Origin of the sequence: Enteractinococcus helveticum (assembly GCF_001657475.1) — a bacterium.
Lineage (GTDB): Bacteria > Actinomycetota > Actinomycetes > Actinomycetales > Micrococcaceae > Yaniella > Yaniella helvetica.
This window is the reverse complement of sequence record NZ_LXEY01000005.1, coordinates 1-57671: the sequence shown is the minus strand read 5'-3', so window position 1 is coordinate 57671 and position 57671 is coordinate 1. Positions and strand designations below refer to the sequence as shown.

Below are 57671 nucleotides of genomic sequence, written 5' to 3'. Positions count from 1 at the left end.
AGAAGAAGATTATGGGCTTCGGTCACCGCGTATACAAATCTGGTGATTCGCGTGTGCCATCCATGAAGGCAGCACTAGATCGGATGATCGACTACTACGGTCGACACGAGATCCTGGGCCTCTACGACGGTCTGGAAAACGCCATGACCGAGGCCAAGAACATTCTGCCAAACCTCGACTACCCGGCCGGTCCGACCTATCACCTGATGGGCTTCGACACCGAAATGTTCACCCCGATCTTCATTGCCTCGCGCATTACCGGGTGGACCGCTCACATTATCGAACAGCGTGCTGACAACGCACTGATTCGCCCACTGTCTGCCTACAACGGCCCAGACCAGCGCGAAATCTAAGCCTGACAACGGCATACTGAAAGCCGCGGATCCCTGCAAGCACAGGGGTTCGCGGCTTTTGACTCTCTGATCTAACAGAGTCTGGACAAAAAACTAGCGGTCACCTTTGGAGAAAATTTCTTTCTTCCGGTGACCGCTGGCCTTTCCGATTACCCGTTAGGGCTTTCGCGAGGGAATTCTAAATCTGATTTTCACCTCTGATTTCCTTTTCCCTCACTGATAATTTTACCGCATGCTGCTAACTGTGTCTACGAAAATCAGGGTCCTATTTCATCGAAAACGTGGTATTTCGGTGCATATTCCCCTCAAGTTCTACGCCCTGATAATCGGGCTGGTGAGCACAGCAACAAACGCGTTCCCCGTGAATAGTGCTCGTTGGCCTAGAAGTACCTGACACCAATGTCGGAGAATAGAGTCAATACCGTGGTGCCAGAAGCGCGCCACGATCGTGGCGAAGGAATCACCACATGAGCAGAATGTATTTCACCGCTGACTTGCATTTAGGGGACGAACTTGTCGCCAGAAATCGCGGCTACAGCAACGTGAATGACTACGATGAGATGATCGTGGAAACTGTGATCAGTACCGTGCTTGAAGATTCCACGCTATGGATTCTTGGTGACTTGATGGGGTGGAGCTCCCGTCGCGACCATGCGCTTTCCTTGTTGCAACACGTTCAGTCTAAGACCGGGGCTATCATGCATCTCGTTTCAGGTAATCATGATACCTGTCATCCCATGCACCGGCATGCCCATAAAGAACAGTCAAAATATTTCGGAGTTTTTACGTCGGTGTTGCCCTTTGCCAAGATCCGGCACAATCGTGGCGACGTCTTGCTATCCCACTTCCCGTATACGGGCGACCACACGGTAGAGCAGCGCTTTAACCAGTGGCGACTCCGGGACTATGGGCTCCCGCTCATTCACGGTCACACTCACCAACCAGCACCAACGGATGTGGCCCGACCAAATCAGGTATGTGTTTCCTGGGATGCCTGGGGCAGGCCAGCAAAACTACACGAAGTGATGGCTCTCTTAGAGGCGGACAACATTGGCGGTGCATGAAGCGCAACCCAAGGGCGTTGTCAGCTTTGACTACCTTATTTGCTGTTAGGGTGAGGCCATGGATGCTGAAGCTGTATCGCTCGAGGGGCGAATATTTGCTGGTGTAGAGAACTCGTCGTCCGGTGAAGTCGGGCAATCAACGATCTTTACCTATCACCAGGACCAAGACATTATTTGGGCTGAATACTCAGGCGGCTCAATTATTCGTGGCTACCTGGTGGGCACCCGCCGCGGCGAGAAGCTGCACTTCCGCTATGCACATCTGAGCACCAGCAAAGAAACGTCCACGGGAGTTTGCGATTCAACCGTAGAGATTCTTGACGACGGTCGTGTGCGTTTGCATGAGTCATGGGCCTGGGAGTCTCGGCCTGAAACAGGCAACAGCATTGTGGAGGAACTCAAATAGTCTCATCCAAACCCTCTCCGGATCTTGATGGAAACGAAGCGTATTGTAGCCCTGCGTTTTCATGCTGAACTTGCGCGGGTGATTTGTCTTGCTCAGCTGACACTGCCAGGCTAATCGTGGTGTCGATCTCTCCTCCTGGATCACACAAGCTTTACGATATTTTCGGAGCTATAGGCTTTTGTGCGTACTCTTGACTTTTATGAGTCGACTGCAGTCAATCTGATTAGGACCATCGAACAGACTCAGGAGCGGGTGGAGCGACAGCGGCAGGAGCGTTCAGATGCCGTCGAGCATGCGCTGGTTGATTTCGCTGGTGCGTACAAGGAACTTTTTATTCAAGCCGCTGATGATGCAGCCACGGATGCCAATGTGTTGGTCAATGTCTTGTTCAGTCTGAGCACGCAGATCAGTACAGCAAAAGCTCAGGCACAAAAGGAACAGCAACGCCTTGATGACTTGGCTGAGTGGGAGCAGCGCCAGCCACTGTGGGATGCTTTTACTGCGGGCGGTGCTTCAGCGGGGCTGAATCCCTTTGTTGCCCACGGGGTACCCATCGTTGACCGGTGGATGAATAAGCCATCGGAAACCCCAATTACCCCACCCACAATCACGGCAAACTTCGAACCGAGGGGCAGGATCCGTACGAGCGGCGGAAGCTCGGAAGACACCAGTTCTGCCCGCCCCAATCTGCTGCGCGGGTTTGTGGCCACGAGTCAAAGCTGTAACCGGATCCTGGATGAAGAGCTTTCAACCCTGCAGTCGGCCTGGTCTGCATTCCGTACCACCTGTTCCTGGGTTACTGTCGATTCTTTTACCCTGCTGAACGGGTTTGCAGACTATCTTGTCGAATGTGAAACCGATGCCCAATGGATCTATTACATTGCCGATGCATTTGAGGTCGCCGGCGGGGTGGGGCTGCTGGATTCCGTGTTGAATGGCATGGCTGCGTCAGCTCTAGTCCCGGCGATGTCTGACCCGCAACTATTGAAGCGTCTCGACCAAGAGCAACTGGCCAAGTTGTTCGAGTCGTCTCCGGCCTTAGCCAACCAGCTGCACTTGATCGATCCGGTGACCATCAACGAGTGGTGGCACGGCCTAACCCCCGGTGACTCTGGCCAGCAGAACACTGTGGTGCACGCGTTACCGCAGATTTTTGGCAACCTTGAGGGGATCCCGTACGCCGCTCGGGCTACAGCCGTTGGCGGCTGTGCCCCCGGCGACATCTTTGCTCTCCAGGACGAAGAGCGCCAGCGCCGGGCAGACCGTGAAGTCATCCCAGGCGCTGACAAATACAAAGTGGGAGCCGTCGGTGGGTGCGCACCAGGCGATAGTTTGGAACTCATGCAGGTTGAAAATGACCGTGCCGAGCAGCGTGAAATCATTCCGGGCGACAGCTATTTCCCGAACCATCCACCAGAAGATACCGAAGCCGACGAAGGTGATGCCGATATCCAGCCTTCGGAGCAAATCGACTAAACCCGGTCAGATCGAACTATGTGAGGGAGCTCAAACCAGAATTACGGCTGCCATGAGCCAATGCGCTGTGCATGCTCGTGTCCTCTAGACCATGACTGCCAACCGAATCAGGTATGTGTCTCCTGGGCTGACATTGGCTTCCACACCATGTCGACGCCATCTTCAACGAGCAACCACCCGATGCGTTCGTAGTCGTAAGCAACGTTGGAGGAAAACCAATAGGTCCTATCGGGGTCCCAGCCGGCGATCACACTGGCGGAATCAGTGACGTCGTCGACGGGGATGGCAACACCAGCAGCCGAGAGGTACGCACCAACCTGAAGATGTACGGCGTCATAATGTTCTGCAACCTGCACCCAGTCGGGAATTATCCACCGGCCTATTCGTCCCGTGGTTCGGTACCAATCGTGGCGTTTCTGCGCGGTGACGTCCATCGGAAACCGTGCACACAGCTGTGCCCAGTCGGAAGCATCTCTAATCTCGAACACAGAATCGTCATCCGACACGAGCAGTCTCATGCTTTGTGCTTGTTCCCAGCCGAAGCTGTCCTCGACGAACCACAGGCCAGCAGGGCTATCGTCAAACAACTTGCGCGCCGATGACGGCATAGTGACCGGTGGGCGGGACCACCATTCATCGCTCCAGTTGGCAGTTGGGTCCGGATCGCGTTCCTGGAGAGCCACGCGCTCGTCAGCCCATTGCTGATCACGGGCCGCAAGTAATGTTGCATGCACGTCGTCAGGAATGCTGACTGGTGCGGCACCCTCCCATAACACGCAGTGTTGTGTAAACCGATCAACCGGAGTCCACCACCAAGCTGCCAGTGGTGAGGCTGCGATATGTTCGGCCACGCGCCGGAGGGCATGTCGCATATCGGGTGTTGCCGCGAGCACGTCGTCACCATCAGGTTCCTGCCAGTAGCGAGCGTTGTCTACAGCGACTGCTAGGGCACTTCGTAGAGTTTTCGGAGTGGGGTCCAACAGCTCGACCATGTCCAAGCGCTCTGCGGCTTCGGCGGGAGTGACCATCGGCGTATCGGGCTCTTCGGTAACTTCTCCAAATACTGATTGCAGCCTGCGTGCGCTCCCGCTGATAACAGCCGGATCCAGGCGGTAGGCGGCGTCGAATGCCGCAGGTCCGAAGGACTCTTCACTACGGACCGGATTCTGTGCGAGTTCCGAAGCCAACGCATATTCCAGTAAGAACCGGCGGCCTCTGGGACCAGCGAGCAGACGCTCCGCTATGGTTGACGCTGCAGCTGAGCTATTCATGTAGCCGTCCCTTATTTCTCGTGCCTCATCAGTGACGTGGGTTGTCGTCGTTATGACATGTAGATGACACTGTAATCGAAAACTTTAAGCCCAGAATGCGCCCAAGGAAAGGGGACTGAGAAAAAAGAAAGCTCCTACCCGTTGCAATATCAACGATGGAGGAGCTTTCTGTTCAGCGGTAGCGGAGGGATTTGAACCCTCGGTACGGGGTTGCCGTACAAAGCATTTCGAGTGCTTCACCTTCGGCCGCTCGGACACGCTACCGTGTGTTTACACCCGACCAAGTATACCCGATGGGGCCATGAAAACTAAAATCATCGTTTGCTTGCAAAGAAGTGGCGCAATAGCTCGCCGCACTCATCGGCCAAAACCCCTGCGACGACCTCGACCTGGTGGTTGAGTCTGGGTTCTCTTAGGACATCAAGAACTGACCCGGCTGCTCCGGTTTTTGGTTCCCAGGCGCCAAAGACCACGCGGGGGAGTCGTGACAACACGATTGCTCCGGCACACATGGAACACGGCTCGATCGTCACCGCAAGCGTGCAGTCGGTAAGCTCCCATTCGGAGTCAGCAAGTGCCATCACGGCGTTGGAGATGGCAATCATCTCAGCGTGCTTGGTTGGATCCCCGGATTGTCGGGTCGCATTCACCCCCGTAGAGATCAGTCGGCCATCGGGGCAGAATATGGCGGCTCCGATAGGGACATCGTCAGTGGCTGCTGCTGTCTGGGCGGCACGAAGTGCCTGACGCATCCAGGAGGCCAGGACGGCGTCGTCGGGCAGTGGTGTAGCAGTAGAAGTGGACACAGGTTTAGCCTAGGCGATCAGGCTAAACTGACAGCATGCAAGTTCATCACATCGATCACCCATTGCTGGCACATAAACTCACGGTCCTTCGTAAACAGGAAACGCCGTCGATGATTTTCCGTCAGGTTACCGAAGAACTCGTCATGTTATTGGCGTACGAGGCGACCCGGGATCTTGCGGTGGTCGACGTCGATATCCAGACTCCGGTGACCGCAACGACCGGCAAGGAAATCGCCAAACCGCGCCCATTGGTCGTACCGATTCTGCGAGCGGGATTGGGGATGCTGGACGGCATGGTTCGTATGGCGCCGACGGCCGAAGTTGGCTTCCTAGGCATGATCCGTGATGACGAAACGTTGAACATTGTTACCTACGCTGAACGCCTGCCAAAAGACCTCACCGGGCGACATGTATTCTTACTAGATCCGATGCTGGCAACCGGTGGCACACTGGCCGAAGCCTGTCGCTTCTTGTATAAGCGCAATGCACGCCAGGTCTCGGCGATTTGTTTGCTGGCAGCCCCCGAGGGACTGCAGTACCTGCAAGAGAATCTCAATGATATTGACATGAATCTCTACATTGCAGCCATTGACGACCACCTGGACGAGAATGCCTATATTGTGCCGGGTCTTGGCGATGCCGGTGACCGACTTTATGGTGTTGCGGGCTAGTCCTTATACAGGTGTATGGGCACTTTCGGGGCCAAGAATTCGAATGTTACGAGTGAGTTTCGTCACAAATATGCCCGCAAAGTCCACATAGTGAGATGAATGTAGGGTGCGCGTTTGCGTTACGAGACTGTTACGCGTCAATGTTGGGGTAGCAGATACCGGCTTGAGTCAGGTTAGGCTCAAGCGTCATCGGTGGTCACCACCGTTTAGTTTGTTGAAGGAATGACTCTATGACAAGCGCGCCCCAGCAAGGTTACGTTCACATCTCGGTTCGTAATGCACAACGCCGAGCAGAACGAGTAAGAGCCTATCGGGAGGCGGATCAGAACAGGCTACATGCCGTTCCTTCAGAACAACCTTCAGAAAATGGTGCCGCAGCACCGGTTCATATGGAGACTGAAGCACGCGGTTTCGTGCTCTATGTTGGTATGGATGAACAGGCTGCGCTGGCCGCCGGCACCTCTCTGACTCGACTGGCCAACGAACTGCGCCATTACGTTGAGACATTGGTTCCTGGTGCTGATTCGTACGCCGCAGTGGCTATCGCCCCGGCAAATGTTGCCGGTGATGACCTTGACGTCGTTCGTCAGGTCACCGCAGATCCGACAATCCAGCAGGCGATCTCTCCAGAACTTGCTGCAGCGCCGGCACCAGTATCCACTCGCCAGCCCGGTGTGCTGATCGATCTTGCCCGCCGTGAAGTGCTGCTTGACGGTGAACCATTGAATCTGACGTATAAAGAATTTGAGTTGCTCAACTACCTGGTTGAAAACGGTGGTCGCACAGTCAACCGTGAAGAGCTGCTGGAAACCCTCTGGGACGATACCGAAGAAGTCCCTAACGAGCGCACCATCGACGTCCACATTCGTCGTCTGCGCGCCAAACTTGGTCGCCTGTCAGGTACCGTACGCACGGTTCGCGGACAAGGCTACCGTTTCTATGAGCACCCAGAGGTTGTTGTCTGGGCTGCGCCTGAATATTCCATTTAGCCTGCCGCTTCTTCCGAAGGCTTCGCCCCTGCCCAGTCCAGTCTGATACGGCTAGACTTGGCAAAGCAGAAGCTTTGGAAGGAGCAGCCATATGGCCAGTCGCGACCCCCTACAGTTCTATCTCGACAAATCGAATCCTGATGCCTGGAAGGCCGTCACTGCATTCGTCAAAATCGTGGGGGAGGACGCCCGGGCAGCCGGGCTGAGCGACCAGCTGATCGAACTGGTCAATCTACGAGTTTCCCAAATTAACGGGTGTGCATTTTGTTTAGCATTGCACACCCGTTACGCCGTTAAAGCAGGCGTTTCTTCCCAACGACTCGGCGCGTTACCCGCCTGGTGGGAAGCCGAAAATCTCTATACCGAAACCGAACGAGCCGCGCTCCAGCTGGCCGAGCAGGTCACCCAGATTAGTGATATCGATTCGGTCCAGGCAGCCCAGCTGGTTTCTTCTGCGCGTCTGACCGAAGCGCAATATGCGGCAGTGCAGTGGCTGGCCATGGCCATGAACCTGACCAATCGCATCTCTATTCTTTCGCACCATCCGGTGCAACCTTCAAAAGAGACTCAGGCGGCGCTGGAGGACACGCTGTGACAAATCTAGATCCCAATCCAGAACTGATCGATTACAACATGCCCAAGCATGCCCAGGGGCTCGCCCCTGGCTTTGCAGAAAAATACGGCACCGATTACATCGTGGAAGTCCTAGAACCCCGCGCAGTACCGCTGGGTGGACCACGAGCCATGACAGTGCAACGCACGATCCCACAGCGCGCCCGTTCGTTGATTGGCGCCTGGTGCTTCCTGGACTACTTCGGGCCCGACGACGTCGCACAATCTGGAGGTATGCGGGTAGCCCGACACCCACACACTGGACTGGCCACCGTGTCCTGGCTATTTGAGGGCCGGGTTGACCATATCGACTCCGCAGGAAACTGGGCGTTGGTACGGCCCGGAGAAGTTAACCTCATGAGTGCCGGATTTGGCATTACGCACTCCGAGCACTCGACCGCGGACACCACGTTCTTGCACGGAGTGCAGCTGTGGTACGCCTTCCCAGAAGCGCACCGCTTTACGGAACCGCACCTGGACCAGTACCGTCCTGAAACGGTCACCGGAGATGGCTGGGAGGCTAAAGTCGCCATCGGTTCCCTGCTGGGTTCAACTTCACCGGTCGAAACCTATAGCCCGCTCTGTGCCGCAGAGATTCGACTTGAACCGCACACCACGCTGAACATCGACGTGCCCGCCGAGCATGAGCACGGGCTATTGGCTGTTGAATGCACCGCCAATTTCAATGGCGCATTAATTGAAGAAAACCACCTGGGCTATCTGGGGACCGGCGTCACGCAGCTGCAGCTAAGCTCCGGGGAGCATCCCATCAGGGTGATGCTTATTGGTGGTGAACCCCTCAACGAAGACATCGTGATGTGGTGGAACTTCGTTGGACGCTCCCATGATGAGATCGCACAGTGGCGCCAGCGATACCAAGCAGAAATGGGATTCGAACCGCCAGCCGAGGGTTCACCGTTGGTTGGCCATGACCTCGACACCGCTCTCTCGGGTCCACTGCTTGATGAGCTCTTACCCAACGCCTACCCAGACAGCACACGGTTCCCGCAATATGGCGAATTCCCACCGGATGAACCCGCACCCCTGCCGGCGCCAGCTTTGCCCGCACTGCCCATGAAACCCCGTCAAAATCCACCAACCGTTGCACGTCGTAAGCCACAGGAGGACCGATGACCACCCCAACTGTAGACAACCCGAAATTCGTTGAAGAAGAAGGCTTTACCGGCATGATTGTCGACGATACGGGCAACATTGCCGCCCGAGAATATCATGCCAACCATGTCACCGCGGACGGTACCAAGCAACGCGTGTTCATTTCGACGCACACCAATGAAGACTATCGCGGCCAAGGGCTCGCCGGAAAAATTGTGCAATACACGCTCGATAAGGCCCTGGACGACGGGTATCGCATTGTCGCGATCTGCCCGTATGTGAAATCGTGGCTCGAAAAGCATGGTGACTCACGCTATGAAGAGGCCCTCGATACGCCACGACCAGAACACTTCCCACAGAGAGGCTGATATGACTGAACCACGCTGGTTCCGTGATGAGGAATCCTTTGGTGTCTATGACGACGACGGCGAGGTGATCGCCCGGAACCTCTATCGAGACGTCCAACTGTCAGATGGAACGAAACAACGAGTCTTTCCCGGCATCCACGTTCGCCCCGACCACCGGCATGTTGGCCTGGCTGCGCAACTGACAAAACATTCGATGGATACCACAATCCAAGAGGGTTATCGGATCGTGCCGATCTGCCCGTACGTGGCCCAATGGATGCGTGAGTATGACGACGGGGCATACCTGAAATACCGTGACGAGCCAGCGGGGGAGCATTTCTTTGCTGACTGACCAAAGCGACCTCAAACGGCTCATCGTCCTGCGGCACGGCAAAGCGGCTTACCCGCCGGTGCCAGATCACGAGCGACCGCTTGCCCAACGCGGCAACCAGGAAGCGCCAGCAGCCGGTCGTTGGCTGGTCGAACAAGGCATCTATCCTGACGCCATCATCACCTCAGATGCGGTCAGAACCCGTCAGACAACCACATGGGTAATAAACGAACTTGGTGACAAGGCTCCAACCCCGTACCTAGACTCCCGGTTATATATGGCACCGGTCTCGCGAGTACTAGCAGTCGTCAACGAGGTCGAAGAACAAGTTCGCACGCTCATGCTCGTGGGGCACATGCCCTGGGTTCAGGAGCTGGGCATGCGATTGGCGTCCGTTGATTCCGATGAACACGCAGTTATTGAGATGGCTGAACGGTATCCCACGCTCGGGATGATGGTCTTTGATGTGCCAGGACAGTGGGCTAGTCTCGACGGTCGCGATGCCAAAATGACGCACTTTGTCGTCCCGCGTTAGCTCCGGGGCCGACTAAACACCATGTGCAAGATCACCATGAGTGCGGCTAGTGTTGCCACACTGATACATACGACAGCCGCCCACAACGGCAGCGGCACAAACATCGTGACCGACAGGGCAAGAATGGCCACACCAAGCACTACGCGTTGCCACGCCACGATGTAACCTCCAGAAATCAACCGACGTCTCACCCGGCAAGAACCGCCAGCACACCCAATCGTCATGATCGGATGCTGACGAGCCATACAACGGGTGCCGTTATGGGGAAACGAAAAGCCCCTGAGATCTTTTCTGCAAATGATCTCAAGGGCTTAGGATCCGCACGATAATGCGAAAGTTGTAAGCGCGCCCTAAGGGATTCGAACCCCTGACCTTCTGTTCCGTAGACAGACGCTCTATCCAGCTGAGCTAAGGGCGCCGAAGCAACGAGATATAACTATACTCCGACTTTTTGAAAATGCAAAATCGATTTGGCGCTCATCTCGCCAAGCATGGGTTTCAGGTGAAAAGTAACGTGAAAAAAGCCATTACTGCGACGCTGAGGGGTGCCAAAAAGCCCGGAATTCCGCCATAATGGGGCACAATCGTCGCAGAATTAGGTGTCGTTCATCACTTTTATCCATCAAGGTGACAGGAATGTTGTCTCTGGGCGAAGTTTGGGTGAATCATCTTGCCCGTTGCCTGTAAACAGGCTGCTAAAGTATGCGACATAGACTCTCGTTCCGACCGGAACGGTTCGCAGCACGACGACGTGCTGGTATTGTCATGCTGCGGTTGGTAAGTCGATACGAAAAAGGATCCACATGGTTGAAAACGCCGCCTCTGGTCTGGCTGCACAGATCGAGGACACCGCACCCACCAAACACAAACCACTTTTGGAATGGGTCAAAGAAACAGCGGAGCTGACCCAACCGGACTCTGTCTATTGGGTAAACGGTTCACAAGAAGAATACGATCGCATCGCACAAGAAATGGTCGATGCTGGTTCACTGGTTCGTCTCACGGACCCGCAGTTTCCGAACTCTTATGCGGCCTTCTCTGATCCCGCCGATGTTGCGCGAGTAGAGTCGCGGACGTTTATCTGCTCTGAAAAAGAAGAAGACGCTGGTTTTACCAATAACTGGAAAGACCCGTCCGAAATGAAAGCCATCCTCAACGACGCATTCGACGGCGCCATGCGCGGCCGCACAATGTACGTCGTCCCATTTGTCATGGGTCCACTGGATGCTAAAGATCCAAAATTTGGCGTTGAAATCACCGACAGCCCATATGTCGTGCTGTCCATGCGCGTCATGGCACGCGTTGGCAGTGATGTTTTGAACAAGATCGAAGAAACCGATGCATTCTTCGTCCCAGCGCTGCACTCCGTGGGTGCACCACTCGAAGATGGCCAAGAAGACGTCACCTGGCCATCCAGCGACACCAAATGGATCGTCCACTTCCCAGAAGAACGCTCTATTGTCTCCTACGGTTCTGGCTACGGCGGTAACGCCCTGCTCGGCAAGAAGGCCTACTCGCTGCGCATCGCCTCAGCGATGGCACGTGATGAAGGCTGGATGGCTGAGCACATGCTCATCCTGAAGCTCACCAGCCCAGAAGGCAAGTCCTATACCATCACCGGGGCCTTCCCATCAGCCACGGGTAAAACCAACTTGGCGCTGATCGATCCGACCCTTGAAGGGTGGACCGCTGAGACCCTTGGTGATGACATCGCTTGGATCACGCCAAATGACGACAACGAACTGCGCGTCGTCAACCCAGAATACGGTTTCTTCGGCGTTGCACCAGGCACCGGTTGGCACACCAACCCCAACGCAATGCGCGCCATTAGCAAGGGCAACACCATCTTCACCAACGTCGCACTGACTCCAGAAGGTGGCGTCTGGTGGGAAGGCCTGACCAAAGAAAAACCAGCCAAGCTCACCGACTGGTTGGGCAACGCATGGACACCGGAATCTGCGACTCCGGCAGCCCACCCGAACTCCCGGTTCTGCACCCCGATCGACCAGACGGACATGCTGGCCGAAGAATACTACAGCCCAGACGGCATCAAACTCGACGCCATCCTCTTTGGTGGTCGTCGTGACAACGCCATCCCGCTGGTGACGGAAGCCCGCTCCTGGCAGGACGGCGTCTTCAAGGGAGCAACCTTGTCCTCCGCGCAGACCGCAGCCGCCGAAGGTACCGTCGGCGTCGTCCGTCGCGACCCAATGGCCATGCTGCCATTCATCGGTTATGCCGCCGGTGACTACGTGCAAAACTGGTTGAATATGGAAGACAAAATCGGTCAAGAAAACATGCCGAAAATCTTCCTGGTCAACTGGTTCCGTCGCAACGACGCAGGCAAATTCTCCTGGCCCGGTTTCGGCGAAAACTCACGCGTTCTCAAATGGGTTGTCGAACGTCTTGAAGGACAGGGACAAGGCACCGAAACACCAATCGGTGTGATCCCAACCGAAGATGCACTGGATCTGAACGGTCTGGACATCTCCGAAGAGAACCTCATCAACTCGATCCAGTTCGTGGCTCAAGAATGGCACGACGAGATCCCAATGATCGAAGAATGGTTCACGAAATTCGGTGACAAGCTGCCAGCAGCAATGACCGAAGAACTCGAAGGTCTCAAGGAACGTCTTGGTCTAAAGAACTAAGATTTGCACAACATGGTCAACCGGGTCTGCATTCGCAGGCCCGGTTGATTAGGTTAACAAGCATGGCTTCTTTATACGACGACGCAACCCAGGTCCTATCCGAACTTGTCGGAAAACCCGCAACCTTCCACGACGGACAATACGAAGCGATTGAGGCCATCGTTGCCGATCGCCGGCGGGGACTGGTCGTCCAGCGCACCGGCTGGGGCAAATCAGCCGTCTACTTTGTCGCCACCGCCCTGCTGCGCAAACAAGGCCACGGCCCCACATTGATCATCTCACCGCTGCTGGCGCTCATGGCGGATCAGGTCGCCGCAGCGCAACGAGCCGGCATCGTGGCCGAATCCATCAACTCAACCAACGCAGCTGCCTGGGATGAGATATCCCAGCGTCTGGCACGCAACGAGATCGACGTCCTACTGATCTCTCCTGAGCGACTCAATAACCCAGTCTTCCGCGATACCCAGTTACCGGACCTCACCGACCGCCTGGGACTGTTAGTCATCGATGAAGCACACTGTATTTCCGATTGGGGCCATGACTTCCGCCCGGACTACCGACGCATCGGTGCTGTGATTGAACAACTTCCCAACACTCCCATACTCGCCACGACGGCGACCGCCAACCAACGTGTGGTCGAAGACGTGATTGAACAACTTGGCAACAACGTCTTTGTCACACGCGGTCCGTTGGCGAGATCCTCGCTGCGCTTGTCGGTGCTGCCGGTTGCGGATGCTGCCACGCGTATCGGATGGCTGATCGATCACCTGAATGACTTTGAATCTTCTGGCATTATCTACACGCTGACCGTGGCAGCGGCCGAAGACATCGCCCAGGCTCTACAAGCCGCCGGACACAACGTGGCCGCCTATACCGGCGCTACCGCAGTGGAGGAGCGCAGTGAGCTGGAAGCAGCCCTAAAAGATAACCGAGTCAAAGCCCTGGTGGCAACCTCTGCCCTGGGGATGGGATTCGATAAGCCCGACTTGGGCTTTGTTGTGCACTTTGGAGCACCGTCGTCGCCGGTGTCGTACTACCAGCACATTGGGCGCGCCGGGCGTGGGACCGAACACGCCGAAGCAGTCCTGTTGCCCGGGCATGAAGACCAACGGATTTGGGAGTATTTCGCAACCGCCTCAATGCCAAACCAGGACGTCGCTCATCAGGTGCTCGAAGTCGCCTCGGCACCGCTTTCAGTACCAGCGCTATCAGCCCGGGTCGACCTGTCTGCTTCGCGGCTTGAATTGTTATTGAAGATCTTGGCCGTGGATGACGTGATGGTTCGGACCAAGGGTGGTTGGCAGGCCACCGGTGCTCCATGGGTCTATGACACGCAACGCTATGAGAATGTCGCAGCCCAACGGGTGGCGGAACAAGACCTTATGATCCAATACCAGCGCACCACGCAGTGTCGCATGCGCTTCCTATCGGAAACCCTGGATGATCAATATGCCGCCAATTGTGGGCGCTGTGATAATTGTGTGGGTCCATGGCACCAGCTCGAGATTTCTGCCGAAGCTCGAGGACAAGCCAGCCAGGTGCTGTCGCGACCCGGCGTGGAGATCGCTCCACGACGCATGTGGCCCACCGGGATGCCCAATCTCGGGGTCGACCTGAAAGGCAAAATCGCTCTGCAGGCCGAAGCAGGCCGAGCACTTGCGCGACTCACCGATCTGGGCTGGGGAACAACGTTACGCGCCCTCCAGGATCCTGAGACACCCGATGCCCCGATCAGCCAGGCGCTGGTGAAAGCTGTCGTCGAGGTGCTTGCAGACTGGAACTGGGCACAGCGTCCCATCGCCGTGGTGTCCATGCCCTCGCCGAAGCGGCCGCAGTTAGTGAACTCGCTAGCACAGGCGATCTCCCAGATCGGTCAAATGCCCTATCTCGGCGAATTGGGATGGAACGGACCCGTGGATAACCCGGCAACAAACAGTGCATTCCGACTAGCCCAAGTCATCGATCGTTACAGTGTGCCCCAGCCGCTTCGCCATATGCTGGCGATGGCTCCAGAACCCGGCCCGGTGTTACTCGTTGATGACTTCGCTAACACCAAATGGTCGCTGACCGTCGCCGCAGTTCGACTGCGCGACGCCGGGGCCCAAGGCGTACTGCCCCTGACCCTGGGGACAATCTAAGACCGAATAATGCCCAGCACGGTATCGCGTAACCATTCCATGGTCGCAGTATCCGGGGCCTCGGCATTAAACCGCAGCAGGGGCTCCGTATTTGATGGGCGGATATTGAACCACCAGGTGCCGTCAGCTGCTGCCACGGTCGTGCCGTCCATGGTCGAAACCTTGACTTCGACTCCCGGATCGAATTCGGCCAGCACCTTGGCAATCGTTGCGGTCTGGTCGTGAACTTGGGAGTTGATCTCTCCAGAAGCCACATACGGAGAATACTGTGTTGCCAGTTCAGAGGCCGGGGCGTCCTCGGTGCCCAGCATCGCCAGCACATGCATGGCCGCGAGCATCCCGGTGTCAGCGTTGAAGAAATCACGGAAGTAATAGTGGGCAGAGTGTTCGCCACCAAACACCGCGCCATGCTCGGCCATGTAGGCCTTGATGAAGGAGTGCCCCACCCGGGTTTCGATGGCTCGGCCACCAGCCGCCTCGACAACCTCCGGCACGATCCGCGACGTGATGAGGTTGTAGATAATAACCGGTGTGGTTTCCCCGGCAGCTTTGGCTCGAGCAATCTCACGGACCGCGACCATCGCGGTGATAGCCGACGGCGAGATCGGTTCGCCCTGCTCATCGACCACAAAGCACCGGTCTGCGTCGCCGTCAAAAGCCAACCCAAGATCGGCGTCATGCTCGCGGACGGCAGCCTGCAGATCAACCAGGTTTGCCGGTTCAATCGGGTTGGCAGGGTGGTTCGGGAACGTGCCATCCAGCTCGAAATACAACGGAATAATCTCAATTGGCAGCGACGCTAACACCTGATCGCCCAAGACTGCAGGCGTTGTATACCCTGCCATGCCATTGCCGGCGTCAACCACAATTTTCACCGGCCGGATTGCTGATAGATCAACCAGCGAGCGCAAATATTGGGCGTATTCTGTCAGGGTGTTGCGCTGCATCACGCCACCGGGGCGCTGAACGGCCTCAAGGAATCCCAAATTCAAATATCCCTGAGCCAAACGTTGAATATCGGCAAGACCGCTATCTGACGAAATCGGCACTGCTCCGGCACGCGTCATTTTCATGCCGTTGTACCCGGCCGGGTTGTGCGAGGCCGTGAACACTACGCCCGGGGCATTCAGTACACCTGATGCGTGATACAACATATCGGTGGAAATCAGGCCCAGCTGCACGACCTCGGCACCAGCTGCCGTGGCACCGCGGGTAAAAGCCGCGACATACTCTTCGGATGACGGTCGCATATCACCGCCCACTAACACCTCGGTTGCGCCGGTGACTTCGACAAAGGCGAAGCCCACGGCAAGTGCCACATCGGCGTTAATCGTGGTGTTTTCAATGCCACGAACGTCGTAGGCTTTGAAACTTTCAGAGAGGTCCAGAGCAGGCTGATCAAAAGCAATCTTCACAATTGCTGAGTCTAACCCGAAACCACCACCAGAATAGAAATACCATCACAGGACCGCAGATGGCACACAATGAGAAGGACGACGACGAAAGGTCGCCATGCACCCGCCGAGCAATCCCGACGCACACACCGGGCAACTATGGATGGGGCACGCTCCCAAAACTGCGGGATTTCGGCGCCTGATGACCGGGCTCTTCTTCGCCGGGGTGGCAACCTTTGCCCAACTGTATTCACCGCAGGGCCTATTACCGCTGATTGCCACGGACCTGCAGATTACCGCCGACCAGGCGGCACTGCTCATTTCGGCGTCCACCATCGGGCTGGCGGTAGCGGTCATCCCATGGTCATTTGTCGGGGACCGTTTAGGGCGAAAACCCGCCATGACCATTTCCATTATTGCAGCCTGCCTGTTTGGCCTCGGAGCAACACTGGCACCGACCTTCGGCTTGATTCTGGGCTTTCGGATTCTTGAAGGCGTTGCGTTGGGCGGCGTGCCAGCGCTGGCGATGGCCTATCTCAACGAAGAAGTCCATCCGGCGTCCGCAGGACAATCCGCCGGAACATTCATTGCGGGGACAGTCCTTGGTGGATTGCTGGGCCGGATCGTTGCCGCACCCATCGGGGAGTGGTACCACTGGCGGCTCGGCATGGGTGTTGTGCTGGTATTAGCCATTGCCTCAGCCGTGTGTTTTCTCTTGCTCACTCCCACGGCAAAGAAATTTGAACCCACGACGACGTCGATCCGCCAAGCCATCACCGCCATCACTACGAATCTGCGGTCCCCGGTACTGGTCGTGATGTACCTGCAAGGCATGCTGCTCATGGGCGGGTTTGTCGCGGTGTATAACTTCTTAGGGTTCTACCTGCTCGATGATCCCTTCAACCTTCCGGTATCCGTGGTATCGCTAGTGTTTCTGGCCTACCTTGTCGGGACGGTCAGCTCCCCGTGGGCCGGACGGATGGCCGCCAAGTATCGTCCCTCTCGGGTACTGTTGGCGCTGAGCGCCGCAATGATCGTGGCAATGCTGCTGACCTTAGTTCCCAACATTTGGGTGCTGCTGATCGGTGTGCTGGTCTTTACTGGAGCGTTCTTTGGTGCGCACTCGGTGGCCTCCGGGTGGGCAGGTGCTGCCGCTGAAGGAGGTCGCGCACAATCCACGTCGCTATATAACCTGTGCTACTACGCAGGCTCATCCATCTTCGGGTGGCTTGGTGGCATCTTCCTACGACACTTCGGCTGGCCTGGAACCGTGCTGATGACCGTAGGGTTGACGATGTTGGCGCTGGTCGCTACAGCATTGTTGTACGTTTTTGTTGTCCGACCGCGAATTAATGCGGTCCAAGAGCCGAACTCAACTCACAGCTAGGAACTTGACAGTACAATGGGCGGCATGGAGTTCATTATCCCACTGCTGTTGCTTGTGGTTTCAGCACTATTGGTGTGGGGCCTTATTGCTATATTAGGCCGTTCCGTTGGAGCACCCAGCAACACCAAAGCTAAGTCAGCCGCAAGCCCCCGGGGCAAATCACCTGCACTGTTTGACCGGATGTCTGAAGAAGGTGCGGTAGCTGCTGCTGCGCGCCTGGATGAGGACACCCATAACAAGGTGTACCGGTATCTAGCCGTGGGCCAATTAGCTCAGGCCGCCGAAATCTATCATCGAGCCACTGGCGTGGGTCGCATCGAAGCTTTCGTGGATGTCCAAGCGCTTTACCAGTTCCCTCAGGAACACAGCGTGCAAGCGCCACTGGAAGATGTCGCCGGTACGGATCCATTCATCCCAGATGACAATGCAGCCGATCAGCAAATCACCGATCTAACGGTCCCCACCGATTGGATCGAAGAAGCTGCTGAGATGCCAAAACCGCAGCGTTTCGAGATCCAAGTTCACCGTGGCGACGAAACCATCTCCATGTCATCGGAGGATCTGCCACCGTGGATTCGCGACCAGATTGAAGCGATGGTTCGTGACGAACGCTTCGATGACGCAGCTGAAACGCTCACGGAGCACACCGCTCTGGAATTGAACGAAGCTCAGGATCTCATCAAAATTATTGCCCAGCAGATTCATGCTGCTGACGATGAGGGTAAAGACTAAAACTTTTTCAACCGAACGCAAAGCGCGCCTTAGAAATCATGTTCTAAGGCGCGTTTTGCTATGAAAACATGTTTAGACGTCGTCTTCTGCGACTGGGCCGCCTTCTGCTTCCCAGCGGTCAAGCTGACGAGTCTTCGATGACGAGTGCTTCAGACGAACACCGTAGCCGCCGGCCTCAGAATCGGGAAGGAACAGGGCTCCGTGCTCAATCAGCACATCCTTGATGGCCTGCTTACTCTCATCGGGAAGGTTGATGATCCCGCGCTCAAACTTGCGAATCTTGCTGCGTTCAATCCCGGTCTCGTCTGCGATGTACCAAGTCGAAATACCGACGAGTGCCCGACCAGCTCGCGCGAGTGCAGAATTGAAAACATCGTGTTGTGTCATAATTTTCGTTCCCATCTATCTACTGATCGAGATCATTCATCCGCTGTACTCAGTTTGGCCCGGTCTTCGAGCCGAGTGCAAGGGATGAATGACTTTGTCATCACCTTCTATAGTAGTTCGCAGGCCTGCGGACTTGACAGTTTGTCATATAGCGCTGCCAATATTTGGCCAAGTATTGTTGACGATTCCTCAGGCCAGTAGTTTTTGGGTCAGGAGCTGCCAACCCTGAAATGTATACACGGTGAAAATCAAAAACCTTCGCAAGAGTACAAGCCGAAAGGTCACGCTGCGCGGCGAGGGCACTGCCGCTGACGAAAATGCTCATCCAGTACGCCATGTTACTCAAGCGCAGCCCGACTGCTTTGATTCTGAGTGCGTGAGGTCGTGAAGTCAGGGGAGGAAATGAAATAAGCCCTGCAACCACCGAAGTGTTTGCAGGGCTCTCGCGGCGGAGGCGGGGGGATTCGAACCCCCGGTCCGCGTTACACAGACCCTTCATTAGCAGTGAAGTCCAATCGGCCTCTCTGGCACGCCTCCGGGCTACCGAACAGCACAATGCGTTCAAATAACCCTCTTACCATATCCAATGGAATCGATTTCAGCAAAACGAACCGTTCGTCGTGTCGCAACTACCGTTCTGCTATGTAAGGTGCATCACGAAAGGCTATTGTGTGATGCACGCAATGTATACATAGTCAACCGGCGCGGTTGAGATGGGCAATGGAGACGCAACATGGTGCACAAGCAAGACCCAACAGCGACATACCGAGCAACATTTGATCGTGCCCGTCAGCAACCCGAGGCGTTCTGGCTTGAACAAGCCCGCGCACTGGACTGGCACACCAAGCCCACCACCGCGCTTGACTACGACGGGAAAGCACAGTGGAAGTGGTTTCCGGATGGGCGCCTCAATATCACGTATCAGGCGCTTGACCGGTGGGTTGCTGAGGGCCGAGGCGATCAGCCCGCGCTGATCTGGGACTCTGCCATGACGCAGCAGCAGATCACGTATACATATGCACAACTGCTTGATCAGGTGGCCCGATTTGCCGGGGCACTGCGGGCCCAGGGCATCGAGCGCGGTGATCGAGTACTGATCTATATGCCCATGATCCCTGAAGCACTGATTGCCATGCTGGCGGTTGCACGTCTTGGCGCCATCCATGTGGTGACCTTTGGCGGATTCGCTCCGAAAGAAGTTGCCACGCGGTTGGACGATGCCAAACCAAAAGCCCTGATTGCCGCCAACGGTGGATTAGAACCCTCCCGCGCCGTGCGCTATCTCCCCAATGTGGCCGAAGCCATCGGCCTGGCCACTCACCGGCCCGACGTCGTCATTGTGAAACAGCGTGACGAAATTGACGACACGATCACAGAGTTTGATGTATCGTGGCTGGATTTCGATGAGCAACTCTCGACGTCCGAGCCGGTGGATGCGGTGCCGGTTGCTGCCACCGACCCGCTGTATCTGTTGCACACCTCCGGGACCACATCCAAACCCAAGGCCGTGATTCGCGACCACGGAGGCTACGCGGTGGCTGCTGCCTGGTCGGTGCCAAATATTTATGATGTGGCGCCGGGCGAGGTGATGTTTGTGGCCTCCGACGTCGGGTGGGTTGTCGGACACACCTATATTGTTTATGCGCCGCTGGTAGCGGGTGCCACCACGGTGATGTATGAGGGCAAGCCGGTGGGCACACCGGACGCGGGAGCGTTGTGGCGGGTGGCCTCAGAACACGGCGCGAAGATGATCTTCTCGGCCCCAACCGCTTATCGCGCGATTCGAGCCGCCGACCCTGCGGGAGAACAGTGGCAGCGCTACGACATGTCGAACCTGACCACTATTTTCTCGGCCGGAGAGCGTCTGGACGAGGACACCTACCATTGGTTGGGCACGGTCACGGGCAAACCGGTGGTGGACCACTGGTGGCAGACGGAAACCGGCTGGCCGATTGTGGCAAATCTGCGCGGCTTAGCGCCGATGCCACTGAAAGCTGGCTCGCCGTCCGTGCCGGTACCCGGGTATGACGTGGGGATCGTGAACCCACTGGGGGAGCCCGTCGAGCAGGGGACCGAGGGCAATATTGTCATCAAGCTGCCGCTGCCTCCGGGGGCAATGGTCGGGCTATACGGCGAACCAGAACGGTTCCACTTATCGTATTTAGCGGCGTTTGACGGCTACTACGAAACCGGGGACACCGGATACATCGATGACGACGGCTATGTCTTTGTGCTGGGGCGTTCGGACGACGTCATCAACGTGGCCGGGCACCGGTTGTCGACCGGCACGCTGGAGTCGGTGATTGCTGAGCATCCGGCAGTGGCTGAGACCGCGGTCATCGGGGTGACGGATGGGCTCAAGGGCCAAAAACCGGTGGCCTATGTGGTGCTGACGGCAGATGCTGATATTTCGCCCGAGCAGTTGGCCAAAGAATTGGTTGCGAAAGTGCGCAAAGATTTCGGTGCCGTGGCGGCATTTCGTGATGTTGATGTGGTTTCAGCTCTGCCGAAAACACGGTCGGGCAAGATTCTGCGGCGTACGATGCGCTCGATTGTGGAGGGTGAAGATGTAGCAGCCCCGGCGACCATTGATGACGCCGGGGTCCTGGATACGTTTGCTTTACAGGCGACCCGTTGGGAGTCCTAGAGCGCGTTGGAGACCTCGGCCGCAGCTGCCTGCAGCGGGGGTAACAACTCGGTGAGATCCTCGGGAGCCTGTGTGGTGACGGCAACCGAGGTATTCATGGCTGCCACCGTGGTGTCGGCACGATTAACGATCGGCACAGCCACGGAAGCTAAGCCAACTTCGAGTTCTTCTTCGACCACGGCATAGCCCTGCTGTCGAATTCGAGCCAATTCGGTGCGCAGGGTGGCTTCGTCGGTGATCGTCCGATCGGTCACCTCTGTGAGGTCAGCCGTGGCGAAATACGCGTTCAGTTCCTCGGCGTCGAGCCCGGCCAACAGGATGCGCCCCATTGAGGTCGCATAGGCCGGAAACCGAGTCCCCACGGTGATGTTAATTCGCATGATGGACGTGGTTTCCTGGCGGGCAATATAGACGACGTCGGTGCCATCTAATACCGAGACCGACGTGGATTGCCCAAGCTGTTGAGACAGGTTTGCTAACACCGGGTCGACCAGTTCAACCAGTGGCTGGGAAGCAAGGTAGGCAAACCCCAGGTTCATGATCTTGGGAGTGAGCGCAAAGTGTTTATCATTGGCACGCATGTACCCCAAGCTGACCAACGTGTGGACAAAACGTCGCACCGTGGCTCGTGAGAGCCCGGTGGCTTCGGAAACTTCGGTGAGCGTCATCTTCGGCGTTTGCCCGAAGGCCTCGATGACTTCGAGGCCCCGGGCAAACGACTGGACGAACAGTGCGGAATTAGTTTCCTGTTGCATCAACAAATTCGATGTCCGACTTGGACTGCAGTTGTTCGAAGGTCAACCCGAACAGGCCCTTGACGGTCACGGTGCCAGACTCGGACAGTTCAAAGATCCCGTGGTCGGTGTACAACCGTGACACACAGCCAACACCGGTCAACGGGTAGGTGGCTTCAGGCACGAGTTTGATCTCGCCGTCACGGGTGAACAGGTTCATCATCACATAGACCTGTTTGGCGCCGATGGCCAGGTCCATGGCCCCACCCACCGCGGGGATGGCATCCGGTGCACCGGTGTGCCAGTTGGCCAGGTCGCCGGTGGCTGACACCTGGAAGGCACCTAGCACGCACACGTCGAGGTGGCCGCCGCGCATGATGGCAAATGAGTCGGCCTGGTGGAAGAAGGCCGCACCCGGGGTTTCGGTGACGGGGATTTTGCCGGCGTTAATCAGATCGCCGTCAATCTCGTCCTCTTCGGCGGCGCGACCCATGCCCAGCATCCCGTTTTCGGTGTGCAGGGTGACGTCGTGTTCTGCGGTTAGGTAGTTGGAGACCAGGGTGGGCTGGCCGATGCCCAGGTTGACGAAAGAACCGGGTTCGATGTCACCGGCAACAATTTCGGCCAGGGTATTACGGTCAACGCGTTCATCACGTAGCATGTTAGTTCTTTGCTCCTTGTTCACGGGCGGCCAGGGCGCTCGATTCGGTTTCGATGGCCACCATCACGTCGGTGTAAATCGACGGGGTCACAATGTTTTCTGGATCCAGGGAACCAGTAGGCAGGATCTCTTCGACCTGCACAATGGTTTGCTTAGCGGCGGTGGCCATCATGGGACCGAAGTTCCGGGCAGTCTTGCGGTAGAGCAGATTGCCCTTCTCGTCAGCCTTGAACGCCTTGATCAGTGCCACATCGCCGTGGATGGGGTATTCCAGCACGTAGTTGCGCCCATTGATTTCACGGGTTTCTTTGCCCTCGGCCAGCATCGTGCCGTAACCGGTTGGGCTAAAGAACGCCCCAATACCGGCACCAGCGGCGCGCAACCGCTCGGCCAGGTTGCCCTGCGGAACGAGCTCAAGTTCAATCTCCCCGGCACGGTAGGCCTCATCGAAGTGCCAGGAGTCGGACTGGCGTGGGAACGAACAAATGATCTTGTCCACGCGGCGTTCTTTGATCAACAGCGCCAAACCCTCATCGGCCTGACCAGCATTATTATTGACGATCGTCAGGTTCTTGGCCCCGCCCTCAAGCAGGGCACCAATTAATTCCATGGGCTGACCGGCATTACCAAAACCACCGATCAGGATCGTGGATCCGTCGTCAATATTGGCGACGGCTTGCGCAGCGGATTCTACAATCTTGGTCATATCGTTTCCTTTACTCAGTGGCGTCTTCGTTTTCAACAACCATCGCAACGCCCTGGCCCACGCCGACACACAGTGCAGCGACACCCCAGCGGCGGTTTTCTGCTTTCAGACGGCGTGCCAGGGTCCCCAGCACACGCGAACCGGAAGCACCCAGCGGGTGACCCAGAGCAATTGCTCCACCCCAGGCGTTGACGCGCTCGTCATCCAGGGCAATGCCCCAGGAATCCAGGTTCACGATCACCTGGGCGGCAAATGCTTCGTTGAGTTCAATGGCACCGACCTGATCCCAGGTAATACCCGCGCGTTTCAGCGCCAGGTTGGCAGCAGGAACTGGAGCTTCACCGAAGTACTGTGGTTCATTAGCAGCCGCACCGCGCGAGACGACGCGCACCAGCGGATCGGCGCCCAGGGTTTCGGCGGCGGCTTCAGAGCCCATCAGCACCACGCCGGCGCCGTCGTTCATCGGCGAGGCGTTACCGGCGGTCACGGTGCCGTTTTCTTTCCGGAAGACCGTGCGCAGACCGGACAGGGTTTCCGGTGTGCTCTCCGGGCGAATGGTTTCATCGCGAGTCACGTCGTCAACGGCCACAACCAGGTTGTCGTAGTGCCCGGCTTCCCAGGCGGCATATGCGCGCTGGTGGGACTGAGCGGCGAACTGGTCCTGGCGTTCGCGCGAGACACCGTATTTTTCCACGAGTTGCTCGGTGGCTTCACCCAGCGAGACCGTGTATTCGGCAGGCATCTTCGGGTTAACCAGGCGCCAGCCCAACGTGGTGGAAACCATCTGGCTGTTGCCGGCAGGGAAGGCGCGTTCAGGTTTTGGTACCACGTACGGGGCACGCGACATGGACTCGGTGCCACCGGTGATCACCAGGTCATTATCGCCGGCACCAATCGAGTAGCTGGCGTGGAATGCGGCATCCAGCGAGGAACCACACAGGCGGTTGACGGTAACACCCGGGATGGAGGTGGGCAGCCCGGCCAGCAGGGTCGCCATGCGCGCGACGTTACGGTTTTCTTCACCGGCGCCGTTGGCATTGCCAAAGACGACGTCGTTGATCTTCGTCTGATCAAGGTTTGGGTGGCGTTCTAGAAGTTTGGTGATAACGGTGGCGGCCAGATCGTCCGGGCGGACCTTGGCGAGCGCGCCGCCCATCTTTGCAAACGGGGTGCGTACCGCGTCGTAAACATATACCTGCTGCATGATTCCTTCCGAGCCTGAAGCAAAGGTCGTGATTTATGTTCGTTGTGCGAACAGAAGTTCGTTCTGTGACTCTTTTAGTATAGCGGTGAAGATCACACAACGAAAGCCTGTGTGACGAATGCATCACAGGCGAACAACGAAGGGCTCGGTCCAATCGTGTGATTGAACCGAGCCCTTGGCCTTGCGAGTCCTTAGCCTTCTTGTTCGTCGTATTCGGCAAGAGCCTGTTTGGCCACGGAGAATGCGACGTTGGCGGCAGGAACCGAACAATAAATGGCGGTTTGCAACAGGATCTCTTTGATCTCATCGACGGTGAGACCGTTGCGGCGGGCAGCCTTGACGTGCATGGCCAACTCATCCCAGTACTTCCCGGCGACCATCGCAGTCAGGGTGACCGCCGAACGCATCTTGCGATCCAGGCCCGGGCGGGTCCAGATGGTGCCCCAGGCGTAGCGGGTGATCATTTCCTGGAAGTCTGAGGTGAACTCATCGGCGTTGGCCGTAGCTCGATCGACGTGCGCGTCCGAGAGGACCTCACGACGAACGACCATCCCGGCGTCGTAAATTTCGCCAATGGTTTGGTCGCCGTCGTGCTGCTCAACGTTTTGGCCCGAGAAGAACGCGTGCAGAATTTTTGCGGTGCCTTCTGGATCTTCGGTCGGGCCCTGGTGAGCGACGTTTTCTAACACTGCCGCCTGACCGTTTTGGACTGCTGCAGCCACGGTCCGTGCATGCTCGGGTGGTGAGACTGGGTCTTTTTCACCGGCCAGGGCGAGCAGGGGAGTGGAAACTTGCGCCAGCTCATCAGACATATCGAATTCTGATAGGGCGATCGAGGCGTGGGCATACGAGAAGCGCTCGGCGTTTTGCAGCGAGTGCAACAGTGCAGTCGAATCGGTGGGGTTGTGTTCAATGAATCCATCGGCAAACCAGGTCTTAGCAGAGCGTTCCACCATTGCTGGGGTTCCGGCTTTGGCGACGAACTCGGCGCGCTCCTGCCATGCTTGTGCGGTACCGAATTTTGGTGAGGAACAGACCATGGCGATGCGGGTAAAGAGGTCCCCGTAGCGTAATGCCAGACGCTGGGCGACAGCACCGCCCAGGGAGACCCCGGCAAAAAACACCTGGCGGTCGGTGGTTCCGCGAGCTTCGCTGGTCAGTGCGGCAACGGCGTCGGCGAGTCCGTCCAAGGTCCACTGTTCGGTGGATGGTTCGGAGCGTCCATGACCGGGCAGGTCATAGCCGATGATTTCATAGTGCTCGGCCAGCAGTTGGGCGGTTTTGCCCCATAGCGGTTCAACGGCGGTTCCCAGCCCGGGGCCCAAAACCAGCAGTGGTTTGGTTGAATCTGGTGCGGTGAATTGAATACCGGAGATCGTAGGTTGGCTCATATGCTCCACTTTCTATAACGCGAATTGACTTCTGCCACGATGGTCGCGGCTCCTCCCATGTATCCGGAAGGATCTAATACTTTGTTGACGGCATCGACACTCACCAGACCTTCGGGCAGGTTGGCCACAAGTGTCTCGGCCAGGTCATCGCCATTGGCAATGGCTTGCTGACAGGTTGTCTGGACGAATTGTTTCCCGGTGCCCTCTGACATACCGCCGTGGGCTTCGATCACCGGCCCGAGCCACTGGGTGATCCGGCCTAGCATCAGATAATTGCCGTGAATGTCCAGGTTGCGACGCATAGCCTCGGGGAAAACTTCCAGCCCGCCGGTCAGCTCGGCAAGAATCTCAGTGACAGCACCGGTGGTTCGCAGCAGATCGCGCAACGCGGCCCACTCGGTATGCCAGCCGCCGTCGGCACGTTCGGCAGTATTGGCGATGACGCCGGTGTGTAGTGTATTGAGGTCACCGGCTGCCACCTGGGCCGCGGATTTCAATCGGATGGATAGCACCGGATTGTTTTTGTGCGGCATGGCCGAGGAGCCGCCCCGGCCCGGTGCGGTGGGTTCGGCCAGTTCTGCATGCTCTGCCTGGACTGCGGTGAGGACGTCGTTGGCAAGTTTTGCTGCGGCGGCAACCATCTGGAATGCGGCTTGGGCGACGGTGGTGACCGGTATGCGGTTGGCATGCCACACCGAGGCCGGGAATAATCCAAGTTCTTCGGCCAATAATTCGCGCTGGCGGTTGACCAACGACATGGGATCGTTCTCGGGCTGCTCGGCCCGGAAGTAATCGACCCACCAGGTTGAGGTCCCCACGGCTCCGCCCCACTGCAACGGGAGGTTGCCAAGCGTGGTCTCAAAGTGTTGCCCGGCGCTGCCAAGAGCTTCAATCCACTGGGATACCCGGTAGCCAAAGCTGATGGGTTGGGCGTGTTGATCCAGCGAGCGGCCGATCATCACGGTGTTGGCATGTGCTGCTGCCAGGTCGGTGAGTTGTCGCACCGAAGTTTTCAGGTGCCCAAGGGCATGCTCACCCACCCGTGCGGTCAGCAGCATCAGTGCCGTGTCGATAATGTCTTGGGAGGTCGCACCCCGGTGCACATAGGCTGCGGCGTCGGCATTGGTTGCGGCGACCTTGTCTCGCATTGCTGCCAGCAATGGGATCAGGGCATTGGCCCCGTTGGGGGTCTGGTTGGCGATGGCGACCAGGTCATAGTCGTCGATATCACCAGCAGCGGCTACCGCGGCGGTGATGGATTCGGGTGCGGTGCCGAATTTTACCTGCGCGGTGCACCAGGCCACTTCGACATCGAGCATTGCCTGGGCGAAGGCGGTATCGGAGGTGAGTTCTGCCGCGCGGGTACCGGCCCATACGGGGCTGAGCAAGCCGAAATCGTACACGTGGGTGTATCCCTTTCTGCAAATGGTCTGAGACACAACGATACCCGCCCGAGAAAACGGGCGGGTATCAGTCAAGTGAAACCTATGGTTTCGGATAGGTCATGCCAGGGAACTGGAAGAAGACCGTTTCGTTGTCACCCTGAATGTGAATGTCCAAGATCAGGCGTTTGCCGTCGCGCTTGGCGATGACGGTTTCGGCGCGGTCACCCAGGGCCACGATGGTGGGATCATTTTCCAAACCATCGGCGTCTGGAATATAGGCGCGGGTGTGGAGTTTATTGAGGATCCCGCGAGCAAAAACGACGATGTGAATAAACGGTGGTTTGCCGTCTTCTGTTCGGCCAGGTTCGACCGTGGTGAAACGGTAGGTGCCCACGTTATCAGTGGTGGCTCGGCCCCAACCGGTGAAGGCGAATGGGTCGCGGATCAGCGAACCATCCTGGTTGGGGATATTGCCGTGTTCATCGGCCTGCCAGATTTCCAGCATGGCATCGGGGATCGGTTCGCCCGCGCCGTCGTAGACGGTACCGGTCAACTGGATAGCGCGGTCATCGCTGACAGGGACTAGGTGTTGGCCGTTTTCAAACGGCAGGTGGACGTTTTCGGCGGCGTTGAAGTAGCCAAAGAATGGGCCAATGGTTTGGCCGGGTGTTGGGGTCAGGTCATTAGTGGTCATGGTCTTCGTCCTCCATCCAGGTGCGCTGGGATCCGGTCAATACGATGTCAAAGGTGTAGCCGGTATTCCACTCGTGGCTAGTTACCGAGTGGTCATAGGTTGCTACCAGACGATCGCGGGCTTTCTGATCGGTGATGCCCTGGTAGATCGGGTCCAGTGGGAATAGCGGATCGCCCGGGAAGTACATCTGGGTGATCATGCGCTGGGTGAAATCGGTACCAAACAGCGAGAAGTGAATGTGGGCCGGACGCCAGGCGTTGTGGTGGTTCTTCCACGGATATGGGGCCGGTTTGATCGTGGTGAATTCATAGGATCCGTCGTCACCGGTAATTGCACGGCCGACACCCGAGAAATTCGGATCGATTGGGGCGGGGTGCTGGTCGCGCTTGTGAATATAGCGCCCGGCGGCGTTGGCCTGCCAGATCTCGATGAGCTGACCACGCACTGGACGACCGTTGCCGTCCACGACTTGACCGCGAACCTTGATGCGTTCACCGATGGGTTCACCGTTGTGCTGGATGGTCAGATCCGATTCCAGCAGGTGCACGTCGCGGTGACCAAAAGCTGGCGAGTACAGCTCAATGGTTTCCGGGTCGGTGTGGTGCAGGTCTTTGGTCGGGTGGCGCAGCAGCGAGGAGCGGTACGGTGGGTAATTCAACCGTGGCTGGGATTCCTCTTTGGATGGATCTGCTTCGACACCGGCGCGGTAATCGCCTTCGATCTGGGCGATTTCGGCGTCGATGGTTTCTTGCGGGTCGGTGGTTGCCTGTGGATCCAGGCGTGCGGTATCTTCAGCCACTTCGCAATCCTTTCGTCGTATCGGTGGGTTATTCGTGCGGCCAGCCACAGTATGATTCGGCTAGATATTGACGACCATATTTGGAACCGACCACGGTTTGGAGTTCACCGATGGCTCGACGGGCTTCAAATGAGGTGGCGTCATCACGGGTGTGCAGCATGCTGGTCATCCAGTACGAGAAGTTCTGGGCTTTCCAGACACGCTTGAGCGCAGTTTCGGAGTAATTATCAATTCCGGTGGTGCTGCCGGACTTGAAGAATTCCTCCAATGCGTTAAACAGAATCTTGACGTCAGCAAACGCAAGATTGAGCCCTTTCGCACCGGTTGGCGGAACGGTATGACCGGCATCACCGGCTAAGAACAGGTTACCCCAGCGCATCGGTTCGGCTACAAACGAGCGGAATTTCAAAACGGTCTTATCAAAGATCGGACCGCGCTTGAGCTGGAAGCCATCCGGGCCATCAACCCGAGCCTGCAGCTCGTCCCAGATCTGATCTTCGGTCCAGTCATCTGGATTTTCGTCAGGATCGCACTGGAAATAGTGACGCTGGACGGTTTCGTTGCGCTGTGAAATCAGTGCAAACCCGCGAGGCGAGTTCGCATAGACGAGTTCTTCTGCACTTGGCGGGGCCTCGGTGAGGATGCCAAACCAGGCAAAGGGATATTCGATCTTGTGTTCTTGACGCGTCTCGGATGGGATCGCGCGACGGCAGAATGAGCGAGAGCCGTCGGTGCCAACAATAATGCGTGCCTGAATGACGCCTTCGTTGCCTTCATGATCCGTGTATCGGATCTTCGGCTGATCGGTTTCGGCATCTTCCACGCCGATGACGGTATGTTCATAGCGTACATCGCCCCCGTCACGAGACCTGGCCGCGGCCAGGTCAACAAAAACTTCGTTTTGTGGGTAGAGCCAGACCGAAGCATCAACGAGTTCTTTGAAGTTAATCCGGTGGGATTCACCGTTGAAGCGTAGATCGATCCCGTGGTGCTCGTAGCCGATCTCTTTGATCCGAGAGTCCACCCCGTAGTCGGTAAGCATCTCCACGGCCCCGGTCTCTAAGATCCCGGCGCGGTGCGTGTTCTTGATGGTCTCGTGGTCGCGGGCTTCCAACACGATGTTGTCAATGCCAGCTCGGGACAGCAAATGCGAGAGCATCAGTCCGGCTGGGCCGCCGCCAACAATGCCCACCTGCGTGGTTTCGGTTTGTATGGTCACTCAAACTCCTGCCGATGAATCCTCAAGGTGTTCTGTATCTCTCCAAGTGTCTGACACAACCCGTGGTGTGCGCCACTGCATTCTCATTGAGTGAGAATCATTTCGGTTCAGTGACGGGATACAGTGCGCGGGTAAGTCCGCGTGAGGCGGCCATTAACACCGGAATGACGGCGGAACGTTGTTCGAAATCATCAGGAATGACCACTGAGATGGCCGCGATCGCTACCCGATGTCTTCCTGAAGGTTTGTCGAACACCGGCACCGCGGCACCGGTGGTACCGTCGTCGAGCATGCCATCAAGCATCGCAAATCCCTCACGACGAATCTTTGCCAGAGTATTGATGATGCTGCCGGAGCTGGGATAACTAACCTGCATTGCCTCCGGATACATGGCAAAATAACCATCGACGACGTGGGATGGTTGGAATGCAAGTTGGACAAGACCCATCGACACCGTGTGAATCGGCATGCGCGTCGCCACCGTGGCTTGATTGACCACCGAGTTGCGTGAGGAAAGGCGTTCGACGACAAGGACTTCGTGATCGTCTAAAACCGATAGCTGGGTGTGTTGACGAAAGATTGCTTGGACGTCGTCCAAAAATGGCATGGCAGCGGTTCGAAGACTCACTGCCGGTGAAGAGCGTGCGGCCAATTCCCATAACCGCATACCTAACCCCACGGTGCCATCCGGATAGCGGGTGACAATATCTTCTTGTGCCAGTTGGCTCACAAGACGATACGTCGATGCTAAGGGGATATTGGCCAGCTGGCATAATTCGGCTACGGACAGGTGCCGCCGGCGGGCATCAAAAGCTGACAGGATGCGCAGCACGCGGTCCAGTACGGTGTCTTTGGCAGGTTTGGTCATTCTTCCACCGAGTGTAGCGCTTCGCGCTGATGAAGAATCTTCAGAGACCGTACTGCTGCCTTCAGCAACTAAGCCTCAAATATAGGACTGTTTGGTTCTGCCCTAAGGCAGGTTGGGAAAAGCTAGCGATTGGGGATTGCCCCAGTCTAAGGCGCCCGATGCAGCATGCTTGTTCGCTGCGTTAGTAGGCGATACCAAAAACCCAGACCAATAAGGTCATGGCCGTGATCGTGATTAATATGGCGGCCAGCACGTTAATCAGCGCACCACCTTTGACCATCTGGCCAATCGTGACATACCCGGAACCAAAAGCGATTGCATTGGGCGGGGTGGCTACTGGCAGCATAAACGCGCAGGTGGCTGCCAACGCAACCGGTGCCGTGAGCATCAACGGTTCGACCCCGGTGCCCAATGCAATCCCGGAGGCTACCGGCAAGAACGTCGCGGCGGTCGCGGTATTTGATGTCATCTCCGTCAGGATCAGAATACCGACCGCACACAGGGCAACCAGAATCCATACTGGAGCGCCAGCCAGGCCCTCCACTTGAACTCCTAACCATTCGGATAGCCCGGAGTCTGAAAACTGCGACGACAGCGCAAGACCGCCCCCGAACAGCAAGAGTACACCCCAGGGTAGATTCAGCGCGGTATCCCAATTCAATAGCCGGACCCCTTCGGCAGCCCCGCCAGGCAGCAGGAACATTGCAAGTCCAACGACCATGGCAATACCGGCATCGGAAATCAAAGGTTCCTCCAATCCCAGGATGTATTCCGAGATCAACGGGACGAAGACCCAGGAAACGGCTGCGACGATGAAGACAATCAACACGGTCAGTTCGCCTCTGGACATCGGTCCAAGATTTTTGAACTCATTGCGAATGAGCTCAGCACCGCCAGGGATGTTGTCCATTTCGGGTTTGAACATGACCTTGGTCAAAATGAACCAGGCACCGAACATTAATACGATCGATAGCGGGACACCCACCAGCATCCAGCGTCCAAAGCCTAGTTCCAGATCATGGTTGGCAGCCATATGTGCTGCCAGTAGGGCGTTTGGTGGGGTGCCAATGATCGTGCCGAGGGAACCGATAGAGGCCGCGTAGGCAATTGCCAGCATCAAACCGGTACCGAAATTTGTTTTTGCTACTGTCTGTGTCTCTTCCGAAGTGGCTTCAGTCTCTGCACCATTATCGATTACTTGCTGAGTGTCTTCGCCATCGGCCATGCGTTTGACCAGTAAGAGCACCGAAATGCCAATGGGCAACATCATGACTGCGGTCGCCGTATTTGAGACCCACAACGATAGAAATCCAGTGGCGATCATAAACCCGGCGATCAGTGCCTTGGTGTTGGAGCCCATCCATTGCAACACCATGAGCGCGATACGTCGGTGTAAATTCCACCGTTGCATGCCCAGGGCAAGTAAGAAACCACCCATAAATAAGAAGATGACGTCATTGCCGTAGTTAGCCCCGACCGCTGAGACTGTGACACCGCCGTCGGATTCTTCAGCAGGTACCGCTAGTGGAAAAATAATTAGCGGTAATAGTGCTGTGGCCGGAATCGGGATAGCCTCGGTCATCCACCACACTGCCATGAGCACTGCTGTGGCTGCCGTGAGTCTGGGCCAGACATCCAGTTCGGTTGACATGAGCCAGAAGATCAGAACCGCCCCGAGCACACCGCCGATCAGACCAATGATGCGGCGTCGATATTCACTGTGTCTTACCGCCTTGGCACGCATTCCTTCGGAGAGTTCTTGGTCTGATGCTTTCTGCTGCGTCGGGTTGTCGTGATCGGAACGGGTGGCGGCTTGGTTTGAGGATTCGTTGTCGGTCATGGCTGTTCCTCCAGGACTGGGCGTGGCAGTCGGGTCAATCCAGCGACTGGGTCGGCATCCGTCCTCGTCAGGTTAGAGGAGTCTAAGGCCTAGCTCAAAGGGTGCGGCGCGACACCTCGCGACCGGCCTGGAATACCACTGCAGGTGGCACTTGTGGTTTCGGTGGCTCAGCCCGTTTGTTCAGCAGTTCACTCGGTTTCGTTTTGGTTAGACAGCCAGAAACGTCAAAGGCGTGATGCAGCATTTGCTGCATCACGCCTTTGCGACATGGAGGTCGTACTAGGAAATGCTGACCATATCCTTACGGGATTGTTGCCGTTCCTTGATACCTTCTCGAACTTTCAGATTCTCGGGGGTGCGAGATTCCTTGGCCATCCGAATGCCCAACAGACTGAGGGCGGACAGACCGGCGATCAGCCACCAGCCCAGTGCAGAGCTACCCAACTGGGTACCCAGAGTGTAGACGTATGGGAAGACCACGGCACCTAGGTTGCCAAGGGTCAAGACCAGACCCAGCGCGGTGGCGAAGTCTTGGCTAGAAACTTCTTCGGGATATTCCGAAGGGGACACACTGGCAGGGGACAAGTACATCATGCCGAAGATGCCGATCAGGGACAGCAAGACCCACAGCACCACACTGTTGACCAGTGGAATCAGAGCAAGCAGGACAACGATGATGGCTGCTGGAACCCAAAGGGTCGACAGGAATTTCTTCGCACGATCGGCGAAGATGCCACCCAGAATGGAACCTGGAATACCAACCAGCAGCATGACCAAGCCCAACAGGCTTGCGTTGGTCGAGCTGAAGCCGTGTTCGGACTCGGCAAAGCCAGGACCCAGTTGAGATACCGTAAAGAATGCACCATAAGCGGCGACCGAGACAATACCGATGCCCCACATGGTCTTAGACTTCAGAACCTGCATGGTCGAGCGCCAGCTGAACTCGTCACCTTCCAGTTCATCCATATGAGATGGGACTTCGATAAGGAAGGCCGCCGCAATAGCGATGACTAGACCTACAGCGGTTGCAACCCACAAAGCGCTTCTCCAGCCCATGCCTTCCATCAAGACTGTCCAGACGTACAGGCCGATTGCAGAACCACCGGTCAGGCCAATGCCATTGAGAATTCCGGCAACAAGTTTGCCGTTTTCTGGTTTTGACCAGTAGTTGCCCAGCGGAAAGATCGCAGCAACTACTAACGACATGCCGAGCCCGCCAATGAACCGGGCGGTCAACATGAATCCATAGGAGCCTGCCATTGCAATGAGTCCACTAGAAAGGGCGGTGATAATGCCGCCCCAAACGGCAACCCGTTTCAGTCCCCAGGCAGCGGCAGCGAATCCTGCCGGTATGTGTGCCAGTGCATAACCCAAGAACCACAGTGACACCATGAGTCCGACCTGGGAGTAACTGAGACCGAATTCGGTGGTCAGCGTCGAGTAGGCAGGAACTACCGCATACATTTGTAGTCCGTATGAGAAGGCCAATAGCGTCGAGATCGTGATGACTATGCCACCCGTACGTCGCCTCGGCTTACTCTTTACCGTGCTTGCTGTCGTTTCAGTCTTCAAAAAATAATCCTCCAGAAGTCGAGTGGGTATCAGCGCAGATCAGTGTTGTCGCAGTCGCACTTACCTCCGTACTCAGTCGGCCTGGGCCGAAAATCGCATCAAAAATAACCGCATCAAGATTGCGCTTCTTGACGCGGTCAAAGTCTCGTTGGTGAAACTTACAAAGCGGCTTCTTCCCCCGCCATAACGCGGGTCTTCCCAGCCTGCTTTCTTATGCCCCTCGCCTCAGGTTCCTTGGTGAGCGAAGTGGCTTGACCCACTTTCAACAATAACGGCTGAATCCGATTTGTAAACTCGGCTGGTCATAATTCCGGCGTATTCCGGGTCGAACTTGCAATTCTCAACAGGAGCCTTTTACTGTCACAAATCGGCGCAAATATGCGGGCGATGCAACGTCCTGATACTGCGCTGAAAGGTAGTGCCCACCTAGGGATAAGCGATTCTTGGAGTGCGCCTAGAGTTGTTTGCAGGAAAGCTCAAATTTACAACTGAAAAGTGTCCACTAGTCCACCATTGCGGAATCTTTGAGCTGGTTCATTGAGGGCTGAAATCTCGTAACATTCACCGCAATATGTGCCCGGTGCCACTCATGCAGTCTTCTCGATTGCTAACCAGAAGCTTGAGTGAGTGGGTGTATACGAAAGTGCCACTGAGGCTCACTTGTGTCATCCGCTACCGGGCGATCAGGCGCCGGCGCAATTCGTCACGCAGGGTTACAAGACCGATTGCACAGACCCGGATCTGTATCGGCGCACTCAAGCCCACTCTGTGAGCCTCAATTCCGTGCCAGACAACTTGGTCGCGATGTAAATTACTCTCTGCTTGCGCTGGTGGCCTTCCAGAAAGAATTCGAACTTCCGGCAGGGCGGACGATCCATGGACCGATCCCGGAAACGACGAAAGCCGCAGAAAATAAATTCTGCGGCTTTCGTCGCGCCTGTCGCGATTCACTTGTCAATGATGTCGCGACTCGGGGCAACAGCGGATGGTGGGGGATTTGAACCCCCGGGACGGGGTCGCCGCCCTCTGGTTTTCAAGACCAGTTCCTTCGGCCGCTCGGACAACCATCCAGACGAGGTTACATTGTACCTGCTTGAGGGAGTCGAAGCATAATCGGGGATCGCTCACCGAAATAAACCACATATTGACCTCCGTGGAAGGAACTGGAGAAGATGAAAGACATGCCATTACCTTCACAGATGCAAGCCATAGGATTTGTTCCGCAGCAAGGAACCCAGAAAGCCACCAAAGACGCTCCTGCCGATATTCAAGTGCAGGACCACAAAGTACCCGCGCCACAAGCTGGTGAAGTGCTCATCAAAGTCGAAGCAGCGGGTATCAATAACGCGGATCTACTGCAACGCATCGGGGGTTACAACGTTCCTGAAGGTGCCAGCGATATTCCCGGCCTTGAAGTCGCGGGAAAAGTTGCCGCACTTGGCGACGGCGTCACAGCCTGGAATATTGATGATCGTGTGTGCGCCTTGCTCGCAGGGGGAGGCTATGCCGAATATGTCGCCGTCGATGCCCGGCAACTCGCGCCAATTCCGGACCAACTCGATGCTATTGAGGCCGCAGGCATTGTTGAGACTACTGCCACCGTGTGGTTCAACGTGTTTATGACCGCGCAATTTCAAGCTGGAGACTGGGTGCTGATCCACGGTGGTGCCGGAGGCATCGGGACCACCGCGATCCAAATGGTCAAAGCCATGGGTGGCAAGCCCATTGCGACCGCAGGGTCGGATGCCAAAGTCGATTACATCGAATTTTTAGGTGCCCACGGGATCAATTACCGAACTGAGAATTTTGTCGACCGCGTCCAAGAGCTCACCCAGGGGCATGGCGTTGATATCATTCTCGATATCGTGGCCGGCCACTATGCAGAGGACAATATGCGCGCGCTGGCCCACCGCGGCCGCTGGGTCGTCATCGGCACCCAGGGCGGGGTGAAAGGCGAGGTGAACTTCCTGCGCATGGTGGCAAAACAAGCGGTTTTGACCGGAAATCTGCTGCGCCCACGCACGCCTGCTGAAAAAGGTGAAATTCTTAGTGGCGTCGTCGAACATATTTGGCCACTGTATGCAGATGGGACCATTGATCCGCTCATTGCCCAAACCTTCCCGTTAGCCGAGACTGCCGCAGCCTATGAGCGGTTTAGCGAATCGGACCGGGTAGGGAAAATCGTGTTGACAATGTGAGACACTAAAGAATGATGAGACCCCGTCCGTTTGCACGCCGTCGTGAGGCAAAAACCTTAGATAAGGAGCTTGGTACCCAGCTGTGGCGCCAGGCTCATGACCGTTTCGCGCGATCTCTGGATCGGTACTGGCAGATTATTGATCCCGAGCGACCCGGCGACCTCACACAAGAAGAACTCAACGGATTGATTAATGCCGGCAACATCTTAACCGAGGCCTTGGCCACGGTGCGTACCGTTTGCATGCTGGCACGTCGACGCTACGGCGAGCATGAGCTCGATGTCCCCGCCGGCGCTGATGATGTTCATCGGTACCTGTCCCGGGCTGCAAACGACCTGGCAGCCACCGCGCAAGCCGCAGCGATGTATAAGCGTGGCCAAGCCGGCATTGCTACAGTCGGACGGCGTGCTGAGAAAGTTCTCGAGTCCGTGCGCGCAGCCGCTCAGCTGACCCACCCCGAGGAGTGAGTATCAGCACTGTTCAGTGCGGCATGAGCCTGACGCGGCTACAGTAAAGCCATGGCATCTGAACACGAAGGTCCCACTGAGCCGACGACGGATCGTACCGCCGAAGACAGTGGAATCCACTGGGACTCAATCATCCGCAACACCGTTTTAATTATCGTGCTGCTGGTCCTGTTGTGGTTGGCCTTTAACGTTCGTCTGCCCTCTGCCGATTCGCTGCAGCAGATGATCGCCTCCTGGGGCTGGGCTGCTTGGTTAGTGTTTATTGGAACCTATGCCCTGGTGGCCCTCACGCCCATCCCTGTGACTGTTATGGCAGTCACCGGTGGTCTATTATTTGGCACCTTCGAAGGAAGCATCCTGTCGGTGATTGGTGTCTTTATTGGGTGCTGGGGCGCGTATTGGATCGCCCGAGGGTTAGGACGACAGGCCACCGCACGACTGCTGGGATCTCACTATCGCACTGCGGAACGACATCTGAACCAGGCTGGCTTTCAAGCCGTGGTGATGCTGCGGCTGCTACCCGGATTTCCATATTGGCCAGTGAACTACGGCAGTGGAGCGTTTGGTGTGAGCCAACCCGATTACCTGTTAGCAAGCGCACTGGCGATCATTCCCGGTCAGGTCTCACTAGTGGCCATCGGCAGTTTCATCTCCGATCCCAACGTGGCAAATGGCGTCGTCGTTGGTATCGGCTGGGCGGTTGTGTTGGTGATGACGTGGTGGGCGTACCGCCGGTGGCGGCTTGTCAAAGACCAGTCGCCGGAACCTGCCAACGGCTAACTGCTGAAACGGCGTCGTGCCTATGCTGAGAGACGATCCAGAATAAAAACTTGCAGTGAGTGCAAGATTTTGTTTAGTCTTGAAACCTATGACAGAGCATGCACAGGGATTAGGACGTCGGGAACAGAAAAAACGGGAAACTCGTCGCGCTATCCGGGATGCTGCATTAGACCTCGCGATGGAAAATGGTCTCGAAAATCTCACGGTTGAGGCCATTGCGCAAACCGCAGGCGTCTCGCCACGAACCTTTTTCAACTACTTTGCCTCCAAAGAAGACGCTTTGGTCACGCAAGCTGCCGAAAGCGCAGACCAGGTCTGCAAGCTGCTATTGGAACGTCCCAGCGAAGAACCACCTCTTGAAGCCCTGCGCCAGGCCGTAATACACAGCGACTATTTCGGCGCAGATCCGGTGAACCGTGAGCGGGTGCTGGCACGGCAGCGGCTCACCCAGAGTCATCCGTCACTGATGGCACATCACCTGGGCAAAATCGCGCAGGTTGAGCGCATGTTTGCTGACGCGCTCGCGGAACGCATGGGCGTGGACGCTGAAGACGATATCACCCCACAATTGCTGGCCGCAGTGGTGATGAGCGCGACTCGCGTGGCAGTACGGCAGTGGGTTCGTAAAGGTGAGCTGCCCCTGTATGGCTTGCTCGAGACGACATTTAAACAATTAGACCACCTTGGACTTGTGGCGCAACATCCCGAGCCAACCGGCTGATGGTGGGCAGGTAAGCAACGACACGACATCGCAAGATTCTCAGGAGAAGGACCCCCTATTGGCTAGTGAAATCACCGGATCTATTCCGACCGTGGAAGCACGGTATAACAAGGCGCAGCATGAACAGACCAATCTCAAAGCTGAAGAATCACGCCGCCGCAAACCGGTGAACCGCAATGTTGTTCTGGCTACGTTGGTTTCCGGGGCATTCGTGGTGATCCTCAACCAGACGTTAATGAACACGGCGCTGCCCGCGTTGATGAAAGATTTTGGCATCACCGCGAACTCAGCACAGTGGGTTACCACGATGTTCATGCTGGTTAACGGGATCATGATTCCGGTGACAGCGTTTTTGATTCAGAAGTTCTCCACACGAAACTTGTTCTTTGCTGCCATGGGGCTCTTTACCCTGGGCACGTTATTGGCCATGCTGTCACCGACCTATCCGGTCTTATTAGCTGGACGATTTATTCAGGCAGCCGGTGGTGGCATTATCATGCCGCTGATGCAGACCATTTTGTTTGCCATCTTCCCGATGGATAAACGCGGCCAAGCAATGGGTACATTCGGGCTGGTCATTTCCTTTGCACCGGCCATTGGACCGAGCATGTCGGGGTGGATAGTTGAGCACTTCCCATGGCAGACGCTCTTTGCGATCATGCTGCCTATTGCGATCCTCGACATGATCATTGCATACTTCATCCTCGATAACGTCACTGAATCAACGAACCCTCGGCTCGATGTTTTGTCTATCGTGCTATCCACCTTTGCCTTTGGCGGGATGCTCTTGGGGTTCGGCAACGCAGGAAATACCGGGTGGGGCAGTGTCGAAGTTCTAGTCCCGCTCATTATCGGGTTGATCAGCCTCGGTTTGTTCATCTGGCGTCAGCTCACGCTGTCGGAGCCCATGTTGGAGCTGCGGATCCTGAAAAATCCAATGTTCACACTGAACACGCTCTTGGGTATGGCAGTGTTCATTGCCATGATCGGCGGGATGATTATTCTGCCGCTCTACATGCAGAATATGGCGGGGTTCACCGCCACCGAATCTGGACTCATGTTGCTTCCCGGGGCAGTCATCATGGGCTTGATGTCCCCGTTGACCGGTAGAGTCTTCGACCGTTTTGGGGCCAAATGGTTAGCCGTTGCCGGTTTCGGATTGCTTGCTGCTTCGACGCTGATGTTCACCGCGCTGACACCGGAAACTTCATTTGCCTATCTGGCAATATTCAACGCAATTCGGATGTTCGGTACGGCCATGGTCATCATGCCTGTCACGACTGCTGCGCTGAACCAGCTGCCGCAGCGGATGATTCCGCACGGAACGGCGCTAAACAACACGATGCGTCAGGTGGCAGCCTCGGTAGGAACCGCTGTGCTGGTAACCGTGATGACGGGAACCGCGCTCGACCCTGCGGTTCACGGCAATGAAGGCCTCGTTCAGGGCGTCAACATTTCCTTCCTCGTGGCGGGTACCATCGCCGCGATCGGGTTCATCGGGGCGTTCTTTATTCGTAGTTCTCGCCCGGTGCCAAAGAACGCTCCTGAGGACGCCGCAAGCGCGTCTGACGCTTCATAACCACGAGATAGAAAAATACCCCGGAACCCACAAAATCGTTGGGGTTCCGGGGTGGTTACCTCTTCAAGGGACCAGAGCCGACTACCGGATTTGAACCGGTGACCTGCTCTTTACGAGGGAGCTGCTCTACCAGCTGAGCTAAGTCGGCGTGGATGCTGTTGGTACAACGTCCGATAAGCGATCATAGCTAGTTTTGATCCGATTGGTCAAAATACGCCAAACATTACTGGCACACCAGACCGTCCTCTGGCAGCTCGTCGTCCAAGATATAACCGTCAATGGCCTGGGTGATGCACTCATTGGTAGGGGAGTAGGCGCCGTGTCCTTCACCCTCAACGGTGATGTGGATGCTGTTGTCGAGTTCCTCAGCTAACTGGCGTGAGAAATGGATCGGGGTGGCTGGGTCAGAGGTCAAGCTCGTGACCACGATTGGGTCGGAGCCTTCAGCCACGGTGGCACCGATCGGCTCCACTGGTTCAACAGGCCAACCATTGCACCCGGTTGAGAACGACATGGCGGGACCGAAGATGGGCGCGTTTTGGACAAGCTCCTCGGCTTCGGCAGTTGCTTGGTCAAGGGTCTTTTCGGTGGCTGTATAGTCCAAGCAGTTGATGGCATTGAACGCATCCATGTTGTTGTTATATTCGCCGGTGGGTTCGCGACCGTGGTAGGCATCAGCGAAGAATAAAAACAGCGGTTGGTAATTGGAATTGACGTAATCGTTTTGGATGGCCTGTTCAAAGGCCTCAGCTAACAGGGGCCAGCTGTCACTGGAATACAACGGGGTGACAATCCCAAAGAAGAGGTCCGAGGCCGGCTGTGTGCGACCGTCAGGGTATTGCAGGGGTTCTTCTTCGACCTGGGCGATGAAGTCTTTGACTGCTGTGAGGACCGAATCGGCGTCGCCCGGCTGGCCCACGTTGCATTCGGTACTGTCAGCACACCAAGCAGCCCACTCGTGTAAGGATTGTTCGAAACCAGCTGACTGGGCCTTAGTAACTTCAAAGGTTTCGGCGCTGGGTGCTAACACCGAGTCCAAGACAAACTTGCCGACCTGCTCCGGGAACAACTCGGCATACGTGGCCCCCAGCTTGGTGCCGTACGAGATGCCAAAGTAGTCCAGCTTCGGTAGCTCCAGGGCAGCCCGGATGACATCCATATCTTTGGCCGCTGACACGGTGTCTGCGTGCTTGACGATGTCACCGGAGCGCTCCAGGCACTGATCGCCAAGTTCGTGAGTCAGCTCGATGGATTCCTCCCAGCCTTCCGGCGTCGAGGAATCGTGAGGGGTTTCACGCGATTCATCGAATTCTTCACCGGTCATGCACTCCACCGGATGTGAGGCTCCCACACCCCGTGGATCAAAGCCGATTGCTGAAATATTTTCCGACAGTCGGTCCGACAGCATCAGGTCGACTTGTTGCTGGACGAACGAAATCCCGGAGGAACCAGGACCGCCCGGGTTGAACAGCACCGGCTGCTGGTCGGCGGTATCGGCTGCCCGCGTCAGATGAATCTGGATCGTCTCAGTTTCAGGATTGTCATAGTCCAGAGGAACATCCACCGTGCCGCACTCAAAATCATCGGCGTCATCACAGGCATCCCAGCTCACCGTCTGATCATAAAATCCCGCCAGCTCGTCCGAGACAGTATCTGGCATGCCCGCTGCGGGGTCTGCGGCGTCGTCACTGGTACAGCCGGTGGCCACCAGAGCGACAATCGCGCCCAGGGCGGCTAGGGTTCGAGTGGTTTTGGACACGGAGCTTCCTTTGCGTGGTTATAACGGGGCGTGGCGGCGGGTACGTGGGATGAAAGCTAACAGCATAGCCTCCAGCGCCAACAGCGGCGGCACATTGCCGGCCAGACGACGACGCGCCTGGGTAATGGCTTCAAGGGCGTTCAGACAGTGCTCAGCGGTGACTGTTTGGGCGTAGTCGACTACTTTGGCGCGCAAGTGTTCATTGATCAGTGCGGTCTGTGGTGAGACGTGCAGCAAAAGCAGGTCCCGGTACATGCCAGACAGGTCGATCATCGCGCGGTCCAAGGCATCGTGGACGGCGCGTCGGTTGCGGGCGGTCTGGTTGTCTTCCATTCGACGAATATGAACCCGCAGTTTGGGTGGGATGGTTTCGTCTTCGCTCAGCCCTAACGAGCGCAGCAGGCTTGCGCGTTCTGCGGCATTGCGGTCCGACGACGACGCTTCAGCCTCAGCCTGGACGAGTTTGTGCAAGTTTTCGGCGGCCTCCACTGCGGCCGAGGCCGAGCGGATGGTCAACGGCAGATGCACGATCATGTCCCGGCGCTCCCGGGCATCGGGGGAGCGGGCCAACCAGCGCGCCACCCCAACGTGGGATTGTGATGCCCGGGCACAGACTTGTGCCAGTTGCGGGTCGATGCCATCGCGCTGGGTGAGCAGCTGGGCCACATCTTCAACGGCAGGAATAACCAGATTGATGTGCCGGGTGCGTGACCGGATGGTCACCAACACATCGGCCGGGGAGGGTGCCGAGAGCATCCAGACGGTGCGTTCGGGTGGTTCTTCAATGGCCCTGAGCAAGACGTTGGTGGCACGCTCGGTCATGCGATCGGCGTCTTCAATAATGATGATGCGCCAGCGTCCGGTCGAGGGTCGGTCGTGAGCGGTGGCCACCAGATCACGAACGTCTTCGATCGCGTAAGAGACTTTTTCGGTGGTCACGATATTGACATCTGCGTGGGTGCCAGCAGCAATCGTAACGCACGCCTGACACTGACCACAGCCACGATCAACAGGCTCTGGCTGTTCACACTGCAGTGTTTGGGCAAAGGCTCGCGCGGCCAGCGAGCGCCCTGAACCAGGCGGCCCGGTGAATAACCACGCGTGGGTGGGCGCGGTGATCGTCTGATAACCGGTGAGTTGTTCGATGACCGCTTGCTGACCGGCCAGGGACTGCCATACCGGATTGCTCATGCGATACACACTCCGTATTTGGTCGACAGATGGGTGACGATCTGATGGGTAATCGCCTCGGGTGTTTGGGCTGCATCCACCACGAGATGACGCTCCGGGGCAGCTTGCACCTGGGCTAAGAATGAAGCGCGCACCGCATCCTGAAAGCCTTCGGGGGCTGATTCCATTCGATCGGTGAGCTCGGCGCGTTCGACACGGCGACGACCCGCCACGGATTCGTCAAGATCTAATACGACCGTGACATCCGGGGTGAGCCCAGCGGTGGCATAGGCATTAATATTGACGATCGTTTCTCGGCTGAGCCCCCGACCAGCACTTTGATAGGCAATGGAAGAACCAACAAACCGGTCCGAGATCACGATCTGACCGGCAGCTAAGGCCGGGGCAATGGTTTTTTCGATGTGATCGGCACGCGCAGCCGCAAAGATCAAAGCCTCGGTGATGGGGCTGATCTCGTGTGCGGGATCCAGCACGAGGCTGCGCAATTTTTCCGCCACCACGGAACCTCCGGGCTCGCGTGTCACCACCACGTCGTGCCCTGCGGCACGCAATGTTGCAGAAACAGCGTCCACCTGGGTGGATTTCCCCGTCCCATCGGCGCCTTCAAACACCACAAATAGACCCGTCACGACACAACCTTTCAAATTCTGACCCTCTCTAGCCTAATACCCCGCCGCACAGTCGCTAGACTAGGTCCATGGATTTATTGCGCATGGTGTTGATGATCGAATATGGCCTCCAAGCCGGATTGGCTCTCGTGGGCGCCGGTATGGTGATCTGGGCAATGTTCGATGCGGTTCGTCGACCCGCTTCGTCATTTGAAAACCACTCCAAACAAACTAAATCCACCTGGCTCCTCATTCTGGGTGCGGCACTGATCTTTGGACTCGGTTCCGCGTCGCTGACCATTTTGTATGGCGGTCGGATGGGACTATTCGGTTTAGCCTCGATTGTGGCCGCTGGCGTGTACCTTGCCGGGCCCAAGCGCGAATTCCAAATGTGGTCCTACTAAACCAGGTAAACTCATCGCCATGGCTACAACATCGAAACTGGTCTTACTGCGTCACGGACAGTCCACTTGGAATGAACTCAACCAATTTACCGGTTGGGTCGATGTTCCGCTGACCGATCAAGGCCGCACAGAAGCAGCTCGCGCCGGTGAGCTCCTCAAAGAACAAAATATTTTGCCCGACGTCGTCTACACCTCGCTACTGCGTCGCGCCATCACCACCGCCAACCTGGCCCTGGAAGCTGCTGATCGCCAGTGGATTCCGGCCCAGCGCAGCTGGCGTCTCAACGAGCGCCACTACGGTGCGCTCCAGGGGATGAACAAAGCCGAGGTTCGGGAAGAACACGGTGAAGAAAAATTCATGGAATGGCGTCGTTCCTACGACACCCCACCACCTGCCTTAGCTGATGACCACAAGTATTCTCAGTTCGGTGACGAACGCTATGCACACCTGGGCGAGGACCTGCCACGCACCGAATGTCTCAAAGATGTTGTCACCCGTCTGATTCCATACTGGTACGACAACATCGTCCCGCAACTGGCCCAGGGCAAAACCGTGCTCATTGTTGCTCACGGCAACTCGCTGCGTGCGCTGGTCAAACACCTCGAAGGTATTTCCGACGACGACATTGCCCAGCTGAACCTGCCAACCGGTGTGCCGTTCATGTATGAACTTGATGACACGATGAAACCGGTAACTCAAGCTCGGTTCTTGGACCCAGAAGCCGCTGCTGCAGGTGCTGCAGCCGTTGCTGCCCAAGGCAAATAACATGCATCGTAGCGTGATTGCACCCGCATGATACTTGTCGTCGACAATCTCGGGTTCACCACCAATATTTTGACCCACCAGCTCGGGGCGGTACATATCGCGCCCGCCGCCGAGCTGGCGGCGTTAAATTTCACCGACTATAGTCACGTCGTCATTCCACACGGCACCCAGATCCCGGACTTATCCGGACTGCTTGGCTTGTCCGACCTGCCGGTACTTGCCATTGGGTCCGGGTATCAACACCTGGCCGCAGCGTACGGACACGACACTGTGGCTTCCGCCCAGCCCGTCTATGGCGAACCAGTGGCCCATCAACACACCCGAACCGGAATCCTGGGAGGTCTCGACAGACCGGTTGAACTCATTAGCTATCACGCCTGGCGGCTGACCGCCATGGATCCGGGGACCTTTAGCATTGAAGCGGTTGACGACGCCGGCAACGTGTTGGTCTATCGCGTTGCAGGGACGAATCACTGGGGCATCCACTGCGAGCTGGCCGCACTCCAATCGAGTACCGGAGCGCGAATTCTTGAAAATTTCTTAGCACTGGCACCAACACCATCAACTGAGACCCCACCGGAGGCCACTACACCGCGGCAAGCAGCCCAGCGCCATCCGGTCTTTACCCGGACGCTGTCTGGCAAATTAGATACCGAAGCCACCTTTCGCAGGCTTCAACGCGATGCCACTGCCGCATTCTGGTTGGATTCAGCCGCGGCACACCTCGGGCAGGGCGACACATCCATTATGGGGACCAATACTGGTCCACTAGCCCAAACTGTGCGGTGGGATGTTGCCACAAATCAGTTAGACATTGAGCAAGCCGGCAACCAGACTTCCAGGACCGAAGATGTACTGGACTATCTGAAACACCACGCCTGGCAAGCAGATCAGCCACTTGAGCTTGAGGGCTTCACCGGCGGTTGGGTGGGCTATCTAGGCTATGAAGCCAAACAAGCCACCATGGTTGGGCACATCAACACCCACCAGGCTGCCACCCCCGATGCCTACTGGATCAAACCACAAGCATTTCTCCGCTACGATCACCGCACGCAGGTCACCACGCTGGTTGCTTATGTTGATGAAACGCTGTTGGATACGCTCCAAACCGCACTAGCCTTCGGCCCAGGTACCCAGCCAGAGTCCACGTCTTCTCACCCAACGACGGGACAATGGCGGTTGACGACCGAAGAGTATCAACACCGGGCCATCGAGATTCAGGCCATGCTGCAAGGTGGTGAAGCCGCAGGTATCTGTCTGACGGATACCTATAATTTGGATGACTACCGGGGTGACAGCCTGGACCTCTACGGGCGGTTACGCACAAAAAACCCCGCACCATATGCCGGGTATTTGCGTTTCAATACGTTTGGTGACGAGCTCGAGGTCCTATGTGCCTCTCCCGAAGAGTTTTTGAAAGTGGACCGCGCTGGCCTGGTGGAATCCAAGCCCATCAAAGGCACAGTAGCTCGCAGTAGCGACCCGGCACAGGACGTGCAGATCGCCCAACAGATGGCCGCTGATCCAAAGATCCAATCAGAAAACCTGATGATCACCGACTTGTTGCGAGATGATCTTGCCAAAGTCAGTCAGCCGGGTTCTGTAGCGGTACCGAAACTCATGGCGGTTGAAAGTTTCGCAACGGTTCACCAGTTGGTCACCACCGTGACCGGTCACCTGCGCCCACACATCCCGGTCGTTGAAGCCCTCAGAGCAGTATTTCCCGGTGGCTCAATGACCGGTGCACCAAAACCATTTAGCATAACAGCCCTCGACCACTTAGAGGCCGGGCCACGAGGCATTTACTCTGGAGCCATGGGATGGCTGGGCGATAACAACACCGCCGAACTCAACGTCGTTATCCGCAGCATCATCATTGACGCCGGTCAGCTGAGCATTGGAGCCGGGGGAGCTGTGGTCGTTGGTTCCGATCCGGTGGCCGAAGAACTGGAAAAACATCTCAAAGCCCAAGCACTTCTGGATAGCATCGCAGAGCAATCATGACAGGACTCCCGCAGCATTTCATCTGGACCGGACACGATTTTGAACCCACTGCACCGGCCGAGGGTGGTGAAATCCTGGTTGCCGACTCGTGGCGAGTCCGTGAGGTACAAGTCTGCGGGTTAGAAGATCACCTGCACCGGTTCTTCGCAGGGATCACAGCTCAAGCAGAGCATATCGGTGAAATTAGGGCCATGGATCCGGCAGTCTTAGAAACGGCACTGCGACATCGCCTGGCGCTAGTAGCTGGGCAATATCCAGGAATAGATCTTTTTCCGCGCATCAGTCTTGAAGCTGATGGCAGGGAGCGACGGCTGATCTTGGTGGCACGGCGGGCACCGATGCCGCGGCCCACAACCAGCTTATGGATTCCGAACTACACCGACCCGCGCATCAGGCCCACGGTTAAAGGACCGGATATTGACCTGATGCGCAGGTTGGTGTCTGAAGCGCCCGCTGATGATGTGGTCTTACATGACGGCACCAACGTCATTGAAACGACCACCGGGACGCTACTGGTCTGGGAAAAACCAACAGAACTGGTGTTTTGCCAGGCTACCCAGCAGCTCGCTTCGATATCCGCTCAACGTATTGCCAAGTTTGCAAAGTCACAAAGTCTAGCTGTGACTCACCGACCGGTGACCATCCAACAGATAGCCACCGGGGAGTACCCGGTATGGTTTGCCAATACGTTGCACGGGATCTCTCCGGTCACCACCATCGGTAGCGCATCCGGAGAAAAACTTATCGTTGACCACCCAAAAACCGCCCTGTGGCAAGCAGCCTGGTGGTCACGATTCACTGAAGTTCCACGAGCAGGTCTTGCCTAAGCGATGACCGGTGGTTCCCATTCGCCGGTGACCAAGTAGGCGATCTTCCGGCTGATCGATACGGCGTGATCCCCGAACCGCTCAAGGCGCATGGTCAATAGCGTCAAATCTTGAGCCTGCGGAGCCGTCAGCGACCACACGTTTTCCGTCACATAGTTCATGATCTGCGAGTGCAAGATATCGATATCGTTATTAATCTTCACGATCTCGCGGCCTTCGGCCAGGTCATAGCTGGTCATCAGACGTTCTAGGTGCTCACTCACGGTGACCGCCAGTTCGGCCATTTCGGCGACTTCTGGTCGACTGGGCTCGGGTATAACGTGTCCCGGGTAGCGCAGACGAACCAAGGCTGCCACGTGACGTGCCAGGTCACCCATGCGCTCCATGGAGGACGACACACGCAGTGCGGCAACCAACAACCGAAGATCAGTGGCAACCGGGTTCTGCAGCAGCAACAACTCGATGGTGCGCTCATCCAGGGTGTTTTGTAGGTAGTCAATGCGAGCATCCTGGGCGATGACCGTTTCGGCCAAGCCCACGTCGTGGGCTTCCAGGGCGACTCGCGCTTGCTTCATAGCTCGATTCACTAAGGTAGCCATTTCGACAAGATCGTCGCCCACGGCCTCCATCTCGGCCATAAAGAGTTTGCGCATGTGATACGTCCTCGTAGATACATTTGAGTGATTGCAGGCCAATATACCTGCCCATTGCTGTCTACTGTCTCTAAACAAAGTAAACGAGCGGTGAATTCTGCCAGACAAATGCGTGTATTAGGCCCCAAAAGACGAAATTGGGCAAACACGTCACCAAAAGTATGGGTACTGTTACATCTGTGGATAGTCTCGTTTCTGTGGCCGTTCTTTTTGGACTGGCCGGTGTGATTGTGACGGTGGGTGCCATGGTCGCCTTCCGGATTTCGTCGCGTTCAAGAATCGAACGACTCGCGGATCACGAGCAATCCATCCCCAAAGGCGCACTGGATGTGCTGGCAGTCGTGGGACAGGCCTATGTTATTGTCGACGCCGCTGACACCGTGGTCCGTGCTAACCCATCGGCCTATGCTTTCGGTTTGGTCCGGGGCAACCAGCTGGGACATAAACAATTAGCCGAACTGACGGCTCGTGTGCGCACGGCTGGCCAACTATATGACTATCGTTTTGAAATTCCGGCGCTTTCCGCACCGGAGGGACACTGGCTGGTGCACTTGCGAGCGGCCGCTATTGGTGATCAATACGTTGTGATCATGGCAGAAGACCGCTCCCAACAGCATCGGACCGAGGCGATTCGCCACGATTTCGTGGCCAATGTGTCGCACGAGTTGAAAACCCCGGTGGGTGCCATGAGTCTGCTGGCCGAAGCCATTGAAGACGCCGCAGATGACCCAGAAGCCGTTCGCCACTTCGCCAGCCGACTGACCATCGAATCGATTCGCTTATCCGCGCTGGTGCAAGACGTCATCTCACTATCTCGGCTCCAGGGACGCGACATTGTCGAGACTGCCGAGCCACTCGATATCACCCGATTAGTTTCCGAAGCCATTGACCGGGTGCGTACCGAAGCCTCTGCCCGCGATATCTCCATTCACAGCCGCCAACCCGAACCCCTGGCGGTCTTTGGTGACTACGACCAATTGATGACGGCGATCCGCAACCTCATAGACAATGCCGTGACATATTCTCCGGATGGTTCCACGGTGTGGGTCGAAGTGACTAAGCACGACGATGTCGTCCACATCGCGGTCTCAGACCAGGGGACCGGTATTGCCGAAGAAGACCGCGAACGAATCTTTGAACGATTTTATCGGGTTGACTCAGCACGGTCCCGTGCCACCGGTGGCACGGGACTGGGGCTGAGCATCGTGAAACACACCGTATCGAATCACGGTGGTGAAGTCATGGTGGAATCGGTTGTTGATGAAGGCTCAACATTCCTCATCCGCCTTCCAGCCCTGGATCCCGAAGCGCATGAAGCCGCCACCGAAGGAACAGAACCCGTAAACAACGGTTCACCGATACACAACCCTGCTCAAGGAAAAGGAAAACACTGATGACTCGGATTCTTGTCGTTGAAGACGAACCGTCAATCTCAGACCCGCTGTCGTACTTGCTACAACGGGAAGGATACGAGGTTACCGTCGTTGAAGACGGCCTGGAAGCCGTGGAAGAATTTGAACGGAACGGCGCCGATTTGGTGCTGCTGGATCTCATGCTGCCGGGCCAACCGGGCACCGATGTGATTCGCCAGATCCGGCAGGACTCCCAGGTCCCGGTCATCATGCTCACAGCCAAGGACGGCGAGGTCGATAAGGTCGTTGGTTTGGAACTGGGCGCTGACGATTACGTCACCAAACCGTATTCCTCGCGCGAGCTGATTGCTCGCATACGGGCCGTGATGCGCCGCAACTCGGAATCCGATGAACTCATCCCGGACACGGTATCAGCCGGTCCGGTCCGTATGGACGTCGAGCGCCACGTCGTATCGGTGGATGGTGACGAAATCACCATGCCACTCAAAGAATTTGATCTACTCGAGATGCTCTTGCGCAATGCCGGCCGAGTCATGACCCGCGGCCAGCTCATCGACCGCGTGTGGGGGCCGGGCTATGTAGGTGACACCAAAACGCTGGATGTCCACATCAAACGCCTGCGCTCCAAGATTGAGCCTGACCCATCGTCACCGCGTTACCTGATGACCGTTCGCGGACTCGGATATAAATTCGAAGCCTAAAGCAGCGTTGATGCGTTAAATAGTTTGGGGCCGGTCGCATGACCGGCCCCAAACTATTTAAAGGTTACTTACTGTTCATCGCGGTGGAATGGTCCCTGGAATTCGTACAGGTGTTCGACCTGTTCCTGTTCGTTCAAATCGCCAGGGTAGAGCTCGCGATATTCTTCCAGAGTTGGAGGCAGCACCGAAACATAGAAGTCATTGGAATTGCCAAATGCGGTAGCAACGCCGTCAGCCAGCTCACCTGGTTCGGTGCCGACCCGCTCAAGGATGATCTCTTCTCCTTCTAGCTTCAGCTGTTCGTTGCCGCTGAGGCTGAATTCGAAGGTTTCGTTGTTGATTTTTAGTTCAACATTTTGACGTTTCGTGGACTTGTTGTGGATCGTGCCCATCAGACGACCGGAATCGTTAGCATCGTTGGTGATAACACCAATGTTCAGGAACTCAACGATGTCGCTGTTGGCAGTATCATCAGCGGAGACGGTGGTCTGGGTCCCGTCGGAGGGTGCATACTCGAACGTCGTTGCCTGCGGGTTAATGGCCGAGCAACCGGTAGTGCCCAGGATGGCAGCCAATGCCAAGCCGGCAAATACGTTCCGGCGAGTTTTGTTGACCTTCACGATGGTTCTCCTCGTATAAATAAGGTGCGCTAGAGGTGATGTTATGCCTTGCCTCGGGTCGAATCCGCCCGCAAAGCAAGAAGCTTTCGTTCTGAGGTTATCGTATGTGACTAAATGTGGGCTACTTTGCGACAACATATCTCGCAGCTACGGCACCCTCACAATGACCTTGTGCTAGCCGCATCCAGGACGGCGTGCGATACAGATTACCTGCTAGACAGCGGACTGAGCTAAAATCGGGCAGCGTGGGACAACGATTTTATGATACGGCCACCGGTGCGATCCGGGACTTCACTCCTATTGTCAATGGAGAGGTCTCCATTTATTACTGTGGCGCAACCGTTCAAGGCAAACCGCACGTCGGGCATATCCGCTCGGCTGTGGTCTTTGACATCCTGGTGCGCTGGCTTGAATACGCCGGCTATCAGGTTACTTTGGTGCGCAACGTCACCGATATTGACGACAAGATCTTAGCCCGCTCTGCCGAATCGTTCGATGCAAGTTTCACTGCCACCCAGGACTATCCGGCCCGTGAGCCCTGGTGGGCCTTGGCTTACCGTTTCGAAAACGCATTTGCCGAAGCCTACGAGGCGCTCGGGGTGCGCCGTCCGACATATGAGCCGCGAGCAACCGGACACATTCCCGAAATGATCCAGTTGATTCAGCGACTCATCGACGCCGGACACGCATATGTTGCGCTGGATGGTTCGGCTGATGTGTATTTTGATGTGAAGTCTTGGCCTGACTACGGGGCGCTCACCCACCAGTCGGTGGACAAGATGCAAGACGCTGAAGATGCCCCGACCCGTGGCAAGAAGGATCCACGAGACTTTGCCCTGTGGAAGTCCGCTCAAGAGTCGGACCCGGCGGGTGCCTCGTGGGATTCGCCATGGGGAGCCGGTAGGCCCGGCTGGCATATTGAATGCTCTGCGATGGCAACCAAGTACTTGGGCCGCCAATTCGATATCCACGGTGGGGGACTGGACCTGCGGTTCCCACACCACGAAAATGAACTGGCCCAATCCACTGCGGCCGGTGATCATTTTGCCAACTTCTGGATGCACAACGGACTGGTCACCGCCGAGGGTGAAAAAATGTCCAAGTCCGTGGGCAATACGGTGTCTCCAGAAGAGATGTTGACTATGGCCCGTGCCGGAGCGGTCCGCTATTTCCTGGGCCAAGCGCACTATCGGTCCCAGCTGGATTATCACCCCGCAGCGCTGCAAGAAGCCAGCAGTGCACTGGAACGTATTGAAGCGTTCCAGTCTCGTGCGGCAAAACTCTTTACCGCCCCAGTCGGTATCGACACCGTGCCGGAGCAATTCGCGCGCGCCATGGAAGACGATCTCAACGTCCCAGAAGCCCTGGCGGTGTTGCACGCAACTGTGCGCTCGGGGAACTCGGCGCTGGATGCCAACGACGCCGAGGCGGTCAAGACCCACCTGAGCCAGGTCAACACGATGGTCGAGGTGCTCGGGCTGAACTCGGCTGAGGAACACGACGACGGAGCCGATTCGGCAACACATCGTGTCCTGGAAACCTTGGTAGCAGCACAGATCGAGGCGCGAGCTCAAGCACGACAAGCACAAGATTGGGCAACCGCCGATGCCATTCGAGACCAACTGGCCACAGCCGGCGTCGTCGTTGAAGATGGTGCTCATGGCGTGACCTGGTCGATTACAGAACCCCAAGCATAAGTTTTTCCAGCAGAAAGGACGAGCAAATGAGTACTCGTCGCAGTGGCTCTTCACGTAAGAAGAAGGGCCCAACCAAAGGTTCCGGCGGCCAAGGACGTCGCAAACTTGAAGGCCGTGGGCCCACGCCCAAAGCCTCAGATCGAACCTGGCACAAAAATTACCGGCCCCCGGCACCGAAGAAAAAAACGGAGCGCACCACAGACGCCGTTGCTGGTCGCAACCCGGTAGTTGAAGCCCTTGAAGCAGAAGTTCCCGCCAGCACCCTATACGTGGCTGGCGGAGTGGAAATGGACGACCGGATTCGGAAGTCCGTGCGGCTAGCCGCGGATCGTGGCATCCCGGTATTGGAAGCCACCGAAGCTCAGCTGGCCCGGATCACCGATAACGCCCGGCACCAGGGTATTGCTCTGCAAGTGCCACCGTATGAATACGAAAACGGTATCGATCTTGTCGTTGAACTGATGGACGACTGGTCTAAAGGCTACCGACATAAGCCACCGCTGGTTGTTGCACTGGACTCGATCACCGACCCCCATAACCTGGGTGCGATCTTGCGTTCGGCTTCAGCTTTTAGTGCAGACGCGGTGGTGATTCCGTCGCGCCGTTCAGTTGGGGTGACTTCCACCGTTTGGAAAACCTCGGCTGGAGCAGCGGCCCGTGTTCCAGTTGGGCAGGTCAGTAACCTCAATAGTGCCCTGACTGAATATAAAAAAGCCGGCATGTTTACCATCGGCCTCGACGGTGACGGCGACCAGTCCTTGCCCGGTTTGCCACTGGCCACGGAACCCCTGTGCGTCGTCGTCGGCTCCGAAGGCACCGGACTGTCGCGATTAGTTGCCGAAAATGTGGACCAGATCGTATCGATTCCAATCTCTTCGGAATTAGAGTCCCTCAACGCATCACTGGCTGCGGGAATTACCCTGTACGAAATTGCCCGACTTCGGGCTAAGATTGACTAACATACGCCCATGTGGCGTACGGCACAATTCATCACTCGCATCAGTACAGAGTTGGAGTAGGAATGAAGAAAACTACCCTATTGAAAACAGCAGCTAGCGTTGCGGCCATGGGTCTGCTGCTCACCGCGTGCGGTTCCGATGATGGTGGAGACAACGGTGACGCCACCAGGGAAACCTACCAGGTCGGTATCGCCCAGTATGTCTCGCACCCTTCACTGGATGCGACCGCACAGGGCATCAAAGATGTGCTGGAAGAATCCGAGCACAACTTCGAGATCGAAGAGCAAAACGCCCAAGCTGACCAGGCCACCATGAATAACATCGTGGGTGGCTATGCCGGGGATACCAATCTTGATGCTGTAGCTCCGATCGCCACTCCGGTTGCTATTGCTGCTGCAACGACAATTACTGACACGCCAATTGTCTTCTCAGCGGTAACCGACCCGGTTGACGCTCAGCTGGTTCCTGACTGGGATACCCCGGGAGAGAACATCACCGGTGTTTCGGACATGAACCCGGTTGATCAGCAGTTGCAGTTGATTCTCGACGTCGTAGGTGACGTTGAAGTCATCGGTATCCCATACTCATCGGCTGAATCCAACTCGGTTGTCCAGGTCGATGCAGCCAAGGAAGCCGCAGAAGAACTTGGTGTAGAGATTCAGGAAGTCGCCGTCACCAATACCTCTGAGGTCGCCCAGGGTGTCGAATCCTTCGATAACGTCGACGCCATCTACGTGCCAACCGATAACACTGTTGTCTCCGGTCTGGAAACAGTTATTTCTTATGGCATCGATAACCAAGTCCCCGTTTTCGCCGCTGAATCAGATTCAGTAGAACGTGGCACCATCGGTACATACGGCCTGAACTACTACGAACATGGTCGCCAAGCCGGTGAAATGATCTTGGCACTGGTAACCGGTGAAAATGAACTCGCCGACACCCCGCCTGAGCGCGCTGATGAAGCTGCTCTGGAATACACCTTCAACTTGGAAGCTGCCGAGCAAATGGGTGTAGAAATTCCACAAGATCTGCTCGAAGGAGCGAACATCACGGGTGAAGACGATGCTACCGAAACTAACGACACCACTGATCAAGAAACTGACGCTGAGGAATCCGCTGAGTAACTCGCGCGGCATTCAATAACCTGCAAAAATGTAAGCGGGCCTGGGCGACGACTTGACTGCCCGGGCCCGCTTATCACACTTGATGAAAGGTAGCCCCGGACTGCTATGACCGTGACATTAGAACTCGGTCTCATATATGCCATCATGGCGCTTGGCGTATATCTGACCTTCCGCATTCTGAATTTTCCCGACCTGACGGTTGACCAGTCATTCACCACGGGTGCGGCGACGGCGGCTATCTTGATGGTCAACTATGACCTAAACCCGGTCCTTGCACTGGGGGCAGCTTTCATCGCGGGCGCACTGGCCGGTGTCGTCACTGGACTCTTGCATGCAAAAGGCGGAATCAACCCGTTGCTTGCCGGTATTTTGACGATGTTGGCGCTGTATTCGATTAACTTGCGCATCATGGGCAACCGCGCGAACGTCCCACTGCTAGGTCACGACACGGTCTACAGTTGGTTCAGTGCCAACGGTATTACCGGCTGGGTGCTGATCTTGGTACTGTTCGTGATCATCCTGATCTTCAAATTCTTGTTGGATTGGTTCCTTGGAACCGATATGGGCCTGGGACTGCAAGCTACCGGCGACAATGAAGAAATGGTCCGCTCCTTCGGCGTCTCAACTGACGCCATGAAAATCGTGGGTCTTGCCGTGTCAAACGGTCTGGTCGGATTAGCCGGTGCGTTCATTGCCCAGAAACAAGGCTCCGCTGATATCTCGATGGGTATTGGCCTGATTTTGGTCGGCCTGGCGTCGGTTATTTTGGGCCAAGCTCTATTCCATAACCGATTCGTCACCCGTTTTGCTGATACGGCGGTAGGTCGCATCATCTTTGGAACACGAAACCGTGAAGTCCTCATGGCAACGACGGCGGTAATCTTTGGTTCCATCATTTACCGTGCTGCTGTCCAGGGCGCATTGGCAATAGGATTCAACCCGAACGATATGCGCTTGATCTCGGCCATCATCGTGGTACTGGCCCTGCTGCTACCGAAGTGGCGCGTTAGGACAAGGGCAAAATCTATGACGACTGCCAAGACCCAACCTGCACTTGAGGGGGCCACCAATGCTAAAGCTTAAGAACATCAATAAAACGTTCTTCCCTAACTCGATCAATGAGCGGGTGGCCCTGTCGGGCATCAATCTTGAACTCGATGACGGCGACTTCGTCACGGTGATCGGTTCAAACGGCGCCGGCAAATCAACAGTACTGAACACCATTGCCGGCAAAGTTTCTCCCGATACTGGCGTTGTCGAAATTGCTGGCCGGAATGTCACCCGGATGAAAGATTTCAAACGGGCTAAATACGTTGGACGAGTTTTCCAAGATCCAATGGCTGGTACCTCGCCCGACCTAACGATCGAACAGAACATGGCCCTGGCCGAACGACGCGGACAACGTCGTGGATTGAGCTTTGGTATCACGAAAGCTAAACGCCAGCGTTTTGCCGAAGCGCTTGAAGTTCTTGAACTTGGCTTAGAAAAACGTCTAAGCGCCAAAGTCGGCTTGTTATCAGGCGGACAGCGCCAGGCACTGTCGTTGCTGATGGCTACATTTTCTCAACCAAAGATCCTTCTTCTCGATGAACACACAGCTGCCCTGGATCCAGAGCGAGCACGACTTGTAACTCACCTGACTGAAAAGGTCGTTGCAGAACAAGAACTGACCACCCTGATGGTCACACACAATATGAGCCAGGCACTTGAAGTCGGTAATCGTCTGATCATGATGCACGAAGGCGAAATCATCCTCGACGTCTCAGGCAAAGACAAAACTTCGATGACTGTCGAAGATCTATTGGCACAATTCTCAAATATCAAAGATGCAACAGTCTCAGACAGGACGTTGTTGCAGTAGCTAGAACACGCTGCTTCGCGGGCGGGATCATCATTTGGTCCCACCCGCGTTGTGTTTTAACCGCAAGGCAAATGAGAGCCCAGGTTGGGAAGAGTTTTCTGAACAACCCCGAGACCTCAGTCACAGTCATTGGAGGCTGTGGCAGCTATGCGATGAATAACTGGTGTATTACCGGTAAAGACCAAAGTAAAACGACTGTTGACTCGAGGCATCTACCGGTTTTGCATTAGAAATTTATCTGTGTATAGTTATCTCTCGTGCCCAGGGCGGAACGGAGACGGGAAGCGCTGAGACACAGAAGTTCTTTCATAAAAAACATACAACTATTCCTTGATCTGGAGCGAGTTGACAGTCGATATTCACTATGTGAGATGCTGTTGATCCGGTCGAAAAACAAGCAAGAAATTGCTTGAAAATACAGATCGGCGAAATCTTCTGGATACCACACATTCACTAGAGAGTGCGTGTGGCAAGCACAAATGCATGGTAATGCCATTGCGCTTGTGTGACGGGGATCATCGCAGTTGGAGTTGACATTCGGGTCAGAGATTCTGATAGAGTGTTCTTCTGTTGTCTGGGGCGAAAGCTTCCGGTAATGATAAGTTTACTTCCAAGATAAACCGATTCAATCTGAAGTTCTGTATGGAACTGCTATTGGGTCGTTTGTTTCCTGTTGGTTGGCATGTCCTTTGTGGGTGTGTTGGTTGGTGGGTGTGGTTGTTTGAGAACTCAATAGTGTGCCAAGTTTGTTTGATGCCATTTTTTTTTGAATGGTTGCTGTGGTTGTCCTACCTCCGTGGGATGATGCGCAGTGTTGCCAGGGGCTGGATGTTTCCGTCTGGTCCTGTTGATCGTAACTGGTCTGAACATTTGTTTTTGTTTGGAGAGTTTGATCCTGGCTCAGGATGAACGCTGGCGGCGTGCTTAACACATGCAAGTCGAACGCTGAAGCTCCAGCTTGCTGGGGTGGATGAGTGGCGAACGGGTGAGTATCAC

At 56.3% G+C, this 57671-nt stretch carries 54 protein-coding genes, 5 tRNA genes and 1 rRNA gene (1 of these 60 running past the window's edge); 33 read left to right on the top strand and 27 right to left on the bottom strand.

The window, feature by feature from the left end; translation table 11 throughout:
* The 4 genes from A6F49_RS00885 to A6F49_RS00870 form a co-directional block, all read left to right on the top strand.
* A protein-coding gene (locus tag A6F49_RS00885) for a bifunctional 2-methylcitrate synthase/citrate synthase (protein ID WP_043056742.1) crosses the window boundary here: on the top strand, positions 1–353 show its 3' portion. 781 nt of this gene lie to the left of the window's left edge; the window shows 353 of its 1134 coding nt (coding positions 782–1134); its start codon lies beyond the left edge, outside the window; its stop codon occupies positions 351–353.
* A 467-nt stretch (positions 354–820) separates the two neighbouring features.
* A complete protein-coding gene (locus tag A6F49_RS00880) occupies positions 821–1417 on the top strand; it encodes a metallophosphoesterase (RefSeq protein ID WP_043056724.1) in 597 nt (198 codons plus the stop codon).
* A 58-nt stretch (positions 1418–1475) separates the two neighbouring features.
* The gene (locus A6F49_RS00875; protein WP_043056723.1) at positions 1476–1823 is read left to right on the top strand and encodes a hypothetical protein; all 348 of its coding nucleotides are present in this window, start codon (positions 1476–1478) and stop codon (positions 1821–1823) included.
* 180 nt (positions 1824–2003) lie between these two features.
* Entirely contained in the window at positions 2004–3299 is a 1296-nt protein-coding gene (locus tag A6F49_RS00870; protein ID WP_150119321.1) for a hypothetical protein, read from the top strand.
* Positions 3300–3406: 107 nt separating this feature from the next.
* Here A6F49_RS00870 and A6F49_RS00865 read toward each other — a convergent pair whose 3' ends face one another.
* The 3 genes from A6F49_RS00865 to tadA all read right to left on the bottom strand — a co-directional run bounded on the left by A6F49_RS00865 (position 3407) and on the right by tadA (position 5322).
* A complete protein-coding gene (locus A6F49_RS00865) occupies positions 3407–4570 on the bottom strand; it encodes a hypothetical protein (RefSeq protein WP_043056721.1) in 1164 nt (387 codons plus the stop codon).
* 176 nt (positions 4571–4746) lie between these two features.
* Positions 4747–4834, bottom strand: a tRNA-Ser gene (locus tag A6F49_RS00860).
* A 50-nt stretch (positions 4835–4884) separates the two neighbouring features.
* Entirely contained in the window at positions 4885–5322 is a 438-nt protein-coding gene (gene tadA, locus A6F49_RS00855) for a tRNA adenosine(34) deaminase TadA (RefSeq protein ID WP_043056741.1), read from the bottom strand.
* A gap of 89 nt (positions 5323–5411) precedes the next feature.
* Here tadA and upp point away from each other — a divergent pair, with 89 nt between their 5' ends.
* From upp to A6F49_RS00820, 7 genes are all read left to right on the top strand, one after another.
* Positions 5412–6047, top strand: a complete 636-nt coding sequence (gene upp, locus A6F49_RS00850; protein ID WP_043056720.1) for a uracil phosphoribosyltransferase — start codon at positions 5412–5414, stop codon at positions 6045–6047.
* A gap of 230 nt (positions 6048–6277) precedes the next feature.
* Positions 6278–7036: a winged helix-turn-helix domain-containing protein gene (locus A6F49_RS00845; RefSeq protein ID WP_043056719.1), complete on the top strand. Its 759-nt coding sequence runs from the start codon at positions 6278–6280 to the stop codon at positions 7034–7036.
* A gap of 91 nt (positions 7037–7127) precedes the next feature.
* Positions 7128–7631, top strand: coding sequence for a carboxymuconolactone decarboxylase family protein (locus A6F49_RS00840; protein WP_043056718.1), 504 nt, complete (start codon positions 7128–7130; stop codon positions 7629–7631).
* Positions 7628–8782, top strand: a complete 1155-nt coding sequence (locus A6F49_RS00835; RefSeq protein ID WP_052504656.1) for a pirin family protein — start codon at positions 7628–7630, stop codon at positions 8780–8782. The genes A6F49_RS00840 and A6F49_RS00835 overlap by 4 nt, the downstream gene beginning before the upstream one ends.
* Positions 8779–9129: a GNAT family N-acetyltransferase gene (locus tag A6F49_RS00830; RefSeq protein ID WP_043056717.1), complete on the top strand. Its 351-nt coding sequence runs from the start codon at positions 8779–8781 to the stop codon at positions 9127–9129. The genes A6F49_RS00835 and A6F49_RS00830 overlap by 4 nt, the downstream gene beginning before the upstream one ends.
* A gap of 1 nt (position 9130) precedes the next feature.
* Complete coding sequence (locus tag A6F49_RS00825; RefSeq protein ID WP_043056716.1) at positions 9131–9460, top strand: GNAT family N-acetyltransferase; 330 nt, start codon at positions 9131–9133, stop codon at positions 9458–9460.
* Positions 9450–9974 (top strand): SixA phosphatase family protein, encoded by a 525-nt coding sequence (locus A6F49_RS00820; protein ID WP_235604797.1) that lies wholly within the window; start codon positions 9450–9452, stop codon positions 9972–9974. The genes A6F49_RS00825 and A6F49_RS00820 overlap by 11 nt, the downstream gene beginning before the upstream one ends.
* Here A6F49_RS00820 and A6F49_RS17930 read toward each other — a convergent pair.
* On the bottom strand, positions 9971–10132 hold the full coding sequence (locus A6F49_RS17930) for a hypothetical protein (RefSeq protein WP_161485744.1): 162 nt from the start codon (positions 10130–10132) through the stop codon (positions 9971–9973). The two genes, A6F49_RS00820 and A6F49_RS17930, sit on opposite strands and share 4 nt — an antisense overlap.
* 186 nt (positions 10133–10318) lie before the next feature.
* Positions 10319–10392, bottom strand: a tRNA-Arg gene (locus tag A6F49_RS00815).
* A 385-nt stretch (positions 10393–10777) separates the two neighbouring features.
* Here A6F49_RS00815 and A6F49_RS00810 point away from each other — a divergent pair.
* Both A6F49_RS00810 and A6F49_RS00805 read left to right on the top strand, forming a co-directional pair.
* Complete coding sequence (locus tag A6F49_RS00810) at positions 10778–12625, top strand: phosphoenolpyruvate carboxykinase (GTP) (protein WP_043056715.1); 1848 nt, start codon at positions 10778–10780, stop codon at positions 12623–12625.
* A 62-nt stretch (positions 12626–12687) separates the two neighbouring features.
* Positions 12688–14763: a RecQ family ATP-dependent DNA helicase gene (locus A6F49_RS00805; protein WP_052504655.1), complete on the top strand. Its 2076-nt coding sequence runs from the start codon at positions 12688–12690 to the stop codon at positions 14761–14763.
* Here A6F49_RS00805 and A6F49_RS00800 read toward each other — a convergent pair.
* Positions 14760–16172, bottom strand: coding sequence for a phosphomannomutase/phosphoglucomutase (locus tag A6F49_RS00800; RefSeq protein WP_043056738.1), 1413 nt, complete (start codon positions 16170–16172; stop codon positions 14760–14762). The genes A6F49_RS00805 and A6F49_RS00800 overlap by 4 nt on opposite strands.
* A 103-nt stretch (positions 16173–16275) precedes the next feature.
* Here A6F49_RS00800 and A6F49_RS00795 point away from each other — a divergent pair, with 103 nt between their 5' ends.
* Positions 16276–17544, top strand: coding sequence for an MFS transporter (locus A6F49_RS00795; RefSeq protein WP_043056713.1), 1269 nt, complete (start codon positions 16276–16278; stop codon positions 17542–17544).
* Positions 17545–17568: 24 nt separating this feature from the next.
* On the top strand, positions 17569–18276 hold the full coding sequence (locus A6F49_RS00790) for a hypothetical protein (protein WP_150119320.1): 708 nt from the start codon (positions 17569–17571) through the stop codon (positions 18274–18276).
* A gap of 72 nt (positions 18277–18348) precedes the next feature.
* Here the strand turns inward: A6F49_RS00790 and A6F49_RS00785 are convergent, their stop codons facing one another.
* Complete coding sequence (locus A6F49_RS00785) at positions 18349–18663, bottom strand: hypothetical protein (RefSeq protein WP_043056711.1); 315 nt, start codon at positions 18661–18663, stop codon at positions 18349–18351.
* Between the two features lie 449 nt (positions 18664–19112).
* Positions 19113–19200: transfer RNA gene (locus A6F49_RS00780), tRNA-Ser, on the bottom strand.
* Positions 19201–19396: 196 nt separating this feature from the next.
* Between A6F49_RS00780 and A6F49_RS00775 the strand changes: the two genes are divergently transcribed.
* The gene (locus tag A6F49_RS00775) at positions 19397–21310 is read left to right on the top strand and encodes an AMP-binding protein (protein ID WP_043056710.1); all 1914 of its coding nucleotides are present in this window, start codon (positions 19397–19399) and stop codon (positions 21308–21310) included.
* Here the strand turns inward: A6F49_RS00775 and A6F49_RS00770 are convergent.
* The 13 genes from A6F49_RS00770 to A6F49_RS00710 form a co-directional block, all read right to left on the bottom strand.
* Positions 21307–22065: an IclR family transcriptional regulator domain-containing protein gene (locus tag A6F49_RS00770; RefSeq protein ID WP_043056709.1), complete on the bottom strand. Its 759-nt coding sequence runs from the start codon at positions 22063–22065 to the stop codon at positions 21307–21309. The two genes, A6F49_RS00775 and A6F49_RS00770, sit on opposite strands and share 4 nt — an antisense overlap.
* Positions 22049–22705 carry a 3-oxoacid CoA-transferase subunit B gene (locus A6F49_RS00765; protein WP_043056708.1) on the bottom strand — a complete coding sequence of 219 codons (657 nt, stop codon included), beginning with the start codon at positions 22703–22705 and terminating at the stop codon, positions 22049–22051. Before A6F49_RS00765 ends, A6F49_RS00770 begins: the two co-directional genes overlap by 17 nt.
* A gap of 1 nt (position 22706) precedes the next feature.
* Positions 22707–23411: a 3-oxoacid CoA-transferase subunit A gene (locus tag A6F49_RS00760; RefSeq protein ID WP_043056707.1), complete on the bottom strand. Its 705-nt coding sequence runs from the start codon at positions 23409–23411 to the stop codon at positions 22707–22709.
* A gap of 10 nt (positions 23412–23421) precedes the next feature.
* Positions 23422–24615: a thiolase family protein gene (locus A6F49_RS00755; RefSeq protein ID WP_043056706.1), complete on the bottom strand. Its 1194-nt coding sequence runs from the start codon at positions 24613–24615 to the stop codon at positions 23422–23424.
* A 191-nt stretch (positions 24616–24806) separates the two neighbouring features.
* Complete coding sequence (gene pcaDC, locus A6F49_RS18945) at positions 24807–26006, bottom strand: bifunctional 3-oxoadipate enol-lactonase/4-carboxymuconolactone decarboxylase PcaDC (protein WP_043056705.1); 1200 nt, start codon at positions 26004–26006, stop codon at positions 24807–24809.
* Complete coding sequence (locus A6F49_RS00745) at positions 26003–27394, bottom strand: lyase family protein (RefSeq protein WP_150119319.1); 1392 nt, start codon at positions 27392–27394, stop codon at positions 26003–26005. The genes pcaDC and A6F49_RS00745 overlap by 4 nt, the downstream gene beginning before the upstream one ends.
* Before the next feature lie 97 nt (positions 27395–27491).
* Positions 27492–28085, bottom strand: a complete 594-nt coding sequence (pcaG, locus tag A6F49_RS00740; protein WP_043056704.1) for a protocatechuate 3,4-dioxygenase subunit alpha — start codon at positions 28083–28085, stop codon at positions 27492–27494.
* Entirely contained in the window at positions 28075–28884 is an 810-nt protein-coding gene (gene pcaH, locus A6F49_RS00735; protein ID WP_043056703.1) for a protocatechuate 3,4-dioxygenase subunit beta, read from the bottom strand. Before pcaH ends, pcaG begins: the two co-directional genes overlap by 11 nt.
* Before the next feature lie 28 nt (positions 28885–28912).
* Positions 28913–30103: a 4-hydroxybenzoate 3-monooxygenase gene (locus A6F49_RS00730; RefSeq protein ID WP_043056702.1), complete on the bottom strand. Its 1191-nt coding sequence runs from the start codon at positions 30101–30103 to the stop codon at positions 28913–28915.
* Positions 30104–30200: 97 nt separating this feature from the next.
* Positions 30201–30971 carry an IclR family transcriptional regulator gene (locus tag A6F49_RS00725; protein WP_043056701.1) on the bottom strand — a complete coding sequence of 257 codons (771 nt, stop codon included), beginning with the start codon at positions 30969–30971 and terminating at the stop codon, positions 30201–30203.
* 181 nt (positions 30972–31152) lie between these two features.
* Positions 31153–32811 carry an SLC13 family permease gene (locus A6F49_RS00720; RefSeq protein ID WP_043056700.1) on the bottom strand — a complete coding sequence of 553 codons (1659 nt, stop codon included), beginning with the start codon at positions 32809–32811 and terminating at the stop codon, positions 31153–31155.
* A gap of 279 nt (positions 32812–33090) precedes the next feature.
* On the bottom strand, positions 33091–34383 hold the full coding sequence (locus A6F49_RS00715) for an MFS transporter (RefSeq protein ID WP_150119318.1): 1293 nt from the start codon (positions 34381–34383) through the stop codon (positions 33091–33093).
* A gap of 982 nt (positions 34384–35365) precedes the next feature.
* Positions 35366–35453: transfer RNA gene (locus A6F49_RS00710), tRNA-Ser, on the bottom strand.
* A gap of 102 nt (positions 35454–35555) precedes the next feature.
* Here A6F49_RS00710 and A6F49_RS00705 point away from each other — a divergent pair.
* The 5 genes from A6F49_RS00705 (at position 35556) to A6F49_RS00685 (ending at position 40128) form a co-directional block, all read left to right on the top strand.
* Positions 35556–36581 (top strand): NAD(P)H-quinone oxidoreductase, encoded by a 1026-nt coding sequence (locus tag A6F49_RS00705; RefSeq protein WP_235604796.1) that lies wholly within the window; start codon positions 35556–35558, stop codon positions 36579–36581.
* Between the two features lie 11 nt (positions 36582–36592).
* Complete coding sequence (locus A6F49_RS00700) at positions 36593–37048, top strand: hypothetical protein (protein ID WP_235604795.1); 456 nt, start codon at positions 36593–36595, stop codon at positions 37046–37048.
* Positions 37049–37099: 51 nt separating this feature from the next.
* Positions 37100–37828, top strand: coding sequence for a TVP38/TMEM64 family protein (locus tag A6F49_RS00695; RefSeq protein ID WP_052504653.1), 729 nt, complete (start codon positions 37100–37102; stop codon positions 37826–37828).
* Between the two features lie 88 nt (positions 37829–37916).
* Complete coding sequence (locus tag A6F49_RS00690) at positions 37917–38549, top strand: TetR/AcrR family transcriptional regulator (protein WP_043056698.1); 633 nt, start codon at positions 37917–37919, stop codon at positions 38547–38549.
* A 58-nt stretch (positions 38550–38607) separates the two neighbouring features.
* A complete protein-coding gene (locus A6F49_RS00685) occupies positions 38608–40128 on the top strand; it encodes an MDR family MFS transporter (RefSeq protein WP_268751158.1) in 1521 nt (506 codons plus the stop codon).
* Between the two features lie 75 nt (positions 40129–40203).
* Here the strand turns inward: A6F49_RS00685 and A6F49_RS00680 are convergent.
* The 4 genes from A6F49_RS00680 to tmk all read right to left on the bottom strand — a co-directional run bounded on the left by A6F49_RS00680 (position 40204) and on the right by tmk (position 43707).
* Positions 40204–40276 (bottom strand) — tRNA-Thr (locus A6F49_RS00680).
* Between the two features lie 75 nt (positions 40277–40351).
* A complete protein-coding gene (locus tag A6F49_RS00675) occupies positions 40352–41887 on the bottom strand; it encodes an alpha/beta hydrolase (RefSeq protein ID WP_043056697.1) in 1536 nt (511 codons plus the stop codon).
* 18 nt (positions 41888–41905) lie between these two features.
* Positions 41906–43078 carry a DNA polymerase III subunit delta' gene (locus A6F49_RS00670; protein WP_043056696.1) on the bottom strand — a complete coding sequence of 391 codons (1173 nt, stop codon included), beginning with the start codon at positions 43076–43078 and terminating at the stop codon, positions 41906–41908.
* Positions 43075–43707 carry a dTMP kinase gene (tmk, locus tag A6F49_RS00665; RefSeq protein ID WP_235604794.1) on the bottom strand — a complete coding sequence of 211 codons (633 nt, stop codon included), beginning with the start codon at positions 43705–43707 and terminating at the stop codon, positions 43075–43077. Before tmk ends, A6F49_RS00670 begins: the two co-directional genes overlap by 4 nt.
* A gap of 68 nt (positions 43708–43775) precedes the next feature.
* Here tmk and A6F49_RS00660 point away from each other — a divergent pair, with 68 nt between their 5' ends.
* From A6F49_RS00660 to A6F49_RS00645, 4 genes are read left to right on the top strand one after another with little or no spacing between them, the layout of a single operon-like run.
* On the top strand, positions 43776–44090 hold the full coding sequence (locus A6F49_RS00660) for a DUF2516 family protein (RefSeq protein ID WP_043056694.1): 315 nt from the start codon (positions 43776–43778) through the stop codon (positions 44088–44090).
* Between the two features lie 19 nt (positions 44091–44109).
* Positions 44110–44856: a phosphoglyceromutase gene (locus tag A6F49_RS00655; protein ID WP_043056693.1), complete on the top strand. Its 747-nt coding sequence runs from the start codon at positions 44110–44112 to the stop codon at positions 44854–44856.
* Positions 44857–44883: 27 nt separating this feature from the next.
* A complete protein-coding gene (locus A6F49_RS00650; protein ID WP_052504651.1) occupies positions 44884–46860 on the top strand; it encodes a chorismate-binding protein in 1977 nt (658 codons plus the stop codon).
* Entirely contained in the window at positions 46857–47687 is an 831-nt protein-coding gene (locus tag A6F49_RS00645; protein ID WP_043056692.1) for an aminotransferase class IV, read from the top strand. Before A6F49_RS00650 ends, A6F49_RS00645 begins: the two co-directional genes overlap by 4 nt.
* Here A6F49_RS00645 and phoU read toward each other — a convergent pair.
* Positions 47684–48340 (bottom strand): phosphate signaling complex protein PhoU, encoded by a 657-nt coding sequence (gene phoU, locus A6F49_RS00640; RefSeq protein WP_043056691.1) that lies wholly within the window; start codon positions 48338–48340, stop codon positions 47684–47686. The two genes, A6F49_RS00645 and phoU, sit on opposite strands and share 4 nt — an antisense overlap.
* A 197-nt stretch (positions 48341–48537) precedes the next feature.
* On the opposite strand from phoU, the gene A6F49_RS00635 reads away from it, so the two are divergent.
* Both A6F49_RS00635 and A6F49_RS00630 read left to right on the top strand, forming a co-directional pair.
* The gene (locus A6F49_RS00635) at positions 48538–49734 is read left to right on the top strand and encodes a sensor histidine kinase (protein WP_067605435.1); all 1197 of its coding nucleotides are present in this window, start codon (positions 48538–48540) and stop codon (positions 49732–49734) included.
* Complete coding sequence (locus tag A6F49_RS00630; RefSeq protein ID WP_043056690.1) at positions 49734–50414, top strand: response regulator transcription factor; 681 nt, start codon at positions 49734–49736, stop codon at positions 50412–50414. The genes A6F49_RS00635 and A6F49_RS00630 overlap by 1 nt, the downstream gene beginning before the upstream one ends.
* A 68-nt stretch (positions 50415–50482) precedes the next feature.
* Here the strand turns inward: A6F49_RS00630 and A6F49_RS00625 are convergent, their stop codons facing one another.
* Complete coding sequence (locus tag A6F49_RS00625) at positions 50483–51034, bottom strand: hypothetical protein (RefSeq protein ID WP_043056689.1); 552 nt, start codon at positions 51032–51034, stop codon at positions 50483–50485.
* A 245-nt stretch (positions 51035–51279) separates the two neighbouring features.
* Here A6F49_RS00625 and cysS point away from each other — a divergent pair, with 245 nt between their 5' ends.
* The 6 genes from cysS to A6F49_RS00595 all read left to right on the top strand — a co-directional run.
* Positions 51280–52731 carry a cysteine--tRNA ligase gene (gene cysS / locus A6F49_RS00620; RefSeq protein WP_043056688.1) on the top strand — a complete coding sequence of 484 codons (1452 nt, stop codon included), beginning with the start codon at positions 51280–51282 and terminating at the stop codon, positions 52729–52731.
* A gap of 26 nt (positions 52732–52757) precedes the next feature.
* Positions 52758–53690: a 23S rRNA (guanosine(2251)-2'-O)-methyltransferase RlmB gene (gene rlmB, locus A6F49_RS00615; protein WP_043056687.1), complete on the top strand. Its 933-nt coding sequence runs from the start codon at positions 52758–52760 to the stop codon at positions 53688–53690.
* Between the two features lie 62 nt (positions 53691–53752).
* Positions 53753–54814, top strand: coding sequence for an ABC transporter substrate-binding protein (locus A6F49_RS00610; RefSeq protein ID WP_043056686.1), 1062 nt, complete (start codon positions 53753–53755; stop codon positions 54812–54814).
* Between the two features lie 105 nt (positions 54815–54919).
* Positions 54920–55897 (top strand): ABC transporter permease, encoded by a 978-nt coding sequence (locus tag A6F49_RS00605; protein ID WP_043056685.1) that lies wholly within the window; start codon positions 54920–54922, stop codon positions 55895–55897.
* Positions 55884–56675: an ABC transporter ATP-binding protein gene (locus A6F49_RS00600; protein WP_043056684.1), complete on the top strand. Its 792-nt coding sequence runs from the start codon at positions 55884–55886 to the stop codon at positions 56673–56675. The genes A6F49_RS00605 and A6F49_RS00600 overlap by 14 nt, the downstream gene beginning before the upstream one ends.
* Before the next feature lie 877 nt (positions 56676–57552).
* Positions 57553–57671: ribosomal RNA gene (locus A6F49_RS00595) — 16S ribosomal RNA — on the top strand; the annotation flags it as partial.

Bases quoted from the DNA above. Each gene is read 5' to 3' on its own strand.
- pcaDC (WP_043056705.1), bottom strand. From the start codon at position 26,006: ATGAGCCAACCTACGATCTCCGGTATTCAATTCACCGCACCAGATTCA.
- A6F49_RS00700 (WP_235604795.1), top strand. From the start codon at position 36,593: ATGATGAGACCCCGTCCGTTTGCACGCCGTCGTGAGGCAAAAACCTTA.
- A6F49_RS00765 (WP_043056708.1), bottom strand. From the start codon at position 22,705: ATGCTACGTGATGAACGCGTTGACCGTAATACCCTGGCCGAAATTGTT.
- A6F49_RS00880 (WP_043056724.1), top strand. From the start codon at position 821: ATGAGCAGAATGTATTTCACCGCTGACTTGCATTTAGGGGACGAACTT.
- rlmB (WP_043056687.1), top strand. From the start codon at position 52,758: ATGAGTACTCGTCGCAGTGGCTCTTCACGTAAGAAGAAGGGCCCAACC.
- A6F49_RS00830 (WP_043056717.1), top strand. From the start codon at position 8,779: ATGACCACCCCAACTGTAGACAACCCGAAATTCGTTGAAGAAGAAGGC.
- A6F49_RS00805 (WP_052504655.1), top strand. From the start codon at position 12,688: ATGGCTTCTTTATACGACGACGCAACCCAGGTCCTATCCGAACTTGTC.
- A6F49_RS00760 (WP_043056707.1), bottom strand. From the start codon at position 23,411: ATGACCAAGATTGTAGAATCCGCTGCGCAAGCCGTCGCCAATATTGAC.
- A6F49_RS00795 (WP_043056713.1), top strand. From the start codon at position 16,276: ATGCACCCGCCGAGCAATCCCGACGCACACACCGGGCAACTATGGATG.
- tadA (WP_043056741.1), bottom strand. From the start codon at position 5,322: ATGCGTCAGGCACTTCGTGCCGCCCAGACAGCAGCAGCCACTGACGAT.
- A6F49_RS00650 (WP_052504651.1), top strand. From the start codon at position 44,884: ATGATACTTGTCGTCGACAATCTCGGGTTCACCACCAATATTTTGACC.
- A6F49_RS00705 (WP_235604796.1), top strand. From the start codon at position 35,556: ATGAAAGACATGCCATTACCTTCACAGATGCAAGCCATAGGATTTGTT.
- A6F49_RS00770 (WP_043056709.1), bottom strand. From the start codon at position 22,065: ATGCAACAGGAAACTAATTCCGCACTGTTCGTCCAGTCGTTTGCCCGG.
- A6F49_RS00690 (WP_043056698.1), top strand. From the start codon at position 37,917: ATGACAGAGCATGCACAGGGATTAGGACGTCGGGAACAGAAAAAACGG.
- A6F49_RS00790 (WP_150119320.1), top strand. From the start codon at position 17,569: ATGGAGTTCATTATCCCACTGCTGTTGCTTGTGGTTTCAGCACTATTG.
- A6F49_RS00825 (WP_043056716.1), top strand. From the start codon at position 9,131: ATGACTGAACCACGCTGGTTCCGTGATGAGGAATCCTTTGGTGTCTAT.
- A6F49_RS00785 (WP_043056711.1), bottom strand. From the start codon at position 18,663: ATGACACAACACGATGTTTTCAATTCTGCACTCGCGCGAGCTGGTCGG.
- A6F49_RS00610 (WP_043056686.1), top strand. From the start codon at position 53,753: ATGAAGAAAACTACCCTATTGAAAACAGCAGCTAGCGTTGCGGCCATG.
- A6F49_RS00600 (WP_043056684.1), top strand. From the start codon at position 55,884: ATGCTAAAGCTTAAGAACATCAATAAAACGTTCTTCCCTAACTCGATC.
- A6F49_RS00775 (WP_043056710.1), top strand. From the start codon at position 19,397: ATGGTGCACAAGCAAGACCCAACAGCGACATACCGAGCAACATTTGAT.
- A6F49_RS00865 (WP_043056721.1), bottom strand. From the start codon at position 4,570: ATGAATAGCTCAGCTGCAGCGTCAACCATAGCGGAGCGTCTGCTCGCT.
- A6F49_RS00720 (WP_043056700.1), bottom strand. From the start codon at position 32,811: ATGACCGACAACGAATCCTCAAACCAAGCCGCCACCCGTTCCGATCAC.
- A6F49_RS00875 (WP_043056723.1), top strand. From the start codon at position 1,476: ATGGATGCTGAAGCTGTATCGCTCGAGGGGCGAATATTTGCTGGTGTA.
- A6F49_RS00605 (WP_043056685.1), top strand. From the start codon at position 54,920: ATGACCGTGACATTAGAACTCGGTCTCATATATGCCATCATGGCGCTT.
- A6F49_RS00845 (WP_043056719.1), top strand. From the start codon at position 6,278: ATGACAAGCGCGCCCCAGCAAGGTTACGTTCACATCTCGGTTCGTAAT.
- pcaG (WP_043056704.1), bottom strand. From the start codon at position 28,085: ATGACCACTAATGACCTGACCCCAACACCCGGCCAAACCATTGGCCCA.
- A6F49_RS00660 (WP_043056694.1), top strand. From the start codon at position 43,776: ATGGATTTATTGCGCATGGTGTTGATGATCGAATATGGCCTCCAAGCC.
- A6F49_RS00630 (WP_043056690.1), top strand. From the start codon at position 49,734: ATGACTCGGATTCTTGTCGTTGAAGACGAACCGTCAATCTCAGACCCG.
- A6F49_RS00755 (WP_043056706.1), bottom strand. From the start codon at position 24,615: ATGCAGCAGGTATATGTTTACGACGCGGTACGCACCCCGTTTGCAAAG.
- A6F49_RS00645 (WP_043056692.1), top strand. From the start codon at position 46,857: ATGACAGGACTCCCGCAGCATTTCATCTGGACCGGACACGATTTTGAA.
- upp (WP_043056720.1), top strand. From the start codon at position 5,412: ATGCAAGTTCATCACATCGATCACCCATTGCTGGCACATAAACTCACG.
- A6F49_RS00670 (WP_043056696.1), bottom strand. From the start codon at position 43,078: ATGAGCAATCCGGTATGGCAGTCCCTGGCCGGTCAGCAAGCGGTCATC.
- A6F49_RS00725 (WP_043056701.1), bottom strand. From the start codon at position 30,971: ATGACCAAACCTGCCAAAGACACCGTACTGGACCGCGTGCTGCGCATC.
- A6F49_RS00810 (WP_043056715.1), top strand. From the start codon at position 10,778: ATGGTTGAAAACGCCGCCTCTGGTCTGGCTGCACAGATCGAGGACACC.
- A6F49_RS00840 (WP_043056718.1), top strand. From the start codon at position 7,128: ATGGCCAGTCGCGACCCCCTACAGTTCTATCTCGACAAATCGAATCCT.
- A6F49_RS00695 (WP_052504653.1), top strand. From the start codon at position 37,100: ATGGCATCTGAACACGAAGGTCCCACTGAGCCGACGACGGATCGTACC.
- phoU (WP_043056691.1), bottom strand. From the start codon at position 48,340: ATGCGCAAACTCTTTATGGCCGAGATGGAGGCCGTGGGCGACGATCTT.
- A6F49_RS00655 (WP_043056693.1), top strand. From the start codon at position 44,110: ATGGCTACAACATCGAAACTGGTCTTACTGCGTCACGGACAGTCCACT.